Below are 57,671 nucleotides of genomic sequence, written 5' to 3'. Positions count from 1 at the left end.
TCGTGCGTGCGCGCGCCGATGTGGTAGCCGGTGGTGATCATCTCGGCCGCGACGACGAGGTCGGCGCCGGCCGCCGCGACGGCGCCGGGCAGCTCGGCGAACGGCCCCTGGTGGACGGCGACCCTCATGACAGCCGCGACTTCCGGATGCCGTAACCGAAGTAGATCACCAGGCCCAGCAGCATCCAGGCACCGAAGACGACCCAGGTGGCGCCGTCGAGGCTGAACATCATGTACCCGCAGCACAGCACGCCGAGCAGCGGCGTGACCGGCGAGAACGGCACGCGGAACGTGCGCGGGGTGTCCGGCTGACGCCGCCGCAGCAGCAGGACGGCGATGTTGACCAGGCCGAACGCGAAGAGCGTGCCGATGCTGGTGGCGTCGGCCAGCTTGCCCAGCGGGATGAACGCGGCGAGCACGGCCACGAAGCCGGACACGACCAGCGTGTTGGTCCGCGGCGCGCCGGTCTTGGCGTCCACTGTGGACAGCGCCTTCGGGACGAGGCCGTCGCGGGACATCGCGAACAGGATGCGCGTCTGCCCGTAGAGGACGGTCAGCACGACGCTGGAGATCGCCACGATCGCGCCGACGGCCAGCAGCGCGGCCCACAGCTTGTTGTCCGACACCGCCGAAAGCACGTGCGAGAGCGCGGCTTCCTGGCCGTCGAACTGCTGCCACGGCAGCGCGCCGACGGCGGCCACGGCGACCAGGCAGTACAGCACCGTGACGATGACGAGCGAGAGCAGGATCGCGCGCGGCAGGTCGCGCTGCGGGTTCTTCGCCTCCTCGCCGGCGGTCGACGCGGCGTCGAAACCGATGTAGGAGAAGAACAGCTTCGCGCCGCCGGCGCTCATCCCGGCCAGCCCGAGCGGCAGGAACGGCGAGAAGTTCTTGGCCTGCACGGCCGTGAACGCGATCACGCAGAAAAGCACCAGCGTCGCGATCTTGACGGCGACCATGATCGTGTTGGCCCGCGCGCTCTCCTTCGCCCCCGACAGCAGCAGCACCATCGCGAGCAGCACGACGACGATGGCCGGCACGTTGACGATCCCGCCCGAGCCGGGCGGCTGGCTCAGCGCGTCCGGGATGGCGAACCCGAAGACCAGCCGCAGCAGTTCGTTGAGGTACTGGCCCCAGCCGACGGCGACCGACGCCACCGAGACGCCGTATTCGAGGATCAGGCACCAGCCGCAGACCCAGGCGACGAGCTCGCCGAGCGTGGCGTAGGCGTAGGAGTAGGACGAACCGGACAGCGGGATCATGCCGGCGAGCTCGGCGTAGGACAGGGCGGAGAACAGCGCGGTGATCCCGGCGAGCACGAACGACAGCACGACCGACGGCCCGGCCACCGGGACCGCTTCGCCGAGCACGACGAAGATCCCGCTGCCCAGCGTCGCGCCGATGCTCAGCGTGGTGAGCTGCCCGAGGCCGAGCGACCGCTTCAACGTGCCATGATCACTTTCGGCGATCAGGTCGGCGACCGGTTTCCGCCGCACCGTCGCGGCTCGCAGAGTCATGCCGACGACCGTATCCGCCGCCGCGGAAGCGCAAAACAGGAGAACATTGCGCGTAAAGATGAATCACAGGTGATTCAATGCACAACATGCGCGATTCGTGGCGAATCATTCCACCGGGATTCGGCGGTCACGGCGGGCTGGACGCGGGCAGGAGCAGGGTGAACGTCGGCGGGGACGGCAGGCTCAGGCGCAGCCGGCCACCCTCGGCTTCGGCGAGGCTGCGCGCCAGCCGCAGGCCGATGCCGTGGCCGCTCGGCGCGCTCGCGAACGGGTCGGTCTCGCCGAGGTCCGGGCCTTCGTCGGCGACGTCGATGGCCAGCGCGTCGCCGGCGTCGCGGGCCAGCACGGTGACCGTGCCGCGTCCGTGCGTCACGGCGTTGTCCAGCAGCACGCCGAGCACCTGCCGGACCGCGGCGGCGGCCGCGCGGGCCGGTGGCGGGTCGTCCCGGACGATCCGCAGCTTCCGCCCGTGCGGCGCGAGCAGCGCGTCCCCGGCTTGGCGGACCTCGTCGAGCAGGACGTCGAGCGCCAGCTCGGCCCGCGGCGCCCGCCGTTCCCGGCCCAGGGCCAGGAGGTCCTCGATGGTGCGTTCCAGCCGGTCGGCGGAGGCGATCCCGGCGCGGATCGCCGCGTGCGGGTCGCTCTCCGGCGTCTCCAGCGCGGCTTCGAGCTGCAGCCGCAACCCGGTCAACGGCGTCCGCAACTGGTGGGACGCCTCCGCGGAGAACGCGCGCTCGCGCTCCAGCGTCTCGCCGATGCGGGTCGCGGTGGCGTCGAGCGCCTCGCCGACCTGGTCGATCTCCGCGATCCCGGCCCGCGGGGCGCGGGCGGTGAAGTCGCCGTCGCCGAGCCGCTCGGCCGCGGCGGCCAGCTCCTCCAGCGGCCGGACCAGCCGGGACGTGGCCCGCCGGGCCATCAGCCGGCTCGCCCCGATCGCCACCACCGCGAGCGCCGCCATGGCGAGCCAGGTCAGCCCGACCCGCAGGTAGAGGTCGGACACCGGCAGCGCGGCGCGGACGACGCCGATCGTGCGCGTCCCGTTGACCACCGGGACGGCCAGCACCACTTCGCCGTCCTGACGGCCGGTGACGACGTCCTCGGTGGCCTTCGCCGCCTGCCGTTCGATCGAGCCGCCGACGGCCGGCCCCTGCCCGGCGAGCAGCCGCCCGTCCGGCGCGTAGACGCCGACCGCGCCCTCGGCCTCGTCACCCTCCCGCGGCGGCACGACCGGCGGCAGCCCGGCGTTCAGCTCGTGGGCGACGGCCAGCGCGGCGGCGTCGGCGGCGCGCTCCAGGTCCGACGTCGTGTCGTCGCGGTAGTACTGCATCACGGCCACGCCCAGCGGGAGCGCGAACAGGACGGTCGCCACCAGCGCGGCCAGCACCGTCAGGGAGATGATCCGGCGGCGCACGGCTACCGCTGCGCCCCGGTCCGCGCGGGGTCCTCCAGGCGGTAGCCGTGCCCGCGCAGGGTGGCGATCAGCGGGACGTCAGCCCCGGCGCCGGCGGCCGCGGCGAGCTTGCGGCGCACGGCCGCGATGTGCACGTCGAGCGTCTTCGTCGAGCCGTACCAGTGCGCGTCCCAGACCTCGGCCATCAGCGTCTCGCGGCTGACCGCGACGCCGGGCTGCTCGGCCAGCCGGGCCAGCAGGTCGAACTCCTTCGCGCGCAGCACCACCTCGTGCCCGTTGACGCTGGTCCGGCGCCCGGCGATGTCGACGGTGAGGCCGCCGACGGTCACCGGCGGCCGGGCCGTGGCGGGCGCGCCGCGGCGCAGGTGCGCCCGCACCCGGGCCAGCAGCTCGCCCAGCCGGATCGGCTTGGTGAGGTAGTCGTCGGCCCCGGCGTCCAGGCCGACGACGACGTCCATCTCCTCCTGCCGGGCGGTGAGGATGACCAGCACCGCCGCGGGCAGCGCGGACCGCAGCCGGCGGCAGACCTCGACGCCGTCCAGGTCGGGCAGGCCGAGATCGAGCAGGACGAGGTCGAACTCACCGCCGTCGGCGGCCTGCAACGCGGTGCGGCCGTCGCGCCGCCAGGACACCTGGTAACCGTGCAGTCGCAGAGTTGATTCGAGCACGCTGCCGATCGCGGCGTCGTCCTCCACCACCAGCAGGTTCGGCATGCCGGAAGCGTAACCGGACGGCCGCCGAACCACGTCAGGGCTGGTCGGGGCGGGTGCCGAAGCCGATCCGGGTGATCCGCCGCGCGGCCGCCGTCACCGACGCGCCGAACCCGGCGGCCCGCGGCCCGGTGAGCCGCGTGGTCGGCCCGGTGATCGCGAGCGCGGCGAGCACCCGCCCGTCGGCGTCGTGCACCGGCGCGGCGACGCTGGACGCCCCGGCCTCCGGTTCGCCGTGGCTGGTCTCGGCGCCGCCGGCCGCGCCCGCGTCGAGCACCAGGCCCGCCGCGCCGCACGTCAGCGGCAGCTCGTCACCCACGCGGCCCACGTGCCGGATGCCCTGCGGGCCCTCCTGCTGGGCGACGCAGACGAGCACCGTCGTGCTGCGGACGTAGAGCCCGGCCGTCTCGCCGCACTCCAGCGCCAGTTCGCGCAAGACCTGGCGGACCGGTTCGGGCAGCTGCCACGCGGTGTTCGCCAGCGTGGCCCAGCGCAGCAGGCCCGGCCCGACGGTGACCCGGCCGTCCGGGCGCGTCCAGAGCAGGCCGCGCTGCTCGCAGGTGGCGACCAGGCGCAGCACGGTCGTCTTGGCCAGGCCGCTCGCCGCGGTGAGGTCCTTGACGGCCCAGGTGCGGTGGCGTTCGGTGAACAGCGCGAGCAGGTCGAAGGTGCGCAGCACACTCCGGACCGCGCCGTCGTCGCTCTGCTGGTCCGTCACCGAGCGACCCCCGTCCGCCTGATGGACTCGAGGCTACCGGCGGCCGGACGTCTCAGGCCACGTACCGCTCGAACGCCGCGATGGTCTCGGCGAGCACCTCCGCACCCGGCCGGGCCCACAGGTCGCCGTTGAACACCTCGACCTCGATCGGGCCGGTGTAGCCCGCGGCCTCGACGCGGGCGCGCAGGTGCCGGTGGTCGATGGGGCCGTCGCCCGGCAGCGCGCGGCCCAGCAGCGGGTCGGGCAGCGGCACGAGGACGTCGCAGACGTGGAACCCGGCGATCCGCCCGGCGGCCGCGGCGATCGACTCCTCGATCCGCGGGTCCCACCAGACGTGGAACTCGTCGACGATCACCCCGACCTGCTCGGCCGGGTGCTCGAGCGCGATGGCCAGCGCTTGGTCCACTGTGGACAGCACGGACCGGTCGGCGCACTGCATCGGGTGCAGCGGCTCCAGGCCGAGGCGCACCCCGCGTGCCCCGGCGTAGGGCGCCAGCTCGCCGACGGCGTCCGCGACGCGCTGCCGGGACGCTGTGAGGTCGTTGCCCGCGACGCCGCCGACCACCAGCACGAGGACGTCGGCGCCCAGCGCGGCGGCTTCGTCGATCGCCTCCCGCGTCTGCGCCACACCGTCCACAGGGGACCCTTCGGGCGTCACGCCGGTGAAGAACCCGCCACGGCACAAGGAAGAGACGCGGACGCCGTGCTCCTTCAGCAGGCGCGCGGCTTCGTCAACGCCGGTCTCGGCGACCTTGTCGCGCCACAGGCCGATCCAGCCGACGCCCGCTTCCGCGCACCCGGCGACGGCCTCGGGCAGCGACCAGGCCTTGGTGGTGATCTGGTTGAGGCTGAGCCGCTCGTCCATCACGCCACCCCGGCGGCCAGCAGCAGCGGCCGCATCCGGGCCACGGCCAGGTCGGGGTCGGCCAGCACGCCAGCCTCGTCGGCGAGGCGCAGCAGGGTGGCGAGGTGCGTGATGGTGCGCGCCGACTCCTGGCCGGCGATCATCCGGAAGTGGTCCTGGTGCCCGTTGAGGTAGGCGAGGAAGACGACGCCGGTCTTGTAGTGCCGGGTCGGCGCGCGGAAGATCTCGCGGGCCAGCGGCACGGTCGGATCGAGCAGCGCGGCGAACCCGGCGCGGTCACCGTCGTCGAGCCGGGCGAGCGCGGCCCCGGCGACCGGCGCGATGGGGTCGAAGATCCCGAGCAGGGCCTCGCTGTGCCCGTGTTCGTCGCCCGCGATGAGCTCGGGGTAGTGGAAGTCGTCGCCGGTGTAGCACCGCACACCGGCCGGCAGCGCCCGCCGGAACTCCGTCTCGACGGCGGCGTCGAGCACGGACACCTTCACCCCCGCGACGGTGCCGGCGTGCTCGGCGCAGAGCGCACCGAGCTCCCGCGCCGCGGCGCGGACGTCGTCGTGGCCCCAGTAGCCGGCCAGTGCGGGGTCGAACTGCTCACCCAGCCAGTGCAGCAGGACGGGCCCGCCGGCCTCGGACAGCAGCTTGCCGTAGGCCGCGTGGTAGTCACCGGGCCCGGAAGCCGCCGCGGCAAGCGCCCGGCTGGCCATCACGACCGGCACCGCGCCGGCGCCCCCGACCAGGTCGAGCTGCTCCCGCCAGGCGTCCACAATGGACGCGATATTGGTCGGCCCATCGGCCAGCTGATCGGTACCGACGCCGGCGACCCAAGGCCGCCCGTTCGCGGCCGCGCCGGTCCGGGTGACCAGTTCGCGGGTGGTCGCCCAATCCAGACCCATGCCACGCTGCGCGGTGTCCATCGCGTCGGCGACGCCGAGTCCGCTGGCCCAGAGGTGCTCGCGGAAAGCCAGCGTCGCGTCCCAATCGACGGCGTAGGGCTCGTCGGCCAGCGCGTCGGCCACAACGTGCGCGGCGGCGTAGGCGACCCGAGAGGTCGGAGGTGCGGACGGCGGCGCGGGCGGTCGCGGCCCGCCCGGCGACCACGTCGTGAGCTCGCCGCCGGGGGTGGGGAGCACGAGCACGGGAACCTCCGGAGTCGTCGTCAGAAAGCGCTTTCTCGCCGACTACGGTAGGGCCTGCACGAGGGCGCGACAAGGCCTGCCCGGTGAGCGCTCGGGGTGGGAGGAGATTCTCGTGGCGCGAGTTCGGCGGCTCGGCTGGCCTGTTCGTTCGGGGCCTGGGGGATGAGTAGTGCTTCTTGCGGCGCGACTTCGCTGGCTCGGTTGGCCGGTTCGGTCTGGGTCTGAGGGGGATGAGCGGTGCTTCTTGCGGCGCGACTTCGCTGGCTCGGTTGGCCGGTTCGGTCTGGGTCTGAGGGATGAGCGGTGCTTCTCGCGGCGCGATTCGATGGCTCGGCCGGGCCGTCGGGTCAGCGCTTGGGGCGGGCGGTGCATTCGTGCAGCACGATTCGTGCGGCCCGGCCGGTCGGCGCTCGAGCGTGTGCTCTCGCGCGGGGTGATTCGCCGGTTCGCCCGGCTTGTCCGGTCAGCGTTCGGGTGGGGTGGCGCTTTCTCCAAGCGCGATTTCGGCGACTCGGCCGCCGATTCGGTCGGCGTCTGGGCGCGCGATGTTTCGCGACGTGAATGCGCGGGCTCGGCCGCCCCGTTCGGCCTGCGCTGGGCGGCGATGGCTCTCGCGGCGTGAATTCGCCGGCCCATTCGGTCGGTGTGGGGGAGCGTGCGGTGCTCTCGCGCCGACCGACCCGGCCGGAGCTTGGGGCGTGCGGCATGACTCCGGCGGCTCGGTTGAGCCGTTGGGTCAGCGCTTGGGGCGGGCGGTGCTCTCGCGCAGTACTACTTCGCCGGCCAAGCGGATCGTCCTTGGGCGGCTGGCGCTGCCGCCCTTGATGGCCAGGTCCATTGCTCGCTCGCCCAGTTCCTCCAGTGGGAGCCGGACGGTGGTGAGGGCTGGGGCCAGGTCGCGGACTACCGGGATGTCGTCGAAGCCCGCCAGGGAGATGTCGCCGGGGACGGACAAGCCCGCCTCGCGCAATGCCGTCATCGCGCCGATCGCCATCACGTCCGTGACGGCGAAGATGCAGGTGGGCAGCTTGCGCTTGCGGCCGGCCAGCAGCTGCTTGGTCGCCTCGTAACCGCCGTCGCGGGTGAACGCGCCCTCGACGACGTCGTCCTCGCGCAGGTCTATGCCGTGCGCGGCCAGGCCGTCGGTGAAGCCGGCCAGCCGGTCGATGACCGTGCTCAGGCGGCGCGGGCCGGCCAGTACGGCGAAGCGTTTGTGGCCGAGGCCGACCAGCGCGTTCGCCAGCTCGGCGGCGCCGCCCTTGTTGTCCGGCTGGACCGTGTCGATCTTGAGTCCGCGGTGGCGGCTGACCGCCGCTACCTGGCCGCCGCCCCGGCGGTAGGGCTCCAGCTCCGCGGCCATCGCGCGCTCCCACGCCCGGTCCTCGAACGCCGAGCCGATCAGCAGGATGGCCGCGGCCCGCTGTGCGCGCAGCGTCGAGACGTAGGCGACCTCGCGATCCGGGTCGCGGAACGTGCCGGCCAGCATCACCAGCAGCCCGTTGTCCGTGGCCACCCGCATCACCCCGCCCGCGATGGCGGCGAAGTACGGGTCGCTGACGTCGTGGCAGATCACCCCGACCGTCCGGTGCGTGCCGCCGGCGAGGGCCTGCGCGTGGGCGTTCGGGGCGTAGGCCAGCTCGGCCGCCGCGGCCGAGACCCGCTCCCGCAGGTCGGCGCGGACGGACGCGGTGCCGTTGAGCACCCGCGACGCCGTCGCGAGCGAGACGTTCGCGCTGCGTGCGACGTCTTCGAGCGTCACGTGCGGCCGGGCCTTCATGGATCCTCCAAGATCGGTCTCGGGCGTGCGGCCCGCATACCCTGCTCGTCGGCCGGGGCGGTGCCGGCGGCGTGCTGCCGGACCGGGGCGACGGGAACGCAATCTACTGGGGAGGAGTGCGGGAACCGAGAGGGTAAGCCCGCTCCGGTTCGCCCAGGTGGTCCGGGTGGTGGTCACAGCCTCGACGCCGGTCGGAATTTACCCCGATCGAGTGACGCGGCTCCGGGGAAGATCGACGGCGGGCCGGGTGTTGGACACCAGGAGAACCACGACGTGGTGAGTTCGCCACGCCCCGAAGATCACGAGAGGAACACCGCATGCTGTTCGGTGACGAGCACGTCCGCCGCTACGAGGAGACCGATGGAGAGGTCGGGCACGAGTGGCGGGACGGCGTCCCGGCACTGGTGCTGACCACCACCGGCCGCAAGACCGGCCAGGAGCGGAAGTTCGCCCTCATCTACCAGGAGGTGGAGGGCGACGCGGTGATCGTCGCCTCCAAGGGCGGCGCGCCGAACCACCCCGGCTGGTACTTCAACCTCCTCGAGCACCCCGAGGTCGGCGTCCAGGTGAAGGCCGACAAGTACCGGGCCCGCGCCCGCACGGCCTCCGGCGAGGAGCGCGCGAAGCTGTGGGACGCGCTCGCCGCCGTCTGGCCGGACTACAACGAGTACGCGAAGAAGACCGACCGCGAGATCCCCGTCGTGGTGCTCGAGCGGCTGTGATCTGCGCCGCGTTCCGGGCGTGACCGGGGCGATCCGGCCGGTCGTCGGCTACGAATTACGTCCATGACCGACCGCTGGACCGCCCTCGACCTCGAGGGTGAGCTGCTCACCCGACGCCAGATGATCGCCTACGGCCGGCGCTTCGCCCGCGCCGGCCGGGGCGCCTGGTACAGCTTCGCGATCGAGGTGGTCTGGCAGTTCCTCGTCCAGACCACCCGGTTCCGGGTGCGGGGCTCGGGGAACATCCCGAAGACCGGCGGGGTGCTGGTGGCCTCCAACCACCTGTCGTTCGCCGACCCGACGACGCTGACCGCGTTCTGCCTCGCCGCCGGCCGCGTGCCGCGGTACCTGGCCAAAGCCTCCCTGTGGAACCTCCCGGTGGTCCGTTCGGTGATGCGTTCCGGGCGGCACATCCCGGTCTACCGCGGCGCCGCGACGGCGTCCGAGGCCTTCCGCGACGCCGTCGCGTCCGTGAAGGCCGGCGAGTGCGTCGCGATCTTCCCGGAGGCGACGTTCTCGAAGGACCCCGCCGGCTGGCCGATGCGCGGCAAGACCGGCGTCGCCCGGATCGCGCTGGAGACCGGCGCGCCGGTGATCCCGGTGGCCAACTGGGGGACGCACCGCCTGCTGCCGGCCACCGCGTGGTTCCCCCGCGGCCTGCCGCGCAAGACCGTCGAGCTGGTCGCCGGGCCGCCGGTCGACCTGTCCGACCTCGCCGGCCGCGAGCTGACCCGCGCGGTGCTCGAGGAGGCGACGGCCCGCATCATGGCGGCGGTGACCGACCTGCTCGCGACGCTGCGCGGCGAGCGCCCGCCGGTCGCCGCCTGAGGCCCGGGTCACCCCGCCGGGCGGGGCGCCGAAGGGTAGTTTCGGAAGCATGAGTGCACAACACTTCGATGTCGTCGTGCTGGGAGCCGGGGTAGGTGGCTACGTCGCGGCGATCCGGGCGTCCCAGCTGGGGCTGAGCGCCGCCGTGGTCGAGGAGAAGTACTGGGGTGGGGTCTGCCTGAACGTCGGGTGCATCCCGTCGAAGGCGTTGCTGCGCAACGCCGAACTGGCGCACGTGGTGACGCAGGAGGCGAAGGCGTTCGGCATCTCGTCCGACAGCCCGATCCGCGTCGACTACACGGCCGCCTACGAGCGGAGCCGCAAGGTCGCGGACGGGCGCGTCAAGGGCGTGCACTTCCTGATGAAGAAGAACAAGATCACCGAGTTCGACGGGCACGGCACGTTCGTCGACGACCACACCCTCGAGGTGAACGGCTCGCAGGTGACCTTCGACCACTGCGTCATCGCGACGGGCGCGACGACGAAGCTGCTGCCGGGCACCTCGCGCAGCTCGCGGGTCGTGACCTACGAAGAGCAGATCCTCTCCAGCGAGCTGCCGTCGAGCATCATCATCGCCGGGGCCGGCGCGATCGGCGTCGAGTTCGCCTACGTGCTGCACAACTACGGGGTCGACGTCACGATCGTCGAGTTCCTCGACCGGATGGTCCCGCTGGAGGACGCCGAGGTGTCGGCGGAGCTGGCCAAGCGGTACCGCAAGCTCGGCATCAAGGTGCTGACCTCGACCCGGGTCGAGTCGATCGACGAGTCGGACGCGTCGGTGCACGTGACGGTGTCGTCGGAGAAGGACGGCAAGCAGGTCCTCGAAGCGGACAAGGTCCTGCAGGCGATCGGCTTCCAGCCGCGGGTCGAGGGTTACGGCCTGGACAAGACGGGCGTCGCCCTGACCGACCGCGGCGCCATCGCCATCGACGGCCGAGGGCGCACGAACGTCGACCACATCTTCGCGATCGGCGACGTGACGGCGAAGCTGATGCTGGCGCACGCGTCCGAGTCGATGGGCGTGGTGGCGGCGGAGACGATCGCGGGCGCCGAGACGATGGAGCTCGACTTCCCGATGATCCCGCGCGCGACGTACTGCCAGCCGCAGATCGCGAGCTTCGGGTGGACCGAAGAGCAGGCGCGCGAGAAGGGCTACGACGTCAAGGTGGCGAAGTTTCCCTTCACCGCGAACGGCAAGGCGCAGGGCCTCGGTGACGCGGGTGGGTTCGTCAAGCTGATCAGCGACGCGAAGTACGGCGAGCTGATCGGCGGTCACCTCATCGGGCCGGACGTCACGGAGCTGCTGCCGGAGCTGACGCTGGCGCAGCAATGGGACCTGACGGTGCACGAGGTTTCGCGCAACGTGCACGCGCACCCGACGCTGGGTGAAGCGGTGAAGGAAGCCTTGCACGGCCTCGCGGGGCACATGATCAACATGTAGGTCGCCGCCTGCCCTGGGCCGCGGTCGCGGGTCGGGGCGGACGGGGGTCTCGGTGGTCCGGGTCTGAGCCATGTCCCGCACGCTACGAACGGGCACCGACAGTTTCGGTGGGGGCGAGGGGTGGCGGACCTCGATCGGCCTCGGAAACTGTTGCGGCACAACGAAATCCTCGATCGGGTGAAAGGTCTCGGGCGGACAGGTCGGCATCTCGCCGCCGGGTTCGTGACGCAGACCGTGTGAACGTCTTGACCTCCAGGTAGCTCGAAGTATCAAGCTGAGGGCCGACAACCTGGAGGGAATCATGAAAGCCGCAGCCTTCACCGAGTTCGGTGGGCCCGAGGTGCTGAGGGTCCTCGATCTGCCCGAGCCGCACGCGGGGCCCGGGCAGGTCAGGGTGCGCGTGAAAGCCGCCGGTGTGCAGCCCTACGACGCCGCCGTGCGAGCCGGGTGGGAGCCGCCGGGTCTCAAGCTCACCTGGCCGCGGGTGCCCGGGAACGAGTTCGCCGGGATCGTCGATGAAAGCGATTCCGACATGGCGGTGGGCACCGAGGTGCTCGGGTTCACCGCGGTCCAGGCCGCCGCCGAGTTCATCGTCGTGCCCGCTTCCGACGTCACGCCGAAGCCGCCGGAGATGCCGTGGGAGGTGGCCGGCGGGTTCACCGCGGGGACGCAGACCGCGTCGATCGCCCTGGAAGCGTTGCAGGTCCAGGAAGGCGAGACGCTGCTCGTGCACGGCGCCGCCGGGGCTGTCGGGACCGCGGCTGTGCAGCTCGCGCGGCTCAAGGGCGCCACGGTGGTCGGGACGGCGAGTGCGGCCAACCAGGACTACGTCCGTGAGCTGGGTGCGACCGCCGTCGTCTACGGCGACGGGCTCAAGGCGCGCATCGAGGCCGCCGCGTCACAGGGCATCGACGTCGTGCTCGACGGGGCCGGTGGGCCCGCGCTCGACTTGTCCCTCGAACTGGTGAAGCGGCGCGACCGGATCCTGACGCTCGTCGAGCACGGGAAAGCGGCGGGGCTCGGCGTGCTCGTCTCGAAGTCCGGACGCTCTGCCGCGCGTCTCGCCGAGCTGGCCGCGCTGTACGCGAAGGGCGACTTGCGCTTCCTCGTGCGCCGCGCTTACCCGTTCACCGAGGCCGCCGCGGCCCACCGTGAAATCGAGACCGGGCACGGCCGGGGAAAAATTGTTCTCACGTTTCCTTGATCGTTCCACGATGTGGACGGCTGGACGTTCCCGACTTTGGTCGCTGGACCGGTGATCGGTCACTCCTTAGATTCTCCCCATTACACCCGGTCGGGTGTCATTCGGTCGAGCGGCCGAGTACCACAGGGAGAAATCGATGGTGAGATTCAGCCGGGTCGCCGCGCACGCGGTTCCACTGACGGTCGGCGCCTTGCTGTTGTCGACGGGGGTCGCCGTGGCCCAGCCGTCCACGGTGGACGCCGCGACCGCGCGCACCGAGGCGGGCATCAGCGCGCTGCAGAGCATCAAGAAGAGCCTGACCCCGGCCGAGCGCAAGCAATCGAGCCAACTGGTCGTCGAGAAGCGGTTGCGTGCCGACCATTCCCTGGCCGCGAAGCTGCCGGAATACCGCTCCGGCGTCGGCGTGAGTGGCGCCGGCACCGTCTCGGTCGACATCGCCACCCGCGACCAGGCCGTCGCGAACGCCGTCAAGGCGGCGGGTGGCACCGTCCGCTACGCCGCGCCGGACGCCGTCCGCGCCGAGCTGCCGCTGTCCGCTTTGGACGCGATCTCCGGCCGCGCCGACGTCACCGAGGTCAAGCCCGCCGCCCAAGCCACGACCTGGAGCGAGCCGGGCAACCGCGACCTGCGCCAGGCACTCGCCGCGAAGGCCCCGGCCGCGACCCAGGTGTCCGAAGGGGACAAAGCGCACGGCACCGACACCGCCCGCACCACCTACGGCGTCAGCGGCTCCGGCGTGAAGGTCTGCGTGCTCTCCGACGGCGTCGACTCGCTGGCGAAGTCGCAGACGGCCGGCGAGCTGCCGACCGTCGAAGTCCTGTCCGGCCAGAAGGGCAGCGGCGACGAGGGCACCGCGATGCTCGAAATCGTCCACGACCTCGCGCCCAACGCCACCCTCGGCTTCGCGACGGCGTTCACCAGCGAAGCGAGCTTCGCCGCGAACATCCGCGCGCTGCGCACCACGAGCCACTGCCAGATCATCGTCGACGACGTCTCCTACTTCGACGAGTCGCCGTTCCAGGACACCCAGGTCGCGCAGGCCGTCAACGACGTCACCGCGGCCGGCGTCCTCTACTTCTCCTCGGCCGGCAACTCGGGCAACGCGACCGACGGCACCAGCGGCTACTACGAGGGCGACTTCCGCGCGTCCTCGACGAAGATCAGCGGCGTCACCGGCACCCCGCACGACTTCGACCCCAGCACCACCACGCAGAACTTCGACGCGCTTTCGGCGGGCTCGCTCGGCAAGCCGGTGACGCTGTTCTGGTCGGACCCGTGGGGTCGCTCCGCCAACGACTACGACCTGTTCATCCTGAACTCCGCGGGCAGCGTCGTGGCCTCCAGCGAGAACGGCCAGTCCGGCTCGCAGAACCCGTACGAGATCGCGAACGTGCCGGCCACCGGCTCCGGCTACAAGGTCGCCGTGGTCAAGTACAGCGGCGCCGACCGCTTCATCGCGCTCAACGTGATCCGCGGCCGGTTCGTCGCCTCGGGCTCGCTCAAGGCGTTCAGCACCAACGGTGTCACGAACGGCCACTCGGCCGCGGCGAGCGCGTTCAGCGTGGCGGCGGCCCCGGCGGCGGGCGCGTTCACCCGGCCGCTGGAGACCGGTGACCCGGCGAACCCGGCCGGCCCGTACCCCGGCGTGTTCACCGCGTCGAGCAAGTGGGAGCGGTTCTCCTCCGACGGCAAGCGGCACCTGTTCTACAACGCCGACGGCACCGCGATCACCGCGGGCAACGTGTCCTCGACCGGCGGCACGACGCGCACCAAGCCGGACATCACGGCGGCCGACGGCGTCTCGACCTCGGTGACGGGCTTCCAGCCGTTCTTCGGGACGTCGGCGGCGGCCCCGCACGCGGCGGCCATCGCGGCGCTGCTGCTCTCGGGCAAGCCGACGGCGACCCCGGCGCAGATCCGCAGCGCGCTGGTGTCGAGCGCGATCGACCTGGGCACGCCCGGGTTCGACACGGTGACCGGCAACGGCCTGATCATGACGGGCCCGGCGCTCGCCGCGCTCGGGGTCCAGCCGAAGTAGTTCTTCCTTCGCGAACGGGCCCGGCACTCGCCGGGCCCGTTCGTTTAGGGTCGGCGGCATGGTGAAGACGGCGGTGGTGACCGGGGCCGGATCGGGCATCGGGCGGGCGGTGGCGCGAGCGCTGCTCGACGAGGGCTTCGAGGTCGCGCTCGCCGGGCGGCGGGCCGACGCGCTGGCCGAGACGGCGGAAGGGCGCGAAACCGCGCTCGTCGTGCCCACCGACGTCGCCGACGAGGACTCCGTCAAGGCCCTCTTCAACGCCGTCCGCGACCGCTGGGGACGGCTCGACCTGCTGGTCAACAACGCCGGGATCGGCGCGGCCGGCACCGTCGCCGACTTGTCTGTCGCGGACTGGAAGCGCACCGTCGACGTCAACCTCACCGGGATGTTCCTCTGCGCCCAGCAGGCCGTGCTGCTGATGAAGGAGCAGGACCCGCGCGGCGGCCGGATCGTCAACAACGGCTCGATCTCCGCGCACGTGCCGCGGCCCGCGAGCGTCGCCTACACCGCCACCAAGCACGCCGTCACCGGCCTGACCAGGTCGATCTCGCTCGACGGCCGGGCCTGGAACGTCGCCTGCGGGCAGATCGACATCGGCAACGCCGCCACCGAGATGACCGAGCGGATGGCCGCCGGCATCCCGCAGGCCGACGGCCGGATCGTCGCGGAGCCGACGTTCGACGTCCGGCACGTCGCCGACGCGGTCGTCTACATGGCCGGGCTGCCGCTCGACACGAACGTCCAGTTCCTGACGATCACCGCGACGACCATGCCGTTCATCGGCCGCGGTTAGGGGATCACCCGGGCTTTGCGGAACTCGTCGAAGAGCCGGTAGAACATCTGCTCCGTCTCGACGTAGGTGTGGAAGCCCGCGCGGCGCGCCTTCGACGTGTCGGCGAACACGTCGTAGTCCCAGCCGAACACGAAGTCGCCGAACGCCCAGGAGGCCGAGACGTCCGCGTAGGACGCCGTGAGGCCGTGCTTCGCCGCCATCGACGTCCACAGTGGACCCTTGTCGGCCATCACGTCGGACAGTGACATCCGCAGCGGGGGCGCGACGTCGAGGTCGAAGTAGGCGGCCAGCTTCGGCCAGAGCTCGCGCCAGCGGAACAGGTCGCCGTTCGCGATGTTGAACGCGCCGCGCTGCCCGGTCGCCCAGACCGTCGCGCCGGCCAGGAGGTCCGCGTCCGTCATCTCCAGGAGGCTGTCGTAGGCGCCGGGCTTGCCCGGGAACCGCAGCGGCAGGCCGAGTTCCTTCGAGATCGACGCGTAGACCGCGATCACCAGCGCGAGGTTCATCGGGTTGCCCAGCGCGGTGCCGCCGACGACCGACGGCCGGATCGCCGACCACGTCCACGGCCCCTGCCGCCGCTCCAGGACCTGCTGCTGGTCGACGTTGAACTCGGGCGGCATGTGCCCGGCGTCGGACTCGCGGGCCGGCGTCTTGAACGGGCCGAGGTGCGCGCCGTAGACCTTGTAGCCCTGCATCAGGCTGACGTGTTCGAGGGCGGCCGGCGCCAGGGCGTCGACGAGGTTGGTCAGCATCGCCACGTTCGGCGCGACCAGCTCGGCCCACGTCGGTTTGTCCTGGTAGGCGGCGTAGAACAGGTGGGTCGTACTGGTCAGCTCGCCGACCTTCGCCCGGGTGTCGGCCGGGTCGAGCAGGTCGACGGCGACGTTTCCGGGGCCGCCGCGTCGCGACAGGCCGACGACGTCCCAACCGCCGGCCGCCCGCAGGTGCTCGATCAGGTTCCGGCCGATGATCCCGTTGGCCCCCGCGACCAGGGCTGTCTTCGTTTCCATGACATCCAGGCTGGTCCGGCGCGTGAGATAAGTCCAAGGCTTAGTTTTCAGGCCAGCGATAAGCTGTGGTCATGACGAGTCTCCGGCAGCTCGAGTACCTGGTCACGGTGGTCGACACCGGGTCGTTCACGCGCGCGGCGGAGCAGCTGCACGTGACGCAGCCCGCGTTGTCGCACCAGATGCGGGCCCTGGAGCAGGGCCTCGGCGGGCCGCTGCTCGAACGGCTGCCGCGCGCCGTCCGGCTCACGCCGATGGGCCGGGCGATGCTGCCGCACGCGCGGGCGGCACTGGCCGACGCCGAACGAGCCCGCTGCGCCGCGCGGCTCGCGTCCGGCACGACGGCGGGAGAACTGCAGGTCGCGACGGTGTACTCGGTGAGCCTCGGCGTGCTGCCGCCCGCGTTGCGCGTGTGGCGGCGCGACCGGCCCGACGTCGACGTCCGGCTGATCGAGTTCCGGCACGCCGACGAGCTGCGGGACGCGATGGCCGCGGGCGAGGCCGACGTCGCGCTCGGGCCGGTGCCGTCGGACTGGCCGGGGCCGGTGCGGCCGCTGGGGGTCGAGGAGTTCGTCGTCGTGCTGCCCGCCGACGGCGCTGCGGAGGACGACCCGGCCGGGGTGGTCGACCTGGCCACGCTCGCCGGCTGCGCGTGGGTGCACTACGCGCCGGGCAACGGCCTGGCCGAGCTGGTCGACGCGGCCTGCGCGGCGGCGGGGTTCCGCCCGCGCGCGGCGGTCCGCACCGAGCAGACGGCGGCCGCCCCGATCCTCGCGGCGGCGGGCCTCGGCCCCGCACTGGTCCCGGCGAACGTCCTCCCGGCGCGGTTCGACGGCCGGGTGCTGCGGCCGGCCGTGCCGGTGCGGCGGACGCTTGCCGCGTACACCCGGGCGGCGCCGGATCCGCTGACGGCGGCGTTCATCGAGACCCTGGTCGCGCACGCGACGGTCTGACCGACTCAAGCGAAGACGCGGATCAGGATCAGGACGAGAACAATCGCTCCGACAAGGCAGGCCGAGAGGAGCCAAGCATTCATCCTCTTGCGGGAGCGCGGCGAATCGTCTCGCGCGGCTTCCCACGAGCTGCCGCGGTTCGTCTGTTCGCGATGGGCTTCCCGTGCGCGAGCAGCAGAGAGAAAGTGTTGCGTGGCAGGCGTACCCGTACGCAGCCTATGTCGTGATCGCGGCCAGTGCCGGGCCGGTGAATGGTGCCGTCGTGAGGTTGTGGATGCGGTTGCTCCAGACGGCGTGGCCGTGGCCCGACCACAGTGGGGCCACCGGGAGGTCGCGTAGCAGCTGGTTCTCCGCGAGCCGGTACAGCTGGCCCGCCTCGTCGGTCGTGGCCGCGGTGTCGGCGAGGGTGAGGTTCTGGCGGAAGACCTCGTCCGTGTAGCCCGACGCCTCGGCCAGGGCCGACAGCAGCTCGTACGGGCTCGGTGTCGCCAGCTTGATGTCCAGTGTGGACGGTCCGTCGAGCGGGCCCGCGGGGCGAGCCTGCGCCGTCACCGAGACGTCCAGCGCCTTGTGCAGGCCGACCACCAGGGTGCGCGTCCACCCTTCGGCGCCTGGTCCGAAGTAGACGGTCGCGCCGCCCGGGAAGGCCGTCTGCTTCAGCAGTGCCTTGCCGGCCGCCGCGTCGAAGCTGCACGGGCGGCACGTGCCCGTGCGCTCGCCCGGCGCGTCCGCCGGGGGCAGCAGGGCTTTCGCCGGGTCGACCTGGTGGGCCAGCGGGCCGGACTCCAGGGCCGCGCGGTCGACGCCCAGTGCGAAGCCGTGGCGGACCGTCGCGTCGGTGAACTTCTGGTCGGTCACCGGGAACGCGAGGTAACCGGCCTGCGGCAGCGCCCACGTCGCGTGCCGGTCGCCGAACTCGTGCATGGCGTCGTGCTTCTCGCCGGGGACCTCAGTCGCCAGGTCGAGGGTGCCCGCCTTGACCGCGTCGTACTGGGCGGCCGGCTCGCCGACGCGCAGCTCGATCGTCGCGGTGCCGCCTTCGCCGACGCGCTTCAGCGTCCCGCCCGAGCCGGGCCGCCACGGCCCGTCGAGCCGGTACGGACCGTTGCCGACCGGCGCCTTCGCGAAGCCGTTCCAGTCGTGGGAGGCGAGCACCGACGCGGGCAGCGGCACCAGGCCCGGTGCCGACAGCAACGCCGGGACCTGGCCGGACGGGCGGTCGAGCGTCAGGGTGAGGACGAGTCCCGACGCCTTGATCTCCTGGGCGCGCAACAGCTTCGTGAGCACCGGCGAAGCCACCCAGTGTTCGGCGGCGATCGCCCGCCAGGTGTCCACATAGGACTGCGCGGTGACCGGGGTGCCGTCGTGGAACGTCGCGGGCCGCAGCCGCACCGTCCAGTGCACCCGGTCGGTGCTCTCGATCGACTCGGCCGCGCGCGGCGTCACCTTGCCGGTCGCCGCGTCGTAGTCGGCGAGCGGGGTCCACAGCGCGGCGGTCACCAGCCGGCCCGCCTGGTCGGAGAGGTCGGCCGGCAGCAGCGTCGCGGGCTCCCGGAGGCCGACGGACAGGACGCCGGGGGCCGGGGCGGGGTCGGAGCACCCCGTGACGGCGAGGGCCAGGACGGCCAGCAAGGCGAGCAAGCGCATGGGCCAGTCCTACCAGTCGGAAGGCAACCAAAGGCGGTTGTGTCCGGTTGATCTCCGTCGTACGGTTCGGGTGATCACGCCCTTTGGGAGGTTTTGTGCGCACCTGGCTACGGTCGTGCTTCGCCGCCGTCACCGTCAGTGCCACGCTGGTCGCGACCGGGTTGCCGGCCGCCGCCTGCGGCGAGGACGACAAACCCGCGGTCCCGGCCACGCGGACGGCGGGTGATCCGGGGGCGATCAAGAACGTCAAGTCCGTCGGCAACGTGCCCGACGCCGCCGGCGCCATCTCGATCAACTTCCTCGACTACGGCCGCCGCGACGTCATGGTCGTCTCCGGCGAGTTCGGCTTGAAGGTCTACGACCTGACGAAGAACCCGGCCGCGCCCAAGCTGGTCGGGCAGGTCAGCCTGCCGGGGCTGTGGGAGACCGAGGACACCGAGGTCGACCCGGTCCGCAAGCTGGTGTTCCTGTCCCGGGACCCGCGCGCGTTCGGCGGCACCACGCAGACCGGCGAGTCCGGCATCTACGTCGTCGACGTCGCCAGGCCCGAAGCGCCGCAGATCATCAGCTACGTGCAGGCGCCCGCCGGGCACACCACCAGCTGCGTCGACGGCTGCCGCTACCTGTGGACGGGTGGCCCGTCGAAGGCCGCCGACCAGCCGGCGGAGTGGGGCGGGCGGCCGATCTGGGTCACCGACATCCGCGACCCGAAGCACCCGAAGGTGGACCCCCAGCCGATCGAGCTGGCCCGCAACGACGGCAAGACCGACTACGTGCACGACGTCCAGGTGGACGACAACGGCGTGGCCTGGGTGTCCGGCCGCGGCGGCGTGCGCGGCTACTGGACCAGCGGCGTGCACCGCGACCCGCTGACGAACAAGCTCCGCCGCGCGACGGCGCACGAGCCGATCCCGTACGCCGGTGGCGGCATCGCCGAGACGGCGGCGCCGTCGCGGTTCATGCACAACAGCTTCCACCCGGCCGGGCACCGGGTCGGCGACGGCGCCTGGCGCGGCCAGGACCTGATCTACGCGACGGAGGAGAACTTCGTCGACGGCTGCGCGGGCGACGGCGTGCTCACGATCTCGTCGCTGGCCGGTTCCTACCACGGCGAAGGCTGGCGTTCGACGCCCGAGCAGCCCTTCCGGCTGCAGAGCGTCGGCACCTGGGGCGTCAACGGCCAGGAGGGCAGCGACCCGGCGTCCGACGACTGCTCCGCGCACTACTTCGACGTCCGCGGCAAGGTCCTCGTGCAGTCGTTCTACTCGCAGGGCACGCGGTTCCTGGACGTGAGCGACCCGACGAACCCGCGGCAGATCGCGTACTACCGCCCGGCGGACGCGAGCGCGTGGGCGCCGTACTGGCACGGGAAGTACGTCTACGTCGCGGACAACGCGCGCGGTGTGGACGTGCTGCAGCTGACCAAGTAGCCCAACCGAAGCAGGCCACCGAAAGTCCGTGAAGGCCTCCTTACCGGCCATAAGAGCCGGGAAGGAGGCCTTCACGGCTTTCAGGAGGTGCGGAGCCAGACCGCGGTGTCGGTCGGCAGGGAGCCTTCCACCGGGCCGCTCGCCAGCAGGACTTCGCCCGCCGGCAGGGGTACCGGTGACGCCGAGAAGTTCAGCGCGAACGTGAAGCCCGGCTCGCGCGTGAACGCCAGCACGCCGTCACCCAGCGACAGCCACTCCAGCGTGCCCGCGCCGAGGGCCGCCTGCTCTTCCCGGATGCGCAGGCCGTCGCGGTAGAGGCTCAGCATCGACGTCGGGTCCGCGGCCTCGGCGGCCGCCGTGAACGTCGACCACTCCGCGGGCTGCGGGAGCCACGCGTCCCCGGCACCGAAGCCGAACGGCGGCTCGGAACCCGACCACGGGATCGGGACGCGGCAGCCGTCGCGGCCCGGGTCGGTGCCGTTCGTGCGGGCCCACACCGGGTCCTGGCGCAGGTCGTCGGGGATGTCGCGGATCTCCCAGAGCCCCAGCTCCTCGCCCTGGTAGACGTACAACCCGCCCGGCAGCGCGAGTGTCAGCAGCGCCGCCGCGCGAGCCCGGCGGGTGCCCAGCTCCCGGTCCACCGGCAGCTCGTGCAGCCGGTTCGCGAAGCTGAACCCGGTGTCGCCCTGCCGGCCGTAGCGCGTGACGTGCCGGGTGACGTCGTGGTTCGACAGCACCCACGCGGCCGGCGCGCCGACCTCGTCGTGCGCCCGGATCGTGCGGGTGATGACGTCGTGGAAGCGCGCGGCGTCCCACGGGCAGACCAGGAAGTCGAAGTTGAACGCCGAGTGCAGCTCGTCGCGGCGCAGGTAGCGTGCCGCCCGGGACATGTCCGGCAGCCACATCTCGCCGACCAGCACGCGCTCGCCCGCGTAGCTGTCGGCGATCTTGCGCCACGACCGGTAGATCTCGTGCAGGCCCTCCATGTCGGAGAACGGCGTCTCGTCGCCGTCTTCGACGTCCGGCAGCCGCGGGTCCTTGACCAGCCCGTCGGCGACGTCGATGCGGAAGCCGTCGACCCCGCGGTCGAACCAGAACCGCAGCACGTCCTCGAACTCCTGGCGGATGTCCGGGTTTTCCCAGTTGAAGTCCGGCTGGCGCGAGCTGTAGAGGTGCAGGAACCACTCGCCGTCCGGCACGCGCGTCCACGCGGGCCCGCCGAAGCGCGACTTCCAGTTGTTGGGCGGCTCGGCGCCGTCCGGGCCGCGGCCGGGCCGGAACCAGAACCGCTGCCGCTCCGGCGAACCCGGGCCCGCGGCGAGCGCGGCCTGGAACCACCGGTGCTCGTCCGAGCAGTGGTTGGGCACGATGTCGATGATCACCCGGATGTTCCGGGCGTGGGCCTCGGCGAGCAGCTCCTCCGCTTCGGCGAGCGTGCCGAACAGCGGCTCGATGTCGCGGAAGTCGGCGACGTCGTAACCGCCGTCGTCCATCGGCGAGGGGTACCAGGGGGTGAACCAGATCGCGTCGATCCCCAGCTCGGCCAGGTGGTCCAGGCGCGAACGGACGCCGGCGAGGTCGCCGATGCCGTCGCCGTTGCCGTCCGCGAAGCTGCGGATGTAGACCTGGTAGATCGCCGCGCTACGCCACCAGCCGGTCTTGTCGGTCACGGAAGTGCCCTCCTAGTAGTCGTGGAAACCCCGGGCGCGGCTTCAGCCCTTGACGGCGCCGGCGGTCAGCCCGGCGAGGATCTGCCGCTGGAACGCCAGGAACAGCGCCACCATCGGCAGGCTGGCCAGCACCATCCCGGCGACGAGCACGTTGAGCGGCATGTCGATCGCCACCCGTTGCAGCATCACCGAGAGGGTCTGCTTTTCGGTGTCCGGGAACACCAGCAGCGGCCAGATGAAGTCCTTCCACGCGGTGACCACCGCGAGGATCGACACCACGGCCAGGATCGGCCGCGAGATCGGCAGGATGATCCGCCAGAGCGTGCGCACCGGCCCGGCGCCGTCGATGCGCGCCGCTTCGATCAGCTCGTCCGGGATCTGGTCGAAGAACCGCTTCAGCAGGTAGATGTTGAACGCGTTCGCCGCCGCGGGCAGCCAGACCGCGGTCGGCGAGTTGATCAGGTTGAGGTGCAGCAGCGGCAGGTCCGTCACCGTCACGTACGTCGGCACCAGCAGGGCCGTGGCCGGCAGCATCAGCGTCGCCAGCATCAGGCCCAGCACGACGTTGCCGAACTTCGGGCGCAGCTTCGACAGCGCGAACGCGGCCGGCACGTCGATGGCCAGCTGCGCCAGCCACGCGCCGCCGGCGACGATCAGCGTGTTGAGGAAGTACTTGCCCAGGCTCAGCTGGTCCCACGCCTCGCCGAACGTCTCCGGGTGCCAGTCGCGCGGGATGAGCGTCGCCGGCGTCTGCGCCAGCTCCTGCGGTGACTTCATCGCCCCGGTGATCACCCAGTACAGCGGGAACATGAACGCCAGGATGAACACCGCGAGCGTGCAGGCGAAGATCACGGCGTAGACGGCCTTGCCGCGCCGGCTGCGCAACGCGCCGGGGGAGACGAGGGTCCTCATGACTGGTCCGCCTTCCGCGTCAGCCGGACGTACCACGCCGAGAACACGCCCAGCGCGATGAACAGCAGCAGGCTCATCGCACTCGCCGAGCCGAAGTCGTTGTAGACGAAGGCGTACCGGTAGAGCAGCAGGAGCACGGTGACCGTCGAGTCGTCCGGCCCGCCGCCGGTCATCACGTACGGCTCGGTGAACACCTGCATCGTCGCGACGATCTGCAGCAGCAGGAGCACCAGCAGCACGAACCGGGTCTGCGGGAACGTGACGTGCCGCAGCCGCTGCCACATCCCGGCGCCGTCGAGCTCCGCGGCTTCGTACAGCTCGCCGGGGATTGTGCCGAGCGCGGCCAGGTAGATCAGCGTGGTGCTGCCCATGTTGGCCCAGGTGGAGACGAAGACCAGCGACAGCATCGCGGTGGTGGAGGAATCGAGCCACTGCCCGCCGGGCAGGCCCACCGCGCCGAGCGCGGAGTTGAACAGGCCGGGACCCGGGTCGTAGAACCACTTCCACATCAGCGCGGTGACGACCGGCGGCAGCATCACCGGCAGGTACACCGCGAGCCGGAAGAACGCCTTGGCGTGCCGGATCTCGTTGAGCAGCACCGCGGTGAGGAACGGGACGGCGAACCCGAAGACCAGCGCGAGCCCGGTGAACAGGAGCGTGTTGCGCCAGGCGACGCCGAACAGCGGGTCGTCGAACAGGCGGCTGAAGTTGTCGAACCCGACCCACGTCGGCGCGTTGACGAAGTCGACCTGCTGAAAGCTCAGCAGCACGCCCCGCACGATCGGGTACCAGGAGAACATCGCGAACACCAGGAGTGCGGCGCAGAGCAGGCCGTACGCGGTGAGGTTCTCCTTCAGCTTGCGGCGCAGCCGGACGCGGCGGCGCTCGGCCGGGGAGGCGGCCGGGCGCCTGGCCCGCGACGAAGACGTCGCGGGCCAGGCGAGGAGGCTACTTGACCTGGGCGAGGACACTGTTGACCTTCGACGAAGCGGACGACAGCTGCTGGTCGATGTTCGCGTTCTGGTCCGTGAGCACCGCCTGCATGACGCTGTCGAGGGCGGCGTACACCTGTTGCGCGTTGGGCGGCTCGATGCTGCCCTTGATCTTGCTGGTCGTGTCCACGTAGGACTGGTAGTTCGTGGCCGGGACGTTGGCGAACTTGGCCTTCAGGGCCAGCTGCTGGTCACGCACCGCGCCCTGCCAGACGTCCGGGGTCGGCTCGGCGGGCAGGCCGACCGGCTGCTTGCCGTCGACGTACTGCTGGATGTGCTTCTCGAAGCGGTCCGGGTTGAGGTACTTCCACTGGATCCACTCGAGGCCGGCCTTGATCTTCTCCGGCGACGCCTTCGGGTTCAGCATGTAGCCTTCGCCGCCGAGCAGGGTGCCCTGCCCGCCGGGCATGCCCGCGACGCCGTAGTCCTCGTACTTGCCGTTGAACTGCTTGACCAGCACCGGGATGTTGTCCGGCGCGGCCATGTACATGCCGAGCTGGCCGGCGCCCATCATCCGCTGCACGTCCGTGGCTTCCAGCAGCTGCTTGGCGCCCATGGAGTTGTCGGTCCAGCGCATGTCGTGCAGGTACTGCAGGGCCTGCTTGCCCTTCTCGTTGTCGAAGTCGGCGACCCACTTGTCGCCGTCCTTGCGGGCGATGTCGCCGCCCATCGAGTACAGCCAGCTGGTCATGTGCCAGCCACCCTGGTTGTTCTTGCTGTAGTCGGCGTACCCGACGGTGCCGTTGCCCAGCGCGGCGATCTTCTTCGCGTCGTCGCGGACCTCGTCCCAGGTCGTCGGCGGCTTGTTCGGGTCGAGCCCGGCCTTCTGGAACAGCGGGCGGCTGTAGACCAGGCCCATCGTGTAGTTCATCGTCGGCAGGCCGTAGAGCTTGCCGCTCGCGTCACGGAAGTTGTCCAGCAGTTCCGGCTTGATGTCGCCGATGTGCGGGACGCTCTTCGACGCTTCCGTGATGTCCGCGGCTTGATGCCGCGTGATGATCTGCGCCGGGTCGGTGAAGTAGACGTAGTAGACGTCTTCGAGCTGGCCGCCGGCGAGCTTCGCGGAGAACGTCTTCGGGTCCATGAACCCCTCGTGGGGCTCGATCTGGATGTTCGGGTGGGATGCCTCGAACTCCTTGACGTCGGCGTCGAAGACGCCGCGCTCGAACGGCTGGCTGGTGGGCGGCTGGCCGGTGACCGTGATCTTCACCTTGCCCCCGGGCGCGGCGGCGTTGCCGTCGTCACCGCAGGCGGCCACCCCCAGTGCGAGGCCACCTGCGGCCAGCAGGCAGAACATCCGGCGGGGCAAGGATCGGGACCAGGGACTGCTCATCTCAAGCCTCTTCTCGGGTCGCGACGGCTGTCACGTGATTGCGGTCACTCTAAAGTGTGAGACCGGATCGACGCAATAAGACGACGAGACTTTGCAAGTTACGAACAGGACGCGAACGTGCTGGCGAAGAGAAGCGGGTGGAATGGGTACCGCCGAACGCTCCAGCGTGTCCCGGGCGCGCGAAAAGGCGCGACGGCCCGGAAGCCGTCGCGCCTGGGGGTGACGCGGGGTCAGGCGATGCGGCGGGCCGTCGAGCCGCGCACCACGAGTTCCGGCGCGAACAGCAGCTCCTCGGCCGCCACCTCGCCGCCGTTGATGCGCTTGACCAGCAGCTCGACCACCGCGCGGCCCATCGCCTCGATCGGCTGGCGGGTGGTCGTCAGGGGCGGGTCGGTGCAGTTCATCAGGGCCGAGTCGTCGTAGCCGACCACCGAGACGTCGTCGGGCACCGACAGGCCCTGCCGGCGGGCCGCGCGGACCGCGCCCAGGGCCAGCAGGTCGCTCGCGCACAACACCGCGGTCGCGCCGCGCGGGTAGAGCCGGGCCGCCGCCGCGTGGCCGCCTTCGATGGAGAACATCCCGTGCTCGACCAGCTCGTCGAGCACCGGCAGGCCGAGCTTCGCCGCGTACGCCTGGAACGCCTCCAGCTTGCGCTTCGACGGCACGTGGTCGGTCGGCCCGAGCACCAGCCCGATCTTCTCGTGCCCGAGCGAGCTGAGGTGCCCGACGACCTGCTCGACGGCGACGGCGTCATCGCACGACACCTGGGGCAGCCCGAGGTGGTCGACGGCCGCGTTGATCAGCACCGTCGGGAGCCGCCGCTCGACCAGGTGGTGGTAGTGCGAGTGCACCGCGTCGGACTGCGCGTAGAGCCCGCCGGCGAACACCACGCCCGACACCTGCTGCTGCAGGAGCAGCTCCACGTACTCCGCCTCCGACACCCCGCCCGCCGTCCGGGTACAAAGGACGGGGGTGAAGCCCTGCTGCGCGAGCGCGTTGCCCATGATCTCGGCCAGCGCCGGGAAAATCGGGTTCTGCAGTTCGGGGAGCACGAGCCCGACCAGGCGGGCGCGCTCCCCGCGCAGCTGGGTGGGCCGCTCGTAACCCATCACGTCGAGCGCGGTGAGCACGGCGGCGCGGGTGCTGGCGGACACCCCCGACCGCCCGTTGAGCACCCGGCTGACCGTGGCTTCACTGACCCCGACCTGGCGGGCGACTTCGGCAAGACGACGCGTCATGAGTGAAACTTTACAGCAACTGCGCGCAAAAGTAAGACAAGCCCGTCCCGGTGTCAGGAGCCGGGACGGGCTTGTCGTCAGTCCGGAGTTACGAAGCCGCCACCTCGAACTCGGACACCTGACCGGCGGGCCAGCCGGTGTTGCCGGTGAACGTCAGCCGCACGAAGCGCTGCGACGTCGCCGTGAACGACGCCGACGCCGTGTTGCCCGACGCCGGGTCGAACGCGTAGCCGCGCGAGCCGACCAGCGTCGTGTACGAGCCGCCGTCCGTGCTGCCCGAGACCGTCACCGTCTGGGTGCGCGCACCCCACGCCGACGACGGCGGCAGCTTGAGCGTCACCTTGTTGATCGACGCCGCCGCGCCCAAGTCCACGGTCAGCGTCTGCGGGAACGCGTTGTTCGCGCTCTCCCAGTACGAGTCCGCGTTGCCGTCGTTGGCGTTGCCCGGCGGGAACCCGCCCTGGGACGACGACGAGCTGATCGCCTTGCCCCGCGCGATGTTGCTGCCCGACTGCGGCGGCTGCTGCGGGCCGGAGTTCGGTGCCGGCCAGGTCGAGCAGTCGCTCCACGTGCCGGTCCAGCCGCTGTTGCCCGAGCCGCCGAACGTCATCTTCGGGATCGACGACGGGTACGGGCAGTTGTACGTGCCGGTGACGCCGACGCCGGACGCGCTCAGGTTGCTGATCGACACTGACCCCTGCGTCTGCGACTGCGCCACGAACGTGCCCACGCCCTGCACCGAGACGCCGTCGATCGTGACGCCCTGGATCTGCTTGCCGGCGCCGTTGCCGTCGATGAACTGGATCGCCTCGTACGGGCTCTGGATCGCGGTGAACCCGGTGACGCGGATCGTCACGCCGGTGATCGCCTGGTCACGCGCGTCGAACCACAGCGCGCCGACACCGAACTGCCAGTTCGGGTCGAGCGCCCCGGCCCGCAGCGCGGTGTTGTTCGACAGCGTCACCGTGCCGCCGAGCGGTACCGAGTTGAACCGGTTCGCCACCAGGTAGCCGCCGCCGAGCGCGTTGGTGTCCTGCACCAGGTTGCCGCTGACGGTGTTGTCCGACCCGCCGTAGAGCGCGATGCCGTTGGCCAGGTTGGGCTGCACGACGGTGTTGTTCGCGATCGTGTTGCCCGAGTCGGCCTGGCCGTTGGACCAGAGCGCGAGGCCGTCGTCGCCGTTGTTGCGCAGGTAGTTGTTGCGCAACGCCGAGTTCGTGACGGCGCCGTCGAAGTTGACGCCGTCGGCCTGCGTGTCCTGGATGCGGTTGTTCTCGATGGTGAGGTTCGAGGACGCGCCGCTCATCAGCCACAGCCCGCACTTGGTGTTCTGGATCCACAGGCCGCTCACGACCGAGCCGTTGCCGAGAACGCCGTGGAACGCGTTGTCCGGGCTGCCGTCGTTGCGCTCGGTCACGTCGCCGAACACCGCGAAGTCGTACAGCTTGATGTTCCCGGACGCGCCGCCGTTGTTGAAGATGTTGTTGCCGTGCAACACGGTGTACCACGGCCCGGCGCCCCGGACGGTGGTCTGGTCGATCTGCAGCGCCGACCCGATCTCGAACCGGCCGGACGGCACGAACAGCTCCTTGCCCTGCGACCGCGCCGCCGACAGGCCGTTGCGGAACGCCTGGGTGTCGTCGGAGGAGTCGTTCGCCGTCGCGCCGTAGTCCGTCACGGACAGGGCGTTGGCCGGTTTCGCGCCCGCGCCGCCGACCTGCTCGAAGTCGGCCAGGTCGATGGTCGCCTGGCCGACGTCACCGGAGTCGGCCTGGACGCGGACCTTCGTGCCCTGGGCCGCGTTCTGGCCGAAGAGCAGCCGGGCGTCGTCGAAGAAGTGGTGCGTCTTCGAGCCCGTGATGAAGCCGGTGTCCACATAGGAGTACCGCGACGTCACGGACAGCCCGCTGCCGAGCTTGGTGCCGCCGACGTACACCGAGAGCCGCCCGGACGAGCCGTCCGGGATGTTGTAGTGGACGTTGATCGAGTTGGCTGCCGCCGGCAGCGTGAACTCGACGTACTGGCCGGACCCGATCCGGACGGCTTGGCGTCCGGACGCCTCCGAAGCGATGCTGGCCTGCGTGTAGTCGGGGCCGACGGCCGCGCCGTTGGTCGCCGAGCACTCGGCCTCGACCGTCCGGAACGGCACGCTCGCGCCGCCGGACGCCGTCGTCGGGCAGGTCGCCGCCGCGGCCGGGGTGGCCGCGCCGGTGACCAGCACGGTCAGGCCGGACGCGGCGAGGGCCGCGGCCAGCAGCGCCGCGCGGCGCCGTGGTGATGGGGACATCGTCGTCACCTTTCTGCTCGTGTCAGGACGAATAGGCTTCGAGTTCGGACAGCTGTCCCGCCGGCCAGCCGGTGTTGCCGGTGAAGGTCAGCCGCAGGGTGCGCACGGACGTCGCCGGGAAGGTGATCGTCGCGGTGTTGCCGGTCGCCGGGTTGAAGGTGTAACCCGCCGCGGCCTTGACGCCGTCGACCGCGATCGTCTGCGTGCGGGTGCCCCACGCGGACGGCGGCGGCAGCTTCAGCACCAGCCGCGACACCGAAACCGTGGCGCCGAAGTCGACGGTCAGCGTCTGCGGGAACGCGTTGTTCGCGCTCTCCCAGTACGAGTTCGCGTCGCCGTCGACCGCGTTGCCCGGCGGGAAACCGCCCTGCGACGCCGACGCGCTGATCGCCTTGTGCAGCGCCAGGTTCCCGGTCGGCGGGGTCGTCGTCGTGGTGGTGGTCGGCGGGGTCGTGGGTGTGGTCGGGGTCGTCGGCGTGGTCGTGCCGCCGTTGTCCGAGCCGTACACCGGCGTCGGCCACGAGCCGCAGAACGTCGTGCTCCAGCCGGAGTTGCCGCCCTGGTCGACGAGCCCGGTCAGCGCGTCCGGGCCCATGCAGTTGTAGACGCCCGCGCGGCCGATCCCGGTCGCGACGACGTTCTTCACCGTGCCGGTCGGCTTGGCCTGCAGCTGCCAGGCGAACGTGCCCGCTCCGGTGATCTTGACGTTCGTGAAGTGCACGTCCGTGGTCTGGCTGTCGATGAACTGGATGGCCTCGTAGTTGTTGTCCAGCAGGTCGAGGTCGGTGACGTCGACGCGGCCGGTGATGGCGCCGTCGCGGCCGTCGAACCACAGGGCGCCGACGCCGAACTGCCAGTTCGAGTCGAGCACACCGGTGCGGATGGCGGTGTTGCGCGCGACGGTCGTCGTCCCGGCGAGGGGCACCGCGCTGAACCGGTTGGCGATGTGGATGCCGCCGCCCTGGTCCTGGGTGTCGGCCACGACGTTGTCGGACACCGTGTTGTCGCGCCCGCCGTAGATCGCGATGTTGTTGGCGAGGATCGGTAGCAGCACGGTGTTGAAGGAGAACGTGTTGTTGTGGTCGGCGTCGTGCTCGGACCACATGGCCAGGCCGTCGTCGCCGGTGTTGCGCAGGAAGTTGTTCGTCACGGTGACGTTGCTGATGCCCTGGTGCAGGTTCAGCCCGTCGGCGGTCTGGTCGAGGATCCGGTTGCCGGACACGGTGAGCCCGTCGAACGGCCCGTCGAGCCACAGCCCGACCTTCGTGTGCTGCAGCCACAGGTTCTGCACGACCGAGCCGCCGCCCAGGGCGCCGCCGATGGCGTTGGACTGGTCGCAGTCGACGCGGGCGTCGACCTGGCCGATGATCGCGAAGTCGTACAGCTTGACCGCGCTGCTCGTGCCCGGGACGGCGCTGTTGCCGGGGTACGTCGACGTCCCGCAGCTGGCCGGTTCACCCTTGCCGAAGATGCCGGCGCGCGGACCGGTCAGCACGGAGTACCACGGGCCGGCGCCGCGGATCGTCACCTGGTCGACGGTGATGTGGTGGCCGAGGGTGAAGGTCCCGGACGGGATCCAGACCTCCTTGCCCTGGCTCTTCGCCGCGGCGACGGCGGCGTCGAACGCGCCCGCGTCGTCGCTGGTGTCGCCCGCGGTGGCGCCGTAGTCGGTGACGGACACCGAGTTCGCCGGCTTGGCCGCGGCCGCGCCGACCTGCTCGAAGTCGGCCAGGTCGATCGTCGAGGTCGTGACGTCGCCCGCGTCGACCTGCAGCTTGATCTTGGTGCCTGCCGGGTAGTTCGTGCCCAGCAACGCGCGGGTCTCGTCGTAGAAGTGGTGCGCGTGGCCGTCACCCGGGGTGTTGGTGAACGGGTACGTGCCGTAGTACCAGGCGTACTTCGACGTCAGCGCGACGTCGCGGTTGTGGGAACCGTTGACGTACAACGAGATCGAGCCGCTCGTGCCGGTGCCGTTCCCGGAGTCCGGCAGGCTGAACCGGAAGTCGATCGAGTTGGCCGGCGCGGTGAGCGTGAATTCGACGTACTTGCCTTGACCGCCCAGCGTCACGGCTTTGCGGCCGGACGCCTCACCGGCGAGGGTGCCGGAGTTGCGGTCGGGGCCGATGACCGTGCCGTTGGTCGCGGCGGTCTCGGCCTCCTGTTCGAGGAACGGCACGGTCGCGCCGCGCCCGGCGGCGAGTGCCGAACTCGCGGGGGCCGCGGCCAGGGTGATGACGGTCAGGCCGGTCGCGGCGGCGACGGCGGCGGCCAGCGCGCCGAATCTCGCGCGCCGGCGGGGGACGGGGGCACTTCGGGGCGCGCTGAAGACAGGATGGGGAGACATGGAGCAGCAACTCCTCGTCGAGTGCAGGTGGGGACCCTTGTGACCTGGATCATACGAATCCGGGACAAGATAACGCAATAGATGAACGAACTTACGCAAATTTGCGACAGAAACTGACGGCTGCGCCGGATGCCGGACGTCGGTTTCCGTCGCGCGGAGCAGCGCCACCGGCGTCGTGGATCCCCAGGCCGCTGCTAGTTTTGAGCCATGATTGAGCGACGTGCCGACGGAAGCGCCGGTGACGCCGACTACGGCGCGATCGGCGGGGTGTACACGGACTACCGCGTGCCGGACCCGCGGATCGGGCAGTACGTCCTCGACGCGCTCGGCGAGGCGCGGACCGTCCTCAACGTCGGCGCGGGCGCCGGCGCCTACGAGCCGCACGATCGCGAGGTGACGGCGGTCGAGCCGTCGGCGTCGATGCGCGCGCAACGGCCCGAGGGCCTGCCGCCCGCGATCGACGCCGTCGCCGAGAAGCTGCCGTTCCCGGACCGGGCGTTCGAGGGCGCGATGAGCACGTTCAGCGTCCACCAGTGGAACGACCTGTGGACCGGGCTGAAGGAGGTCCGCCGGGTCACCCGCGGCCCGGTCGCCATCCTGACCTGCGATCCCGCGCTGCTGCGGCGGTTCTGGCTGCTCGACTACGCGCCCGAGGTGATCGAGACCGAGGCGCGGCGCTACCCGCCGGTCGACGACATCGCCGACGGGCTCGGCGGCCACACGTCGATCATCGGCGTCCCGGTGCCGATCGACTGCACCGACGGCTTCAACGAGGCCTACTACGCGCGCCCCGAGCGGCTCCTCGATCCGGGCGCGCGGCTGTCGTGCTCGGCGTGGAGCTTCGTCGACGATCGCGTGCACCACCGCTTCGCCGCGGAACTGCGCCACGACCTCGACGACGGCACGTGGGAACGCCGCTACGGCCGGTTCCGCGAGCAGCCGACGTTCGACGGCTCGCTCGTCCTGGTCGTCTCGGTCCCCGAGGGGGCCTGACGTGCCGCCACCGCCGTTCGACCCGGAACTGGCGCCGATCGTCGAGCAGCTGCGGGCGGCCCGTCCGCCGCTGAGCACGCCGGACGACATCACCGCGCGCCGTGAGTTCGTCGCCGGTGCCGAGCAGACCGTCGACGAGCTGGCCGCGGCGCACCCGGGGTTCGAGTTCGCGGAGGAGCACGCGGGGGAGGTGCCGTTGCTGGTCGCGCGCCCGCCCGAGAGCCGCGGTGTCCTCTACTACATCCACGGCGGCGGCCTGATCGTCGGCAGCCACCTCGGCCCGGACGTGCCGAACGTGCTGCGCTGGGCCGGGGAACTCGGCGTCACCATCGTTTCGCCGGGTTACCGGCTCGCGCCCGAGCACCCCTACCCGGCGCCGGTCGAAGACTGTTACGCCGGTCTGTCGTGGACGGCCGGGCGGCTCGCCGGTCCGATCGTGATCGGTGGCGTCAGCGCGGGTGGCGGGCTGGCGGCGGCCACGACCCTGCTCGCCCGCGACCGCGGCGGGCCGGAGCTCGCCGGGCAGCTGCTGATCTGCCCGATGCTCGACGACCGCGACAACACACCGTCGGCGCTCGACCTCGACGGCCGCGGCCTGTGGGACCGCACGGCCAACAACGTCGGCTGGGCGGCGTACCTGGGAGACCTTCGCGACGTCCCGGCCTACGCGGCCCCGGCCCGCGCGACCGATCTTTCCGGCCTGCCGCCGGCGTTCCTGGACGTCGGCACGGCGGAGACGTTCCGCGACGAGGTGGTCACCTACGCGAGCCGCCTCTGGCAGGCGGGTGGCGAGGCGGAACTGCACGTGTGGCCCGGTGGGTTCCACGGGTTCGAGTCGCTGGCCCCCGACACAGCACTCAGCCGGGCGGCCCGGGCCGCCCGGCTGAGCTGGTTGCGCCGCTTGCTCAGCCGCCGGCCAGCAGCTCCTGCAGCTCGCTGACGGCCTTCGCGAGTTCGTCGGCGAAGCGGTACATCTCCGACGACACGTGCTTCGGCGTGCTGAGGTAGAGGTTCCAGCGGTCCGGCAGCAGCACGTACGCGATGCCGATGCACTGCGGGCTCGTCGAGCCGAAGCCGAAGTACTGGATGTTGACCGACGGCGCCGAGCTGGTGCTCAGGTAGTCGTCGCGCATCTTCAGCCAGCCCGGCGAGCTGTACAGCGCCGGCGTCTCCGTGTCGCCGCGGCGCTTGGCGATCAGCTGCAGCTCCCACAGGTGCTGCTCCGGCGCGTCACCGGCCTGACACTCCTTCGCCCGCGAGACGTGCTTCGCGGCCGCCGTGCGGAACGCTTCCCGCTGCTCCTCGGGCGAGCCGTCTTCCATCGCGGCGACGAACCGGAAGACCTCCGGCGTCACGACGCGCATGGCCTCGGTCCGGCCGTTGCGGAACTGCCGGGTGGCGATCGACTCGTACGTCGCGCCCGCCAGGCCCTTCGCACGCTTGTGCGCGAGCTGGTAGGCCATCTGCGCGAATGCGTCGGGGGACATCCCCAGCTCCTTCACGCGGTTGGCGCCGAAGTCGAACGACACGGTCTGCGTGGCCGTCGCGTCCGCGTACGCCGCGAAGGACTCCCCGGCGGCGCGGGCGTCCTCGCGGAGGGCGTCGGTCAGCGTGAACTCGACCGGCTCGAACCCCGGGACGCCGTCGGCGGCGTCACGCGGCAGCCGTTCCCCGCTCAGCAGCGCGTCGGTGAAGCCGAGGATCGTGGTGCCGTCGAGTTCGCAGTGCTCGACGTTGATCCCGGCGGTACCGTCTTCGAACACGATCAGCGAGACGGCCTTGTCGTACCAGCGGTTGGCGCCGTACAGCAGCTGGTCCGCGGCTTCCAGCGTGGTCGAAGGCGTGACGTCGTCCAGGCAGACGCAGAACAACGCCGTCTCGATGGTCTCGAGCGCCTCGGCGTTACCCGCGTCCAGCAGCGCCTGCCGGCTGGCCGCCCACTCCGCGCGGGCCTTGGTGGTGAAGTGGCCGGCGGGCACGTCCGTGGCGTGGTCGTCCTTGAGGATCGCCCGCAGGCCGTCGGCGAGCTGCTCGGCGGAGTACGGGCGGCCGTCTTCGGCGACGACGTCCATCCGGAACGGCGTGTTCCGGTGGAACACCACGACGTGCCGCGCCCGCGACGGCCCTTCCCAGCCGTCGCGGTACGGCGTCCGCGCACTGTCCAGCACCTCGCCCGGGATGCGCGTGGCCGAGAACAGGAACTTGTGCTGCACCATCGACTGCGGCGTGCCGCGCACGAGCACCGGCGGCACCAGTTCGTCGTCGAGCCGCAGCTTGTAGTCCACGGCGGACGCGGTCAGCTCGGCCGCGCGTTCCACCTGGCCCAGCGGCGATTCGGCGAACAGGAAGAAGAAGTTGGCGTTGAGCGCGATCCGGTCGCGGCGGCCGAGGTAGCGGTACGGCCAGAAGGTGTCCAGCCAGCTGTGCACGCCGGGTGACCGGTCGTACTCCTCCAGCGCGGCCTGCAGTTCGTGGGCCGGGCTGCCGGGCGCGAGGAAGCCCGCGACCGCCGCTTCGGTCTCCGCCAGCTCGTCCGGCGTCAGCAGCGGACCGCACCATTCCAGGAAGCGGCGGCCGCTGTCGGCCAGAGCGGGCACGGGGACCCGGGGAAGCCGGTCCTCGTTGCCGAACGTGCGGGGGGACCATTCCGGACTGCTCACTCTGTCATCCTCGTTCGTCGGGTGCGGTTTCTTCGTCTTCGGTGGCGACGGCGTTGAGCGTGGACGCGAGCCCGGCGGCCGCGCCCTTCTTCGGTCGGGAAACATACAGCTGCGCGTAGAGCCAGCCCTCGGCCTCGAGCCCTTCGGGGTCGACGCCGGCGGTGCCCAGCGCGTCGAGGATGTGCTCCTGCTCCTCGGTGGAGGCGAACCGCCGCTGGCGGTACACGCCGTCGATGGCCGCGGTCTCGTAGCCCAGCTCGGCGAGGCTTTCGGCGACCGGGTCGTAGGAGAACATCCGGAGCACGAAGTGCGCCATCCACGGCCGGGAGCCGCGCGCGATCCGGGCGATCGTCTTCTCGGTGACGTAGCCGACACAGCCGGTCGACACGACGAGGTCCACCTGATCGAGGAGCGCCTGCTGCTTCTCGTCCGGGTCGTAGCGCTCGAAGTCGGCGTAGATCGTCTCGTCCAGGAAGCCCGCTTCACGCGCGTAGTCCAGCGCCGCCCCCGCGGCGTCGAGGCCGAAGAACCGGGCACCGTCGGAGGTCGCGCGGCTGCGCACGAGCCGCTGGTCGCGCTCGAGCAGGGCGGTGCGGTCGAGGCTCTCGACGCCGGGCGCGGTGTACTGCTCGTAGAGGTCGTCCAGGGTCGTTTCGCACCGCAGCAACGCGCTGTTGACGCCGTAGGAACAGCCGACGTCGAGCACGGTCGGCCGCGCGATTCCGCGTTCCGCCTGGTATTCCTCGATCAGTTTCGTGAAGTACGGCTTCGCCAGTTGCGGAATCTGGTAATCCACGCGCTGCAACGTTCCGAAGAACGGACGGGGGTCGGGCGCGGTGTAAATGTGGTCGAACGAGATCTTGCCGGTCGAGTCGAAAGGCACGGGCCAGGCTCCTAGATCTAGTCGAGCAGGGCGTCGCCCCGCACAGCGTGACCAGCCAGGTGCTCAGGCAGGACCCGGCCGAAGAGCTGCCTGGTCCGCTCCGGGCTGCCGATGACGCCGGGGCGCTCGCTGTAAGCGAAGATCGCCGAGTGGCGCGCGATCTTCCCTTCCACCCTAGTGACCCGATGCAAGGCGAAGCGGCCTTTGAACAACTGCAGATCGCCCGGACGGAGGCCGAGGCGCTGGACCGGATGGGTGCTTTCGCCGGAAAGAACGCCCCGCACGGCGGAGAAGTTTTCCGCCTCGGCGGAACGGATGTTCGGGCAGTATTCGAACGTCCCGCCGTCGCTCGCGGCCTGCGTCAGCATGCTGACGGTGTAGGAGTTCGTGTCGAAGTGCCACGGGTGCGCGCGGCCGGGCGCGATCACGTTGAGCGTCAGCCCGGACAGCGGGTCCGCGAGCTCGTGCAGCTCCGGCAATCCGAAACAGTCGGCGATGAACCGCTGGAACACCGGGCTGCCGTGGAGCCGGCCGATGATCGCGCCGGCCGGGATGTGGTCGCGGGCGACGAAGGCGTTGCCCCGCTCCATGATCTGCCGGCCGGGGTGGTCATCGGGCAGGTCCGCGTCGATCGCGGTGTTGTAGGCGTTGACCTTTTCGACCTTCGTGTACGCGTGCGGTTCGAGTGCGGCGCACTCGGCCCGCAGGACCTCGTGCAGCTCCGGCCGGATGAAGTCGGCGAGGACGCTGCAGCCGACGTCGGCGAGGTCCGCGCGGGTGCGGGCGACGACCGCCCGCCACGCTTCGCTGCCGGTATCAGTGAGCGGATAGCGGTCCGAGTCGATCATGTCCAGCGCGGCCACGGAGGTGCTCATCGAAGTCCTTCCGGCAGGTGAAGCTACGGTGCTTGCCCTGGTCGTGAGGAAAACAAGTAGCACAAGGCCCCGGCGGTGAACCGTGGGTTTGTGAGCGGTGACACAAAGTGGTCAGCTGCCGATTTCGGTCGCCCAGGAGCTGACGGTGACGGTGTCCGTGGTGCCGAGGTCGGTGTCCAGCGGCTGGCTCTGCGCGGGTTCGCCCGGGACGGGGACCACCGAGATCGCGGCACCGGTGTGCTTGTCCCCGGACGTCACGGTCGCCGACCACGCGAGCACGGCCGCGACCTTCTCGCCGGGCTTGAGCGTCACGTTCTGCGGTCCGAGGTCACGCGCGAAGTACGACGTCCCGTGCTCGACCTTCACCTCGACGACCGTGCCGGCGGCGTCGAGCAGCTTCAGATCCGGGTAGCCGGTGACCTTGCGCGGCTCGCTGTCCCGGTTGGTCAGCGTCAGCACGCTCGCGCGGTGCCCGAGCCCGGCTTCGACCTGGCCGACCGACAGGGACAGACCGCTCGACGGCGGCGGCGCGTACGTCGGGCTCGGCGTCGTGGTCGGCAACGGGACGGGCGGCAGAGGCGGCGGAGTGCCGCAACCCGCGAGAAGCGCGACGAAGAGAAGTGGTGCGAAGCGGAAAACCCCCATGCGGCCGAAGAGTAGCGGGCGCCCCGGAGCCGGGCGCCCGCTACCGGTTCTACGGCGTAAGCAACGGCAGCAGCGGCTTGCGCACCGCGGTGGCGACGCCGTCGGACGCCTCCGCCGCGGCGATCCGCTCGGCCGAGGGCCGGCCGTAGCCCGTCGTCCGCTGCACGAGCGGGCGGCCCAGCGGCTCGACCATCTCGCGCATGTCGCTGATCGTCTTGTACGAGCCGTTCGACGCGCCGGCCATCCGGCTGATCGTCTCCTCCATCAGCGTGCCGCCGATGTCGTTGACGCCGCCCTGCAGCACCGCGCGGCTGCCCTCGGTGCCGAGCTTCACCCAGGAGCTCTGGATGTTGTCGATCATCCCGTGCAGCAGCAGCCGGGACAGCGCGTGCACCGCCCGGTTCTCGTTCTGCGTCGCCCCCGGCCGGGCGAGCCCGGCGAGGTAGATCGGCGAGCTCTGGTGGATGAACGGCAGCAGCACGAACTCGGAGAAACCGCGCTTGCCGTGCTTCTCGAGGCCGTCGCGCTGCAGCTTCGCGAGCAGCTTCAGGTGCGCGACCCAGTGCGCCGGCGTGTCGACGTGGCCGTACATCATCGTGGACGTCGTCGGCAGGCCGACCTCGTGCGCGGTGGTGACGACCTTGATCCACTCCGACGTCGGCAGCTTGCCCTTGGTGAGCACCCAGCGGACGTCGTCGTCGAGGATCTCCGCGGCCGTGCCCGGCAGCGAGTCGACGCCGGACTCCTTCGCCTGGATCAGCCAGTCGCGCAGCGAGAGGTTGGTCCGCGAAGCGCCGTTCACGACCTCCATCGGGCTGTAGGAGTGCAGGTGGATGCCCGGCTGCCGGCGCTTGACCTCGGCCGCGAGGTCGAAGTACGCGGTGCCCGGCAGGTCCGGGTGGATGCCGCCCTGCATGCAGATCTCGGTCGCGCCCGCGGCCCACGCCTCGTCGACGCGGTCGCCGACCTGCTCCAGCGAGAGCGTGTACGCGTCGGCGTCGGTGCGACGCTGGGCGAAGGCGCAGAAGCGGCACCCCGTGTAGCAGACGTTGGTGAAGTTGATGTTCCGCGTGACGACGAACGTGACGTCGTCGCCGACCGTCTCGCGCCGCAGGTCGTCGGCGAGCTTCGTGAAGGCGTCGAGCTCCTTGCCGTCGGCGGACAGCAGTGCGAGCGCGGCGTCGTCGGACAGTCCGGCGGGGTCCTTTTCCGCACTGCGCAAGGCTTCCAGGACGGTGGAGTCGAACTTCTGCGGCCCGGTCTTGATCCGGTCGCCGATCTCCTTCCAGTCCCCGTACACCGAGTCGAAGTCGCTCCGGCGGTCTTCCGTGCGGCCGGTGGTGTCGATCTCGGTGTGCAGGTCGGTGCGGCCGGACTGCTGCCAGCCGCCGTCCGGCTCCTGCCACGGGATGCCGACCGGCATCGCGTCCTCGCGCGCCATCCCGGTGGCCGGGTCGACGAGCGCGGCGACGTGCCGGGTGATCCGCGGGTCCAGCCACGGCTCGCCGGCCTTGACGTACTCGGGGTAGATCGTAAGCCGTTCCTTCAGCTCGAAGCCGGCCTTCTCGGTGCGGCGGGCCAGCTCGTCGATCTGCGGCCACGCGCGTTCCGGGTTGACGTGGTCCGGGGTCAGCGGCGAGACGCCGCCCCAGTCGTCGATCCCGGCGCGGATCATCAGGTCGTACTGGTTGCCGATCAGGTTCGGCGGCGCCTGGATGCGCATCTTCGGGCCGAGCACGAGCCGCGCCACGGCGATGTTCGCGGCCAGCTCTTCGAGGTCGGCGTCCGGCGTCGCGCGCATCTTCGTGTCCGGCTTGGCCCGGAAGTTCTGCACGATGACTTCCTGGACGCCGCCGTAGGTCTTGGCGACCTTGCGGATCTCGAACAGCGCGTCCGCGCGCTCCTCGTGCGTCTCGCCGATGCCGATCAGCACGCCGGTGGTGAACGGGACGCTGCTGCGGCCGGCGTCTTCGAGCACGCGCAGCCGGACGGCGGGGTCCTTGTCCGGCGACCCGTAGTGCGGGCCGCCCTTCTCGCTCCACAGCCGGGTGGCGGTGGTCTCCAGCATCATGCCCATCGACGGCGCGACCGGCTTGAGCCGCTGGAAGTCCTGCCAGGTCAGGACCCCGGGGTTGAGGTGCGGCAGCAGGCCGGTCTCTTCCAGCACCCGGATCGCCATCGCGCGGACGTAGGAGAGCGTGTCGTCGTAGCCGTGCGCGTCCAGCCAGTCGCGGGCGGCCGTCCAGCGGTCCTCGGGCCGGTCGCCGAGGGTGAAGAGGGCCTCCTTGCAGCCCATCTCCGCACCCTTGCGGGCGATGTCGAGGACCTCGTCGGGCGAGAGGAACGGCGATTCGAGCCGGCCGGGCACGGTGACGAACGTGCAGTAGCCGCAGCGGTCGCGGCAGAGCCGGGTGAGCGGGATGAAGACCTTGCGGCTGTAGGTGATGACACCCGCGCGGCCGGCCTCGGCGAGACCGGCGTCACGGATGCGGGAGGCGTACTCGGACAGCTTCCCCAGATCTTCACCGCGGGCGTGCAGCAGGACGCTCGCCTCGGCTACGTCGAGTGTCTTCCCGTCACGCGCCCGGGCGAGCGCACGGCGCATCGCGGAGGCGGTCGGGGTGGTGGCGTCAGGATCGGGTCCCATTCCGCCCACGCTAGGACCGTCCTCGTGCGACCAGCCAGTGTGTCTTCCCCACCCGGCTCACCCGATCGTGGATCGTGATCGTCGTCGCAGGTCAGCGCGGCGGGATGGTTGTCGATCAGCCGTCCGGCGTGTATTACCTAAAGGGTGGCCTCGGTGATCGGGAAGAAGATCGGCGGACGGACGTACTACTACCTCGCGGAGTCCGCGCGAGTGGACGGCAAGCCGCGTGTGGTGACTCAACGTTATCTCGGTACCGCCGACGAGATCGCCCGCGCCGTCCCGGGCGGTGAACCGGCGTCGGCACGCTACCGCGCGTACGGCGACGTCGCCGCGGTGTGGGCGACGCTGCGCCGGCTCGACTTCGTCCGCCGCGTCGACGAGGTCGCCGGGCCCCAGCGCGCGAAGACCACGCTCGGGCTGACGCTGGCGATCGCGGTGCTGCACCGGGCCACCGCGCCGGACACGCCGATCGCGGACTGGTGGGCGACCGGGGCCGCCCCGGACCTGGTGCGGCCCCGGGTGTCCACAGTGGAAGGATTCTGGCGGGCGCTGGAAAGGCTGACCCCCGAACGGATCACGCGCATCGAGGAGACCGTCGCCGCCGCGGTCTTGGAGATCCTCGACGACCACGCGGCCCTCGCCGTCGACGTCCCGCAGTTCGCCGCGTTCGCTGCCGCGGACTGCACGCTGCCCTCGGCCTGCCAGAGCGTGCTCGCCGGCGTGGGCCTGCGGGTGACCCGCGACGGGGCGATCCCGCTCGGCTCGCGGCTGTACCGGCGCGACGACGGCACGGCCCCGACGTTCGCCGCGCTGACCGGCGAGCTGGGCCCGGCGACGCTCATCTTCCACACGGGCCAGGCCGCCCAGCTCGACCTGGGCTCACGCAGCGGGTTCGTCGGCTCGCTGCCGCTGACCGACCACCCCGAGCTGCTGACCCAGCCCGCGTCCGCCCGCAAGCGCGTCGACCCCGAGCGGTTCGCCGGCCTCACCGCGCTCGACACGCACGCGGTCGTCGACGGCGTCCGGCGGCGGGTCGTCCTCACGCACTCGGCGACGCTGCACGCGGCGCAGTCCCGTGCGTTCGCCGACGAGCTGGCCACCGCGACCCGCGAGCTGGACGGCCTGGCCGGCGCCCTCGCGGCGGGCACCCACCGCGGCGACCGCGCCCAGGTGCACGCCGAGATCGGCCGCGTCACTCGCGGCCGGCGCGTCGAACGCGTGCTCACCGCGGTGCTGAGCGGGAGCCGGGCCGGGGAGATCCGCCTCGAGCGGCGGATCGACACCGCCGCCGTCGCCCGCCTCGACGACGAGTTCTTCGGCAAGCAGGTGCTGGTCACCGACCGGGACTGGCCGGTCGCCGAGCTCGTCACCGCCTACCGGGCGCGCACCCACCTCGAGTCGACGTTCCGCTGGCTGACCGGGCCCGCCGTCACCGGCCCCACTCCGCGCTGGGAGTGGACGCGGCAGCGCATCGCCGCGCACGGGCTCGTCTCGGTGCTCGCCGCGACGGTGACGCACCTGATGCGGCGCGAGGCCGACCGGGCCGGGATGAACCTGTCCGTGAGCGAGCTGCTCGAGCGGCTCGCGGGCATCGGCGAGCTGGTGCTGCACTACCCGTCGACCGGCGGGCGGCCGCGGACCGGGCGCCGGCCGACCGAGCGGGACCCGGCGCAGCAGGCGCTCTTCGCCCTCTTTTAGGACTCGCGGTGGATCTGCAGCGCGGAGAAGCTCTGCACCACCGGCATCAGCTCGATGACGTTGATGTTCACGTGCTTCGGCTGGCTCGCGGCCCAGTAGACCGACTCGGCGACGTCGTCCGCGGTCAGCGGGGTGGTGCCCGCGTAGACCTTGTCGGCCTTGCTCTGGTCGCCGTCGAAGCGGACCTTCGAGAAGTCCGTGCCGCCGACCATGCCGGGCTCGATGTTCGTCACCCGGACGCCGGTGCCGTGCAGGTCGCTGCGCAGGTTGAGGCTGAACTGGTGGACGAACGCCTTGGTCGCGCCGTAGACGTTGCCGCCGGGGTAGGGGTAGGTGCCGGCGATCGAGCCGATGTTGAGCACGTGGCCGCGGCCGCGCTCGACCATCCCGGGCAGCAGCGCGCGCGTGACGTGGGTGAGGCCGCGGACGTTGGTCGCGATCATCTCGTCCCAGTCGGCGAGGTCGGCCTGGTGCGCGGGCTGGAGGCCCTTCGCCAGGCCGGCGTTGTTGACCAGGACGTCGACCTCGCGCCACGCCTCGGGCAGGCCGTCGATCTTCGTCTTGACCGCTTCGGGGTCGCTGACGTCGAGCTTGAGCGTGAGGACGGCGTCGCCGAGCTCCCCGGCGAGCTTCTCGAGCTTGTCCTCACTGCGCGCGACGGCGATCACCCGGGCACCCTCGGCGACGAACCGGCGGGTGATGGCGTCACCGAAGCCGGCGCTGGCGCCGGTCACGAACACGGTCTGCTGGGTCATGGCTTGGCTCCGCTTGTGGTCAGGAAGGTGCTGAGCGCTTCGTTGAACTCGGTCTCGCGCTCCAGGTTAGGCAAGTGGCCCGCGCCGTCGATCACCACCAGGGTCGAACCCCGCACTTCCCGGTGGATGCGTTCGGCGTCGTGGACCGGGGTGAACTCGTCGTCACTCCCCACTACGACCAGGGTCGGCACGTCTATGTTCCTGAGCCCGGGGGTGTAGTCCGGGCGCTCGGCGCGTCCTCTCAGTGCGGCCGCGGCGCCCTCGGCGGGAGCGTCGCGCATCATCCTTCTGACGTGCTCCTCGACGTCCGGCCTGGTCGCGCGGGTCTGTGGCGAGATCATCTTGGGGAGCAGCTCCTCGGCGTAGCGCTCCATCCCTTCCCCGGTGATCCTCGCCGCGGTGTCGATCCGGCCCTGCTTCACCTCGGGGGTGTCCAGGCCGGCGAAGGTGTCGGCCAGCAGGAGGGCGCTGACGCGGTCCGGGTGGCGGGCGACGGTCTGCATGACGATCTGGCCGCCCATGGAGAGGCCACCGAGCACGAAGCTCTCTATCCCGAGGTGATCGGCCAGCTCGACGAGGTCGTTCGCGAAGACGTCGAGGCCGGTCTTGGTCGCTTCGGTCTTGTGGGTGCCGTTCTTGTGGGTGCCGTAGCCGCGGAGGTCGGGGACGACGACGCGGTAGCCCAGCTCGGTCAGGTGCTCGACCTGGGGCCGCCACATCGAGCGGTCGAAGGGGTGGCCGTGGACGAGCAGGACGGTGGTCGCGTCCTTCGGTCCCGCGTCGTCGTGAGTGGAGGTCATGTCTTCGACGCTAGGCGGAGCTTTGCCGCGGAGCAATACGACGCAATGTACTCGGAGCAATGTTCTTTGCGTGCTCTCCTCGGCTGGTTCCCGGGATTTCCCCTGGCGCTCTCGGGGCTCCGAGGGCACACTGGGGCTCGGACGGGCTCCGTCAGGGGTTCTGACCTGCGCTGATCTTGTTAACGGACCCCCCTGTTTCGGGTAGTTTCGGGGCATGTAAAGTTCTCCAAGTCGCCAGGGAAACCGAGCGGCGGGGACACGAACCAAGCTCTCGCAAAAGCGATTGAGTGGGTGTCCCACCAAAATAGCTTGAAACAATCGCCGAGGTTGAGCCCGCCGATAACGCGGGTGATTCCAGAGTGTGTTGCTTGAGAACTCAACAGTGTGCTAGTGAACTAAGCCAGTAGAGCTTATATATAACCTCGTATGAGGTTCCTTTGAGAATGATTGAGTACATAGTCTCGATCAAACTATTCATTGTTGGAGAGTTTGATCCTGGCTCAGGACGAACGCTGGCGGCGTGCTTAACACATGCAAGTCGAACGATGAAGCCTTCGGGTGGATTAGTGGCGAACGGGTGAGTAACACGTGGGTAATCTGCCCTGCACTCTGGGATAAGCCTTGGAAACGAGGTCTAATACCGGATATCACAACGCTTCGCATGGAGTGTTGTTGAAAGTTCTGGCGGTGCAGGATGAACCCGCGGCCTATCAGCTTGTTGGTGGGGTAGTGGCCTACCAAGGCGACGACGGGTAGCCGGCCTGAGAGGGTGACCGGCCACACTGGGACTGAGACACGGCCCAGACTCCTACGGGAGGCAGCAGTGGGGAATATTGCACAATGGGCGAAAGCCTGATGCAGCGACGCCGCGTGAGGGATGACGGCCTTCGGGTTGTAAACCTCTTTCGCCAGGGACGAAGCGCAAGTGACGGTACCTGGATAAGAAGCACCGGCTAACTACGTGCCAGCAGCCGCGGTAATACGTAGGGTGCAAGCGTTGTCCGGATTTATTGGGCGTAAAGAGCTCGTAGGCGGTTTGTCGCGTCGGCTGTGAAATCTGGAGGCTTAACCTTCAGCGTGCAGTCGATACGGGCAGACTTGAGTTCGGTAGGGGAGACTGGAATTCCTGGTGTAGCGGTGAAATGCGCAGATATCAGGAGGAACACCGGTGGCGAAGGCGGGTCTCTGGGCCGATACTGACGCTGAGGAGCGAAAGCGTGGGGAGCGAACAGGATTAGATACCCTGGTAGTCCACGCTGTAAACGGTGGGTGCTAGGTGTGGGCGACATTCCACGTTGTCCGTGCCGTAGCTAACGCATTAAGCACCCCGCCTGGGGAGTACGGCCGCAAGGCTAAAACTCAAAGGAATTGACGGGGGCCCGCACAAGCGGCGGAGCATGTGGATTAATTCGATGCAACGCGAAGAACCTTACCTGGGCTTGACATGCGCCAGACATCCCCAGAGATGGGGCTTCCCTTGTGGTTGGTGTACAGGTGGTGCATGGCTGTCGTCAGCTCGTGTCGTGAGATGTTGGGTTAAGTCCCGCAACGAGCGCAACCCTTATCCTACGTTGCCAGCGCGTTATGGCGGGGACTCGTGGGAGACTGCCGGGGTCAACTCGGAGGAAGGTGGGGATGACGTCAAGTCATCATGCCCCTTATGTCCAGGGCTTCACACATGCTACAATGGCTGGTACAGAGGGCTGCGATACCGCGAGGTGGAGCGAATCCCTTAAAGCCGGTCTCAGTTCGGATCGCAGTCTGCAACTCGACTGCGTGAAGTCGGAGTCGCTAGTAATCGCAGATCAGCAACGCTGCGGTGAATACGTTCCCGGGCCTTGTACACACCGCCCGTCACGTCATGAAAGTCGGTAACACCCGAAGCCCATGGCCCAACCCCTCGGGGAGGGAGTGGTCGAAGGTGGGACTGGCGATTGGGACGAAGTCGTAACAAGGTAGCCGTACCGGAAGGTGCGGCTGGATCACCTCCTTTCTAAGGAGCACAACACATCCACGTTCCCGGGATACCCGGACCAAGAGCGTGGGGTGGGCACGGTTTAACACTCGAATGCAGTGTTGCCGGGCTTGCTCAAGGAATTGTGGAACTACTGGTTATGGTCACTCTTGGTTGGCAATGCCTCCTCTAGTACTGGTCCGCAAGGATCGTGGAACGGGTAGCCGGCGCCTCGGAGGGTGATTGTTTGCTATGCACACTGTTGGGTCCTGAGGCAACACGCCTTAGGGCTTACACAGCCTGGGAATGTGGTTTGTTTCTGGTGTGGTGTTTGAGAACTGTAGAGTGGATGCGAGCATCTTTGTGGTCAAGTTGTTAAGGGCACATGGTGGATGTCTTGGCTTCAGGAGCCGATGAAGGACGTAGGAGGCTGCGATAAGCCTCGGGGAGCTGTCAACCGAGCTGTGATCCGAGGATTTCCGAATGGGGAAACCCAGCACCAGTGATGTGGTGTTACCCGCACCTGAATATATAGGGTGTGTGGAGGGAACGCGGGGAAGTGAAACATCTCAGTACCCGTAGGAAGAGAAAACAACCGTGATTCCGTGAGTAGTGGCGAGCGAAAGCGGAAGAGGCTAAACCGATTGCATGTGATACCTGTCAGGGGTTGTGTAGTCGGTGTTGTGGGACCCGCCTTGAAGGAACTGACATTTCTTCGGAATTGACGCATGGGTTAGTGGAACGCCTTGGGATGGGCGGCCGGAGTGGGTGAGAGCCCCGTACGCGAAAACTTGTGTTGTTGTTCTTGGTGGTGTTCCCGAGTAGCAGCGAGCTCGTGGAATTTGCTGTGAATCTGCCGGGACCACCCGGTAAGCCTAAATACTTCCTGAAGACCGATAGCGGACTAGTACCGTGAGGGAAAGATGAAAAGTACCCCGGGAGGGGAGTGAAAGAGTACCTGAAACCGTGTGCCTACAAGCCGTCAGAGCTGTAATGGTGATGGCGTGCCTTTTGAAGAATGAGCCTGCGAGTTAGTGCTGCGTGGCGAGGTTAACCCGTGTGGGGTAGCCGTAGCGAAAGCGAGTCTGAATAGGGCGAATGAGTCGCGTGGTCTAGACCCGAAGCGGAGTGATCTACCCATGGCCAGGGTGAAGCGACGGTAAGACGTCGTGGAGGCCCGAACCCACTTAGGTTGAAAACTGAGGGGATGAGCTGTGGGTAGGGGTGAAAGGCCAATCAAACTCCGTGATAGCTGGTTCTCCCCGAAATGCATTTAGGTGCAGCGTCGCATGTTTCACCACGGGGGTAGAGCTACTGGATGGTCTAGGGGCCTTACCGGGTTACCGAAATCAACCAAACTCCGAATACCGTGGTGTGAGAGTGCGGCAGTGAGACGGCGGGGGATAAGCTTCGTCGTCGAGAGGGAAACAGCCCAGAACACCAGCTAAGGCCCCTAAGTGTGTGCTCAGTGGGAAAGGATGTGGGATTGCCCAGACAACCAGGAGGTTGGCTTAGAAGCAGCCACCCTTGAAAGAGTGCGTAATAGCTCACTGGTCAAGTGGTCCTGCGCCGACAATGTAGCGGGGCTTAAGCACACCGCCGAAGCTGTGTCATTGACACAATAGATCCACTTGGGCTCTTGAAGTCCTTGTGTAGTCGTGTTGATGGGTAGGGGAGCGTCCTGCACCCAGGGAAGCCGTGGCGGAAGCTAGCGGTGGAGGGTGTGGGAGTGAGAATGCAGGCATGAGTAGCGAATGCAGAGTGAGAAACTCTGCCGCCGGATGACCAAGGGTTCCTGGGCCAGGCTAATCCGCCCAGGGTAAGTCGGGACCTAAGGCGAGGCCGACAGGCGTAGTCGATGGACAACGGGTTGATATTCCCGTACCCGAGCATGTGCGCCCATGACGAGGCGTTTGATACTAACCACCCAAAGCCATGTCCCAAAGTCTTCGGATGGAGGGGTGTGTGTGGAGCGTGGGACCTGATTTCGTAGTAGTCAAGCGATGGGGTGACGCAGGAAGGTAGCTCCGCCAGGCGATGGTTGTCCTGGTGTAAGCGTGTAGGAGAAAGCATAGGCAAATCCGTGCTTTATATACTCTGAGACGTGATGCGTAGCCGTTTGAGGTGAAGTAGAGTGATCCTATGCTGCCGAGAAAAGCCTCTAGTGAGTGCATGCACGGCCCGTACCCCAAACCAACACAGGTGGTCAGGTAGAGAATACTAAGGCGATCGGGTGAACTGTGGTTAAGGAACTCGGCAAAATGCCCCCGTAACTTCGGGAGAAGGGGGGCCAAACATCCTGAAGTCCTTTACGGACTAGGGGTGGGTGGCCGCAGAGACCAGCGGAAAGCGACTGTTTACTAAAAACACAGGTCCATGCGAAGTCGCAAGACGATGTATATGGACTGACGCCTGCCCGGTGCTGGAACGTTAAGAGGACCGGTTAATCCCTTCGGGGGTGAAGCTGAGAATTTAAGCGCCAGTAAACGGCGGTGGTAACTATAACCATCCTAAGGTAGCGAAATTCCTTGTCGGGTAAGTTCCGACCTGCACGAATGGCGTAACGACTTTCCGGCTGTCTCAACCACAGGCCCGGCGAAATTGCACTACGAGTAAAGATGCTCGTTACGCGCGGCAGGACGGAAAGACCCCGGGACCTTTACTATAGTTTGGTATTGGTTTTCGGTTCGGCTTGTGTAGGATAGGTGGGAGACTGTGAAGCGGTGACGCTAGTTACTGTGGAGTCATTGTTGAAATACCACTCTGGTCGAATTGGGAATCTGAACCTCGGGCCATGATCTGGTTCAGGGACAGTGCCTGATGGGTAGTTTAACTGGGGCGGTTGCCTCCTAAAGAGTAACGGAGGCGCCCAAAGGTTCCCTCAGCCTGGTTGGCAATCAGGTGTTGAGTGCAAGTGCACAAGGGAGCTTGACTGTGAGACAGACATGTCGAGCAGGGACGAAAGTCGGGACTAGTGATCCGGCACCACCTGGTGGAAGGGGTGTCGCTCAACGGATAAAAGGTACCCCGGGGATAACAGGCTGATCTTGCCCAAGAGTCCATATCGACGGCATGGTTTGGCACCTCGATGTCGGCTCGTCGCATCCTGGGGCCGGAGTAGGTCCCAAGGGTTGGGCTGTTCGCCCATTAAAGCGGCACGCGAGCTGGGTTTAGAACGTCGTGAGACAGTTCGGTCCCTATCCGCCGCGCGCGTAGGATACTTGAGGAAGGCTGTCCCTAGTACGAGAGGACCGGGACGGACGAACCTCTGGTGTGCCAGTTGTCCCGCCAGGGGCATGGCTGGTTGGCCACGTTCGGAAGGGATAACCGCTGAAGGCATCTAAGCGGGAAGCCTGTTCCAAGATGAGGTATCCCACCCTTTGTGGGTTAAGGCCCCCAATAGACCATTGGGTTGATAGGCCAGATATGGAAGCACAGTAATGTGTTGTCGAGTTGACTGGTACTAATAGGCCGAGGACTTGTCTACGAAGGTGTTACGCATCCACTCTACGGTTCTGAAACACCACACGGCCCTCTGTTTTTGGGGGGTGTGGGTGTTTGATAGTGTTTCGGTGGTTTTAGCGTCAGGGAAACGCCCGGTCCCATTCCGAACCCGGAAGCTAAGCTTGACAGCGCCGATGGTACTGCAACCGAAGGGTTGTGGGAGAGTAGGACACCGCCGAACATTTCGTTGAGAAGGGCCTGGCCCGGTCGAGAACACTAGTTCTCCCGAGCCAGGCCCTTTTCTCATGCCCAAAACCAGGTGCCGCCGGCACCACAGCACCCGGTCGGCCCTCAACCGTGTCGACCCTCCCATCACACGTGTCGACTCCTGAATCACGTGTCGGCTCTCCAATCACGCGCGCCGGCTCTTGAAGCGCGTGTTGACCTTCTGATCACGCGAGTCGGCGCTTCAATCACGCGAGTTGACCCTTCACACACGCGAGTCGGCGGTCTGGTCACGTGGTGACCCATGAATCACGGGTGTCGACTGTCTGATCACGGGTGCCGACCTCTGGATCGCAGGTGGCCGGCGCTTCGATCACGGGAGCCGACAGCCTAGGTACGGGAGCTGACCGTTCGGGATGTAAGCCGACCGGCCGGGTACGTAAGCCGACTGCCTGGGTACGCGAACTGACCGGCTGAGTATGCGGGCTGACTGTTCGGGTGTGCGAGCTGCTCTCCGGGCGGTGCGCGAGTTCCGGTGTCAATCACGCGAGTTCCGGCTTCACTCACGCGAGACCCGTCTGGAATCACGTAGATCCCGGCCGTATCACACGATTCCCGCCCGGGATCACGCGAGATCCGTGCGGGATCACGTGAGTTGCGGCTCCGATCACCGCAGCGCCCTGCTTCCGGCCTCACAATCCGGGTGATGTCCGATCCGAGTGATGCCCGCCGGAGCACAGGTGATGCCCGCGGATCACGCGAGATACCCCGCCAGTCACGGCTGAAGCCTCCCCGCAGGTTGTCGATGCCCCTATCGGCTACGCGTGCGGCCTGTGTAGCTGTCGAGCCGGCTACGACGGCTGCCATCCCTGAGTACGTGGCGGCCGGGAGCATCGCCCGGCTGGCTGACTGGGTTCCGCGCTGGCGACGGATCAACGGGTGATTGGGCGACTGAGTCCCGCTGCGGTGGCGGATCGCCGAGTGGCTGGCCGATAGGGGGTCTCGCGCCGGCGGCGGGATCCCTGGCTGCTACTCGGCTGTAGCGACTGGCTCACCGGGCTGGCCGCGGATAGAGCCTGGCTCGGGCTACGGCTGCTGGCTTACGGACTCGTCGCAGAGGGGGCTATGGCTGCTGGCCCACGGACTTCGTCGCGAGTGGGGGCTGCAGCGGCTGGCTCACCAGACTTGGCCCGGATGGGGGCTGAACCGCGGCCTGCGTGATCAGCGACGTACCCGTGTGAGCTCTCGGGGCATGACTTGCGAAGCGAGCACAAAAGAAAGGGGCCGGGAGCGAAAGCTCCCGGCCCCTGACCAAAACAACCGCAGTTACTTCACCGCCGAGCCGGCTTGCCAGTCTGCCCAGGACTTGGACCAGTCGCCGTACAGGTCCCAGACTGGGAGCTGGGGGCCGCCCGAGTTGGTTACCTCTACTACGTCGCCCAGGCCCAGGTTCTGGAAGAACCACTGGGCGTTTGCGGCATTCAAGTTGATGCAGCCGTGGGAGACGTTCGAGCTTCCCTGCTGGCCCACGCTGTTCGGGTTCTCGTGGACGAACTCGCCGTCGTTCGAAATGCGCTGTGAGAACTTCTCGTTGGAGCGGTACGCCTTCGGGTCGGGCGGGCAGACGCCGTACGTGCACGAGTCCATCGTGTAGTTGGCCTGCTTGTCCGAAATGATGTGCGCGCCCAAATGCGTCGGCGTCGCGTCCTTGCCCATCGAGATGGGCATGGCCTTCACCATCGCGCCGTTGTGGAAGATCTGCATCTGCTCGGTGTTCCCGTCCGCTTTCGCGATCCAGGAATCGTGCACCTTGTACGTCTCCGTACGATCCTCGGCACCGAAGACGCCGTTTCCGAAATCGACGCCGTAGATCTTCGCCGTGACCTTCAGCGTGGTGCCGGCCTTCCAGTACTCCTTCGGCCGGTAGTGGACGTTCGAGTCGTCGATCCAGTACCAGCTGCCCTCCTGCTTCGGCGTCGACTCCACCGTGAGGGCCTTCTCGACGTCCGCCTTGTTCTTGACGGCGATCTTGCCGAAGCTGAAGACGATCGGCTGCCCGACACCGACACCCGTGCTCGCCACCGCGGACGGCGCCGGGATCAGGTTGGCGTTGGCCTGCTTCTTCGGGGCGATCGTGCTGATCTGGTTGTCCTGCTCGATCGGCTTCCCGTCGGCGCCCTGGGCGTGCGCGACGATCTTGTACGTCGCGCCGTAGCCGAGCGGTTCGCTGGACGTCCAGCTGAGGGAGTCCGTCGCCAGCTTGCCGGCCACCGGCTTCCCCTTCGCCGTGTTGGTGATCGTGACGTCGATGAGCTTCCCGTTGGCCGCCTTGACGACGACGGGGGTCGCGGGGTTCACGTTGGCGCCGCCCGCCGGCTCGAACGTCACCGCCACCGGGTTCGCGGATGGCGCCTCGGATCCGGACGTCGGCGCCCCGCCGGTGGGCGAACCACCGTCGTCACCGGACGAGCAGGCGGAAAGCAGCAGTGCTCCGGCGAGAATCCCGGCCACCGAAAGTAAAGTCTTCTTGGGGAGCATATTGTCTCTTTTTGGGAAATTGGGATCGGCGGGCATTACCATCAAAACTACGCGATAGCGATGACGTCCTTCCGACCGGATCGGTGCATCGTCGTGACGTGGATCACGTGACGACCAGACCAGGGGCGCCGTAAAGCCCCGCACCGGACACCGAAATCCCGTCGAGGAACTCCCGCGCCGCGTCGTAGGCCTCGGTGGCCAGCGCGTCCGTGTGACCGAAGTCCAGCGGGTTCACCCGTGCGGGTGCCGGCCCGGGCAGGTACACCACCGGCACCCGGGACGCCGCGAGGGGCGCCTCCAGCACGGCCTGGTTCCGCATGCTGATCATCGCGGTGAACATCATCACCTCGGCGAACGTCCGCGGCGCGCTCGGCAGCTTCCCGGGGAACGCGCAGTCGAACACCACCAGCGACTGCGCACCCATCGCCAGCGCCTGCCGCATCGGGACGTTCGCGACGAGCCCGCCGTCGTAGAGCAACCGCCCCTCGTGCTCGACCGGCGGGAAGATCCCCGGGATCGCGCAGCTGGCCAGCAGCGGCGTCAGCAGGGGTCCGGACCGGATCAGCAGCGGCTCGGCCGTGTCGACCTGCGTGGTGACGACGCCCAGCGGCAGCGCCAGGTCCTCGAACCGGCGCCCGGCGCCGACGTGCTCGTCGATGATCTTCGTCAGGCCGCGGTTGGTGAACAGGTGCGTCTTGCTCTGCGTCAGCGTCCGGACGCGGCTGAACACACCGCCGGGGAACGCCTCGTCCCGCGTCATGTGCGCCCAGATGCCACGCAGCCGCTCGATCGGGTCGTCGCGGGTCAGGGCCAGCACGGCCGCGTTGAGCGAGCCGACCGACGTGCCGACCGCGAGGTCCGGGGTGATCCCGGCCTCGGCGACCGCGCGCAGCATGCCGACCTGCATCGCGCCGAGACTGCCGCCACCACCGAGGACGAAGCCGACCGGCCGGGGAAGATCCGCGAAACTCATACCGCCGAATGTAGTAAGCCCGACTTTCGCAGGTCGTGCCGGCCGTGAAGCCGGCGTTAACCTGCTGGACGTGGCCGAGCTGGAACTGCGCCATCTCCGGGCCGTCCGCGCCGTCGCCGACGGCGGCAGTGTGAGCCGCGCGGCCACCGTGCTGGGCGTCAGCCAGCCTGCCCTCACCGCCCAGCTCAAGCGCATCGAACGCATCCTCGGCGGCGACCTGTTCGTCCGCGAGCCCAGCGGCGTGCGCCCGACCGAGCTCGGCCGGTTCGTGCTCGCCCGCGCCGACGCCCTGCTGTCCGACATGCAGGCCCTCGTCGCGACCGCCCGGCGGCACGGCGAGAGCGTCGCGGAAACCCTGAAGATCGGGTACGTGCCGCTGCTCATCATCGGCCGGTTCATCGAAGAGCTGGGGAAGACGCTCGACGTCCAGACGTACGCCGAGCCGGCGTCGCTGACCCTGCTGAAGCTGCTTTCGACCGGCCGGGTGGACGTCGCGCTGCTCGAACGGTTCGACGGCACCGAGCCGCACCACTACGCCGGGCTGACCGTGCGGACGCTGGCCACCGAGCCGATCTTCGTCGGGATCGCGCAGGGCCACCCGGCCATCCGCGGCGGCGTCGTCGACCTCGCCGATCTGGCCGGCGTCGACTGGATCCTGCCGCCACCGCACGAGAACTGCGTGCGCGTGCGGTTCCTGCAGGCCTGCGCGGCCGCCGGGTTCACGCCGCGGGTGCGGCACTTCACGTCCGAGGCGGGTACCGCCGGGACGCTGATCGCGCAGGGGGCGGTGTGCCTCGCGCAGGCCGCGTCCGCTCCGCCGCCCGGGCTGCTCGCGTTGCCGCTCGCCGGGGACCCGCTGTGGACCACGCTGCTGTTCGCGACACGGGAGGACGACGCCCGCACGCCGGCGACCGACGAGGTGTTCCGCTGCGCCGAGGTCGCCTACGTCGCGTCGCGGCAGCGGAACCCGCACTTCGCGCGGTGGTGCCGCCAGCATCCGGAGGAACCGGGCGAACGGTTGGTCTCCGCCCGATAGGCGGCATAACGCCGGTGTTATCCCCGCTGGGATTACTGCCCGGCGCGGCAACGGGAGACGCTCACGAAGTCCCCACCTGTTGCCGACAAGGAGCAACGAATGCACCTCAGACGATCACTGGCGATCGGCGTGCTGTGCGTCGCGCTGGCCGGCTTGTTCTCCCCGCCCGCGACGGCCGCCCCACGGGCCGCCACCACCCTGGCCATCAGCCAGCTCGTGCAGGAACAGAACCAGTGGTGCTGGGCCGCGAGCGGCCTGACCATCGCGCGGTTCCTGGGCTACGGCTCGAACGTCAGCCAGAACACGTTCTGCGACTACTCCCGCGGCTACCCGGCCGGTTCGCAGTGCCCCAACCAGGCCGGCGAGCTGACGTACGTGCAGCGCGGCTACCAGGCGCTCGGGCTGCGGCCCGGCACCGTGACCAGCGCGCTGAGCTTCGCGGCTGTGCAGAGCGAGATCACCGCGCGGCGCCCGGTCGAGACGGGCATCTACTGGACGGCCGGCGGCGGCCACGCCCAGGTGATCTACGGCTACGACGCGAGCGGGCTCGTCTACTACGGCGACCCGTGGCCGAGCAGCCAGCGCTACAGCGCGATGGCGCACTCGAGCTACGTGCGCAACGGGCAGTTCCAGTGGGCCCAGTCCCTCTACCGGATCGGGGCGTGACATGAACCTCTACCGCGGACTCGTCACCCTCCTCGCCGGCTCCGCCCTGGTGCTCGGCTTCGGCGGCACGGCTTCGGCTTCGGAACCGTCCGGCACCGACGTCACGGCGGCCAAGCAGGCGCTCGCCTCGGCGGACACGACGGCGAAGCTGTCGTCGTTCTTCGGCCAGCTCGACCAGCGTTCCGGCGTCGCGCGGGCCGACGCGGAGCAGGCGCCGCGCGTCACCGGTGAGCCGTTGCGCGTCTACTCGCTCGACCCCGCGTTCGTCGCCGGGACGCCGGACGCGCAGCCGGCGGCGTTCGCGTACTTCGCCGTGCGGACGCAGGCGTCGACGGGCCGGCAGGCGACGGTCTGGCTCACCCCGGAGGCGTCGGGCTGGGCGGCGACCAACTTCACCACCGGCACCGAGGAGGTGACCTACCCGGCGCAGGCGGGTGCGGACGTCGTGTTCACCGAGCCGCAGGTCAACGCCTGGTACCGGATCCGCGACGGCCGGGTGCTGCCGCTCAACGACCCGGCCCGCTCGCGGGTCGGCGACGGTGTCGCGGTGCCGGCGTACCAGCAGCTGGTGCACCGGTTGTACGGCGACAAGCTGCCCGGTTCGGCGTACCGGGCGCAGGGCAAGCTCGGCGGCTACGACCTCGCCGCCACCCCCGTTCCGGCGCCGTCCGTGCCGGGCACCGGTTCCTGGCCGTTCGTCGCCGGTGGGGCGCTGTTGGCGCTCGGCTTGATCGGCTGGGCCACCGGCAAGGCGACGCGCGCCCGTCGCTGACGCCGGGAGGGTGCGGCCTGGCGTCTCGGGCCGCACCCTCGTGGACCCGGCTCTCACGCCGTGAGGGGCACCTTCAGGGCGTTAAAGGCCGTGAGGGTGCCCTTCAGGGCTTTCCGCTTCAGGGAACGCGCTCGGACTCCGGTTCGGCGGCCGCGAGCGTCTTGCGCTTCTTCAAGCGCAGCAAGAAGAACACCGCGACCGCCGCCAGCACGCCGATCACGATCAAGCCGCCCGTGTTCAACGCGCCTTCGATGCGCTTCGCCGCTTCGCCCAGGGCGGCGCCGATGCTGATGTGGACCAGCGACCAGCAGAACGCGCCCGCCGCGGCCGCCGGCAGGAACCGGCGGAACGGCAGGCCGGACGTCCCCGCCGCGGCCGGTGTCAGCGTGCGGATCACCGGCAGGAACCTCGCGAAGAACACCGCCCACGCGCCCCGGCGTTCCAGGACCGACGTGGCCTTGTCCCAGGCTTCGAGGCCGTACTTGCGGATCAGCTTCGTCTCGCGCAGCCGGGGTCCGAAGCGGCGGCCGATGACGTAGCCGAGGGCGTCGCCCGCTGTCGCGCACAGCGTGACGACCGTCCACAGTGCCAGGAAGCGGGCGACCGTGTTCGCGGTCGTCGCGGCGATGAGCAGGCCGGATTCGCCCGGGGCCAGGAAACCCAGGCCGATCGTGCACTCGGCGAAGACCAGTCCGCCGGTCGCCGCGACGAGCCCCGGTTCCGGGAGTCCTTGCAACCAGCTGAGGAGATCCGAAACCAGGGCCATGCGCGCCACTTTACCGATCCTTTAAGGTCGGTGGTGTGGCGTCGGTCACCGCGCCAGCAGCGACGCGGCTTCCTGGGCGGCGGGGCCTTCGACCGCGAGGTGCTGCAGGTTCTCCGGCAGGACCTCACCACGGTGGGCCTTGGTCTGGGCGTAAAGACGTCCCGCGCGGTACGACGACCGCACGAGCGGCCCCGCCATCACGCCCGCGAAGCCCATCGCCTCGGCGGCGTTCGAGTGCTCCACGAACTCCTCCGGCTTCACCCACCGGTCCACCGGGTGGTGCCGCGGCGAAGGCCGCAGGTACTGCGTGATCGTCAGGATCTCGCAGCCCGCGTCGACCAGGTCCTGCATCGCCGGGGCGACCTCGTCGGGCGTCTCGCCCATGCCGAGGATCAGGTTCGACTTCGTCACCAGACCGGCTTCGCGTGCGGCCGTGATGACGTCGAGGGAGCGCACGTAACGGAAGCCGGGACGGATGCGCTTGAAGATCCGCGGGACCGTTTCGACGTTGTGGGCCAGCACTTCCGGCCGCGAGCCGAAGACCTCGGCCAGCTGCTCCGGGTCCGCGTTGAAGTCCGGGATCAGCAGTTCGACACCGGTACCCGGGTTCAGCGAGTGGATCTGGCGCACGGTCTCGGCGTACAGCCAGGCCCCACCATCGGCGAGGTCGTCACGAGCGACGCCGGTGATCGTCGAGTACCGCAGGCCCATGGCCTGGACGGACTCCGCGACCTTCCGCGGCTCCGTCCGGTCCAGCTCGGCCGGTTTACCCGTGTCGATCTGACAGAAATCACACCGGCGGGTGCATTGGTCGCCGCCGATGAGGAACGTGGCTTCGCGGTCTTCCCAGCACTCGTAGATGTTGGGACAGCCCGCTTCTTCGCAGACGGTGTGCAGACCCTCGCGGCGCACGAGGCCCTTGAGTTCGGTGAACTCCGGGCCCATCCGCACTCGCGTCTTGATCCACGGCGGCTTCTTCTCGATCGGCGTTTCGCTGTTGCGGACTTCGAGACGCAGCAGCTTCCGGCCTTCAGGCGCAGCACTCACGGGATCAAGCGTACGCCCGCCGCACAGGCCGTTCCGCCTACGCGGGGTCGGGCGTGACGCCGGTCAACTTCGCGGTGAGGTCCCACAACGCGGCCCCCAGCGCCTCGCTGCGCGCGGGCGTCAGCGGGTTCACCTTCACGGGGTGACCCCGCAGGCCGCCGACGCCGCGCGGGCCGATGTATTCGCCGCCTTCGATGCCGTCCGCGGTGGCCGCGTACAGCTGGGGGAGCGCGCCCATGCGGGGGCCCTGGGCCAGCAGGATCTCGCCGAGCCGGTTGCCGCCGCCGATCACGGCGCGCAGCACCGGGTTCCGGTAGGAGCGGGCCATGCCCTGGCCGAGGCCGGTCCACGTGTAACCCGGGTGGGCGGCGACGCTGAGGACGTCGTCGCCGGCGGCACGCAGCCGGCGGTTCAGGTCGAGCGCGAACACCTGATTGGCCAGCTTCGACTGGCCGTAGGCGGCGCCCGGGTTGTAGCGGCGGTGCTCGAAGTTCGGGTCGGCGACGTCGATGCGCGCGCCGGTCGCGGCGACACTCGAAAGTGTGACGACGCGGGCGCCGCTGCCGCCGCGCAACGCGGGCAGCAGCAGCCAGGTCAGCGCCGCGTGCCCGAGGTGGTTGGTGCCGAACTGGGTCTCGAAGCCGTCGGCGGTCTTGCCGCGTGGCGTCATCATCAGCCCGGCGTTGTTGATCAGCAGGTCCAGCCGGTCGCCGGTGCGTTCCCGCACCGATGCGGCGGCTTCGCGCACCGAAGCGAGGTCGGCCAGGTCCAGCTTGACGAGCTCGGGTGCGGCGCCCGAGGCGGCCGCGCGCACCTGCTCGAGGGCTTTCGCGCCGCGTTCGGCGGAGCGGCACGCGAGGAGCACGCGGGCCCCCTTGCCCGCGAGCACCTCGGCCGTGCGGAGGCCGAGGCCGGAGTTCGCGCCGGTGACCACCGCGGTGCGGCCGGTCTGGTCGGCGATGTCGGCTTCGGCCCAACGCTCAGTCATGCGCTTACTTAACCGTGGTTACGCGCTTGGCGCGAGCAGGCGCCGCAAGCCGCTCATCATCGGGCGGCGCGGGCAGTGGGACTGCTCACGGCTCGTGCGCAGCAGCGCCTCGAGCGTGTGGCCCACCTTGGTGATCTCGTCGGCCGGCTCACGCGGGTCGGCCAGCCCCGAGGTGACGGCGAGCATCCGCAGCTCACCCTCGTGCATGCGGCGCAGCGACGCGTGGCGCTCGAGCCCGCCGTCGAGCACCGCGCGCAGCGTCTCGTGCTCGTCGACGGTGGCGCGCCAGGCGCGGGTGACGGCGTCGACGTGGTCGCCGAAGCCGTCGGCGTCGTCC

The 57,671-nt window shown here is 69.5% G+C and carries 44 protein-coding genes and 3 rRNA genes (2 of these 47 cut by a window edge); 17 read left to right on the top strand and 30 right to left on the bottom strand.

Annotated elements, in window-relative coordinates:
• From OHS58_RS25895 to OHS58_RS25860, 8 genes are all read right to left on the bottom strand, one after another.
• Positions 1-128: the 5' end (the start) of a carbon-nitrogen hydrolase family protein gene (locus OHS58_RS25895; RefSeq protein WP_328644281.1), read on the bottom strand. The gene continues 628 nt to the left of window position 1, outside the view; only the first 128 of its 756 coding nucleotides appear in the window; the start codon lies at positions 126-128; its stop codon lies beyond the left edge, outside the window.
• On the bottom strand, positions 125-1,516 hold the full coding sequence (locus OHS58_RS25890; protein WP_326943541.1) for an amino acid permease: 1,392 nt from the start codon (positions 1,514-1,516) through the stop codon (positions 125-127). Before OHS58_RS25890 ends, OHS58_RS25895 begins: the two co-directional genes overlap by 4 nt.
• Before the next feature lie 127 nt (positions 1,517-1,643).
• Positions 1,644-2,927, bottom strand: a complete 1,284-nt coding sequence (locus OHS58_RS25885; RefSeq protein ID WP_328644280.1) for a sensor histidine kinase — start codon at positions 2,925-2,927, stop codon at positions 1,644-1,646.
• A 2-nt stretch (positions 2,928-2,929) separates the two neighbouring features.
• Positions 2,930-3,640: a response regulator transcription factor gene (locus tag OHS58_RS25880; RefSeq protein ID WP_328644279.1), complete on the bottom strand. Its 711-nt coding sequence runs from the start codon at positions 3,638-3,640 to the stop codon at positions 2,930-2,932.
• A gap of 34 nt (positions 3,641-3,674) precedes the next feature.
• Positions 3,675-4,355 carry an IclR family transcriptional regulator gene (locus OHS58_RS25875; RefSeq protein ID WP_247055683.1) on the bottom strand — a complete coding sequence of 227 codons (681 nt, stop codon included), beginning with the start codon at positions 4,353-4,355 and terminating at the stop codon, positions 3,675-3,677.
• A gap of 52 nt (positions 4,356-4,407) precedes the next feature.
• Positions 4,408-5,220: a sugar phosphate isomerase/epimerase family protein gene (locus OHS58_RS25870; RefSeq protein ID WP_328644278.1), complete on the bottom strand. Its 813-nt coding sequence runs from the start codon at positions 5,218-5,220 to the stop codon at positions 4,408-4,410.
• Positions 5,220-6,353: a DUF993 family protein gene (locus tag OHS58_RS25865; protein ID WP_328644277.1), complete on the bottom strand. Its 1,134-nt coding sequence runs from the start codon at positions 6,351-6,353 to the stop codon at positions 5,220-5,222. The genes OHS58_RS25870 and OHS58_RS25865 overlap by 1 nt, the downstream gene beginning before the upstream one ends.
• 736 nt (positions 6,354-7,089) lie before the next feature.
• Positions 7,090-8,130 (bottom strand): LacI family DNA-binding transcriptional regulator, encoded by a 1,041-nt coding sequence (locus tag OHS58_RS25860; RefSeq protein WP_328644276.1) that lies wholly within the window; start codon positions 8,128-8,130, stop codon positions 7,090-7,092.
• A 317-nt stretch (positions 8,131-8,447) separates the two neighbouring features.
• Here OHS58_RS25860 and OHS58_RS25855 point away from each other — a divergent pair, with 317 nt between their 5' ends.
• From OHS58_RS25855 to OHS58_RS25830, 6 genes are all read left to right on the top strand, one after another.
• Positions 8,448-8,852: a nitroreductase family deazaflavin-dependent oxidoreductase gene (locus OHS58_RS25855; protein WP_247055676.1), complete on the top strand. Its 405-nt coding sequence runs from the start codon at positions 8,448-8,450 to the stop codon at positions 8,850-8,852.
• Between the two features lie 63 nt (positions 8,853-8,915).
• The gene (locus OHS58_RS25850; protein ID WP_247055674.1) at positions 8,916-9,680 is read left to right on the top strand and encodes a lysophospholipid acyltransferase family protein; all 765 of its coding nucleotides are present in this window, start codon (positions 8,916-8,918) and stop codon (positions 9,678-9,680) included.
• A 49-nt stretch (positions 9,681-9,729) separates the two neighbouring features.
• A complete protein-coding gene (lpdA, locus tag OHS58_RS25845; RefSeq protein ID WP_326959116.1) occupies positions 9,730-11,121 on the top strand; it encodes a dihydrolipoyl dehydrogenase in 1,392 nt (463 codons plus the stop codon).
• A gap of 301 nt (positions 11,122-11,422) precedes the next feature.
• Entirely contained in the window at positions 11,423-12,325 is a 903-nt protein-coding gene (locus tag OHS58_RS25840) for an NADP-dependent oxidoreductase (protein ID WP_328644275.1), read from the top strand.
• A 136-nt stretch (positions 12,326-12,461) separates the two neighbouring features.
• Entirely contained in the window at positions 12,462-14,363 is a 1,902-nt protein-coding gene (locus OHS58_RS25835; protein ID WP_328644274.1) for a S8 family serine peptidase, read from the top strand.
• 58 nt (positions 14,364-14,421) lie between these two features.
• The gene (locus tag OHS58_RS25830; protein WP_328644273.1) at positions 14,422-15,156 is read left to right on the top strand and encodes an SDR family oxidoreductase; all 735 of its coding nucleotides are present in this window, start codon (positions 14,422-14,424) and stop codon (positions 15,154-15,156) included.
• On the opposite strand, the gene OHS58_RS25825 is transcribed toward OHS58_RS25830, so the two are convergent.
• Positions 15,153-16,166 (bottom strand): SDR family oxidoreductase, encoded by a 1,014-nt coding sequence (locus tag OHS58_RS25825; RefSeq protein WP_328644272.1) that lies wholly within the window; start codon positions 16,164-16,166, stop codon positions 15,153-15,155. The genes OHS58_RS25830 and OHS58_RS25825 overlap by 4 nt on opposite strands.
• Positions 16,167-16,237: 71 nt before the next feature.
• Here OHS58_RS25825 and OHS58_RS25820 point away from each other — a divergent pair, with 71 nt between their 5' ends.
• Positions 16,238-17,116 (top strand): LysR family transcriptional regulator, encoded by an 879-nt coding sequence (locus OHS58_RS25820; protein WP_328644271.1) that lies wholly within the window; start codon positions 16,238-16,240, stop codon positions 17,114-17,116.
• A 216-nt stretch (positions 17,117-17,332) separates the two neighbouring features.
• Here the strand turns inward: OHS58_RS25820 and OHS58_RS25815 are convergent, their stop codons facing one another.
• Entirely contained in the window at positions 17,333-18,763 is a 1,431-nt protein-coding gene (locus OHS58_RS25815) for an ABC transporter substrate-binding protein (RefSeq protein WP_328644270.1), read from the bottom strand.
• A 95-nt stretch (positions 18,764-18,858) separates the two neighbouring features.
• On the opposite strand from OHS58_RS25815, the gene OHS58_RS25810 reads away from it, so the two are divergent.
• Positions 18,859-20,193 carry an LVIVD repeat-containing protein gene (locus tag OHS58_RS25810; protein WP_328644269.1) on the top strand — a complete coding sequence of 445 codons (1,335 nt, stop codon included), beginning with the start codon at positions 18,859-18,861 and terminating at the stop codon, positions 20,191-20,193.
• A gap of 80 nt (positions 20,194-20,273) precedes the next feature.
• Here OHS58_RS25810 and OHS58_RS25805 read toward each other — a convergent pair whose 3' ends face one another.
• The 7 genes from OHS58_RS25805 to OHS58_RS25775 form a co-directional block, all read right to left on the bottom strand.
• Positions 20,274-21,863 (bottom strand): glycoside hydrolase family 13 protein, encoded by a 1,590-nt coding sequence (locus OHS58_RS25805; protein WP_328644268.1) that lies wholly within the window; start codon positions 21,861-21,863, stop codon positions 20,274-20,276.
• A gap of 42 nt (positions 21,864-21,905) precedes the next feature.
• Complete coding sequence (locus tag OHS58_RS25800) at positions 21,906-22,775, bottom strand: carbohydrate ABC transporter permease (protein WP_247055650.1); 870 nt, start codon at positions 22,773-22,775, stop codon at positions 21,906-21,908.
• Positions 22,772-23,746 (bottom strand): carbohydrate ABC transporter permease, encoded by a 975-nt coding sequence (locus OHS58_RS25795; protein WP_247055648.1) that lies wholly within the window; start codon positions 23,744-23,746, stop codon positions 22,772-22,774. The genes OHS58_RS25800 and OHS58_RS25795 overlap by 4 nt, the downstream gene beginning before the upstream one ends.
• Entirely contained in the window at positions 23,724-25,100 is a 1,377-nt protein-coding gene (locus OHS58_RS25790; RefSeq protein WP_326959131.1) for an ABC transporter substrate-binding protein, read from the bottom strand. Before OHS58_RS25790 ends, OHS58_RS25795 begins: the two co-directional genes overlap by 23 nt.
• A 230-nt stretch (positions 25,101-25,330) precedes the next feature.
• Positions 25,331-26,338, bottom strand: a complete 1,008-nt coding sequence (locus tag OHS58_RS25785) for a LacI family DNA-binding transcriptional regulator (RefSeq protein WP_247055644.1) — start codon at positions 26,336-26,338, stop codon at positions 25,331-25,333.
• Between the two features lie 88 nt (positions 26,339-26,426).
• Positions 26,427-28,625 carry a discoidin domain-containing protein gene (locus OHS58_RS25780; RefSeq protein ID WP_328644267.1) on the bottom strand — a complete coding sequence of 733 codons (2,199 nt, stop codon included), beginning with the start codon at positions 28,623-28,625 and terminating at the stop codon, positions 26,427-26,429.
• 22 nt (positions 28,626-28,647) lie between these two features.
• Positions 28,648-30,969, bottom strand: coding sequence for a discoidin domain-containing protein (locus OHS58_RS25775; RefSeq protein WP_328644266.1), 2,322 nt, complete (start codon positions 30,967-30,969; stop codon positions 28,648-28,650).
• Between the two features lie 207 nt (positions 30,970-31,176).
• Between OHS58_RS25775 and OHS58_RS25770 the strand changes: the two genes are divergently transcribed.
• Both OHS58_RS25770 and OHS58_RS25765 read left to right on the top strand, forming a co-directional pair.
• Positions 31,177-31,962: a class I SAM-dependent methyltransferase gene (locus OHS58_RS25770; RefSeq protein ID WP_328644265.1), complete on the top strand. Its 786-nt coding sequence runs from the start codon at positions 31,177-31,179 to the stop codon at positions 31,960-31,962.
• Between the two features lies 1 nt (position 31,963).
• Positions 31,964-32,902 carry an alpha/beta hydrolase gene (locus OHS58_RS25765; RefSeq protein ID WP_328644264.1) on the top strand — a complete coding sequence of 313 codons (939 nt, stop codon included), beginning with the start codon at positions 31,964-31,966 and terminating at the stop codon, positions 32,900-32,902.
• Here OHS58_RS25765 and OHS58_RS25760 read toward each other — a convergent pair.
• From OHS58_RS25760 to OHS58_RS25740, 5 genes are all read right to left on the bottom strand, one after another.
• Positions 32,868-34,622 carry a choline/carnitine O-acyltransferase gene (locus OHS58_RS25760; protein ID WP_328644263.1) on the bottom strand — a complete coding sequence of 585 codons (1,755 nt, stop codon included), beginning with the start codon at positions 34,620-34,622 and terminating at the stop codon, positions 32,868-32,870. The genes OHS58_RS25765 and OHS58_RS25760 overlap by 35 nt on opposite strands.
• A 4-nt stretch (positions 34,623-34,626) precedes the next feature.
• Complete coding sequence (locus OHS58_RS25755; protein ID WP_328644262.1) at positions 34,627-35,505, bottom strand: class I SAM-dependent methyltransferase; 879 nt, start codon at positions 35,503-35,505, stop codon at positions 34,627-34,629.
• Positions 35,506-35,522: 17 nt separating this feature from the next.
• Positions 35,523-36,380 carry a HalD/BesD family halogenase gene (locus tag OHS58_RS25750; RefSeq protein ID WP_328644261.1) on the bottom strand — a complete coding sequence of 286 codons (858 nt, stop codon included), beginning with the start codon at positions 36,378-36,380 and terminating at the stop codon, positions 35,523-35,525.
• 111 nt (positions 36,381-36,491) lie between these two features.
• The gene (locus tag OHS58_RS25745) at positions 36,492-37,025 is read right to left on the bottom strand and encodes a DUF4232 domain-containing protein (protein ID WP_328644260.1); all 534 of its coding nucleotides are present in this window, start codon (positions 37,023-37,025) and stop codon (positions 36,492-36,494) included.
• Positions 37,026-37,074: 49 nt separating this feature from the next.
• Positions 37,075-39,672: a bifunctional FO biosynthesis protein CofGH gene (locus tag OHS58_RS25740; RefSeq protein WP_328644259.1), complete on the bottom strand. Its 2,598-nt coding sequence runs from the start codon at positions 39,670-39,672 to the stop codon at positions 37,075-37,077.
• Between the two features lie 153 nt (positions 39,673-39,825).
• Between OHS58_RS25740 and OHS58_RS25735 the strand changes: the two genes are divergently transcribed.
• Positions 39,826-41,370 (top strand): IS1634 family transposase, encoded by a 1,545-nt coding sequence (locus OHS58_RS25735; protein WP_326943517.1) that lies wholly within the window; start codon positions 39,826-39,828, stop codon positions 41,368-41,370.
• Here the strand turns inward: OHS58_RS25735 and OHS58_RS25730 are convergent.
• Entirely contained in the window at positions 41,367-42,125 is a 759-nt protein-coding gene (locus OHS58_RS25730) for an SDR family oxidoreductase (protein WP_328644258.1), read from the bottom strand. The genes OHS58_RS25735 and OHS58_RS25730 overlap by 4 nt on opposite strands.
• The gene (locus OHS58_RS25725; protein ID WP_328644257.1) at positions 42,122-42,925 is read right to left on the bottom strand and encodes an alpha/beta fold hydrolase; all 804 of its coding nucleotides are present in this window, start codon (positions 42,923-42,925) and stop codon (positions 42,122-42,124) included. The genes OHS58_RS25730 and OHS58_RS25725 overlap by 4 nt, the downstream gene beginning before the upstream one ends.
• A 477-nt stretch (positions 42,926-43,402) precedes the next feature.
• On the opposite strand from OHS58_RS25725, the gene OHS58_RS25720 reads away from it, so the two are divergent.
• The 3 genes from OHS58_RS25720 to rrf all read left to right on the top strand — a co-directional run bounded on the left by OHS58_RS25720 (position 43,403) and on the right by rrf (position 48,564).
• Positions 43,403-44,918: ribosomal RNA gene (locus OHS58_RS25720) — 16S ribosomal RNA — on the top strand.
• 326 nt (positions 44,919-45,244) lie between these two features.
• A 23S ribosomal RNA gene (locus OHS58_RS25715) occupies positions 45,245-48,366 on the top strand.
• Positions 48,367-48,447: 81 nt separating this feature from the next.
• Positions 48,448-48,564, top strand: a 5S ribosomal RNA gene (gene rrf / locus OHS58_RS25710).
• The 16S, 23S and 5S rRNA genes sit together here, the layout of an rRNA operon.
• A gap of 1,310 nt (positions 48,565-49,874) precedes the next feature.
• On the opposite strand, the gene OHS58_RS25705 is transcribed toward rrf, so the two are convergent.
• Together OHS58_RS25705 and OHS58_RS25700 are read right to left on the bottom strand one after the other, a co-directional pair.
• The gene (locus tag OHS58_RS25705; protein WP_326947294.1) at positions 49,875-51,086 is read right to left on the bottom strand and encodes a L,D-transpeptidase; all 1,212 of its coding nucleotides are present in this window, start codon (positions 51,084-51,086) and stop codon (positions 49,875-49,877) included.
• A gap of 103 nt (positions 51,087-51,189) precedes the next feature.
• Positions 51,190-52,059 carry a patatin-like phospholipase family protein gene (locus OHS58_RS25700; protein WP_328644256.1) on the bottom strand — a complete coding sequence of 290 codons (870 nt, stop codon included), beginning with the start codon at positions 52,057-52,059 and terminating at the stop codon, positions 51,190-51,192.
• Positions 52,060-52,129: 70 nt separating this feature from the next.
• Here OHS58_RS25700 and OHS58_RS25695 point away from each other — a divergent pair, with 70 nt between their 5' ends.
• The 3 genes from OHS58_RS25695 to OHS58_RS25685 all read left to right on the top strand — a co-directional run bounded on the left by OHS58_RS25695 (position 52,130) and on the right by OHS58_RS25685 (position 54,533).
• A complete protein-coding gene (locus tag OHS58_RS25695) occupies positions 52,130-53,095 on the top strand; it encodes a LysR family transcriptional regulator (RefSeq protein WP_326947296.1) in 966 nt (321 codons plus the stop codon).
• 99 nt (positions 53,096-53,194) lie between these two features.
• The gene (locus tag OHS58_RS25690) at positions 53,195-53,761 is read left to right on the top strand and encodes a papain-like cysteine protease family protein (RefSeq protein WP_328644255.1); all 567 of its coding nucleotides are present in this window, start codon (positions 53,195-53,197) and stop codon (positions 53,759-53,761) included.
• Between the two features lies 1 nt (position 53,762).
• Positions 53,763-54,533: a hypothetical protein gene (locus tag OHS58_RS25685; RefSeq protein ID WP_328644254.1), complete on the top strand. Its 771-nt coding sequence runs from the start codon at positions 53,763-53,765 to the stop codon at positions 54,531-54,533.
• A gap of 118 nt (positions 54,534-54,651) precedes the next feature.
• Here OHS58_RS25685 and OHS58_RS25680 read toward each other — a convergent pair whose 3' ends face one another.
• The 4 genes in view from OHS58_RS25680 to OHS58_RS25665 are tightly spaced (at most 45 nt apart) and all read right to left on the bottom strand, a layout consistent with a single transcriptional unit that may run on beyond the window.
• Complete coding sequence (locus OHS58_RS25680) at positions 54,652-55,299, bottom strand: DedA family protein (protein ID WP_247062643.1); 648 nt, start codon at positions 55,297-55,299, stop codon at positions 54,652-54,654.
• A 45-nt stretch (positions 55,300-55,344) separates the two neighbouring features.
• The gene (gene lipA, locus OHS58_RS25675; protein WP_328644253.1) at positions 55,345-56,346 is read right to left on the bottom strand and encodes a lipoyl synthase; all 1,002 of its coding nucleotides are present in this window, start codon (positions 56,344-56,346) and stop codon (positions 55,345-55,347) included.
• A 37-nt stretch (positions 56,347-56,383) separates the two neighbouring features.
• Positions 56,384-57,334, bottom strand: a complete 951-nt coding sequence (locus OHS58_RS25670; RefSeq protein ID WP_328644252.1) for an oxidoreductase — start codon at positions 57,332-57,334, stop codon at positions 56,384-56,386.
• Between the two features lie 18 nt (positions 57,335-57,352).
• On the bottom strand, positions 57,353-57,671 hold the 3' portion of the coding sequence (locus OHS58_RS25665; protein WP_328644251.1) for a hypothetical protein. It continues 206 nt past the right edge of the window; 319 of the gene's 525 nt are visible here — the last part of the coding sequence; its start codon lies off the right edge, out of view; the stop codon is at positions 57,353-57,355.

The organism is Amycolatopsis sp. NBC_00348 (assembly GCF_036114655.1).
Classification (GTDB): domain Bacteria; phylum Actinomycetota; class Actinomycetes; order Mycobacteriales; family Pseudonocardiaceae; genus Amycolatopsis.
Note: the sequence above shows the minus strand (reverse complement) of the source record. Positions and strands in the feature narration are given on the sequence as shown.

Bases quoted from the DNA above. Each gene is read 5' to 3' on its own strand.
- OHS58_RS25790 (WP_326959131.1), bottom strand. From the start codon at position 25,100: ATGAGCAGTCCCTGGTCCCGATCCTTGCCCCGCCGGATGTTCTGCCTG.
- OHS58_RS25815 (WP_328644270.1), bottom strand. From the start codon at position 18,763: ATGCGCTTGCTCGCCTTGCTGGCCGTCCTGGCCCTCGCCGTCACGGGG.
- OHS58_RS25705 (WP_326947294.1), bottom strand. From the start codon at position 51,086: ATGCTCCCCAAGAAGACTTTACTTTCGGTGGCCGGGATTCTCGCCGGA.
- OHS58_RS25690 (WP_328644255.1), top strand. From the start codon at position 53,195: ATGCACCTCAGACGATCACTGGCGATCGGCGTGCTGTGCGTCGCGCTG.
- lpdA (WP_326959116.1), top strand. From the start codon at position 9,730: ATGAGTGCACAACACTTCGATGTCGTCGTGCTGGGAGCCGGGGTAGGT.
- OHS58_RS25820 (WP_328644271.1), top strand. From the start codon at position 16,238: ATGACGAGTCTCCGGCAGCTCGAGTACCTGGTCACGGTGGTCGACACC.
- OHS58_RS25740 (WP_328644259.1), bottom strand. From the start codon at position 39,672: ATGGGACCCGATCCTGACGCCACCACCCCGACCGCCTCCGCGATGCGC.
- OHS58_RS25685 (WP_328644254.1), top strand. From the start codon at position 53,763: ATGAACCTCTACCGCGGACTCGTCACCCTCCTCGCCGGCTCCGCCCTG.
- OHS58_RS25850 (WP_247055674.1), top strand. From the start codon at position 8,916: ATGACCGACCGCTGGACCGCCCTCGACCTCGAGGGTGAGCTGCTCACC.
- OHS58_RS25830 (WP_328644273.1), top strand. From the start codon at position 14,422: ATGGTGAAGACGGCGGTGGTGACCGGGGCCGGATCGGGCATCGGGCGG.
- OHS58_RS25825 (WP_328644272.1), bottom strand. From the start codon at position 16,166: ATGGAAACGAAGACAGCCCTGGTCGCGGGGGCCAACGGGATCATCGGC.
- OHS58_RS25750 (WP_328644261.1), bottom strand. From the start codon at position 36,380: ATGAGCACCTCCGTGGCCGCGCTGGACATGATCGACTCGGACCGCTAT.
- OHS58_RS25870 (WP_328644278.1), bottom strand. From the start codon at position 5,220: ATGGACGAGCGGCTCAGCCTCAACCAGATCACCACCAAGGCCTGGTCG.
- OHS58_RS25855 (WP_247055676.1), top strand. From the start codon at position 8,448: ATGCTGTTCGGTGACGAGCACGTCCGCCGCTACGAGGAGACCGATGGA.
- OHS58_RS25745 (WP_328644260.1), bottom strand. From the start codon at position 37,025: ATGGGGGTTTTCCGCTTCGCACCACTTCTCTTCGTCGCGCTTCTCGCG.
- OHS58_RS25800 (WP_247055650.1), bottom strand. From the start codon at position 22,775: ATGAGGACCCTCGTCTCCCCCGGCGCGTTGCGCAGCCGGCGCGGCAAG.
- OHS58_RS25680 (WP_247062643.1), bottom strand. From the start codon at position 55,299: ATGGCCCTGGTTTCGGATCTCCTCAGCTGGTTGCAAGGACTCCCGGAA.
- OHS58_RS25785 (WP_247055644.1), bottom strand. From the start codon at position 26,338: ATGACGCGTCGTCTTGCCGAAGTCGCCCGCCAGGTCGGGGTCAGTGAA.
- OHS58_RS25700 (WP_328644256.1), bottom strand. From the start codon at position 52,059: ATGAGTTTCGCGGATCTTCCCCGGCCGGTCGGCTTCGTCCTCGGTGGT.
- OHS58_RS25780 (WP_328644267.1), bottom strand. From the start codon at position 28,625: ATGTCCCCATCACCACGGCGCCGCGCGGCGCTGCTGGCCGCGGCCCTC.
- OHS58_RS25835 (WP_328644274.1), top strand. From the start codon at position 12,462: ATGGTGAGATTCAGCCGGGTCGCCGCGCACGCGGTTCCACTGACGGTC.
- OHS58_RS25670 (WP_328644252.1), bottom strand. From the start codon at position 57,334: ATGACTGAGCGTTGGGCCGAAGCCGACATCGCCGACCAGACCGGCCGC.
- OHS58_RS25860 (WP_328644276.1), bottom strand. From the start codon at position 8,130: ATGAAGGCCCGGCCGCACGTGACGCTCGAAGACGTCGCACGCAGCGCG.
- OHS58_RS25890 (WP_326943541.1), bottom strand. From the start codon at position 1,516: ATGACTCTGCGAGCCGCGACGGTGCGGCGGAAACCGGTCGCCGACCTG.
- OHS58_RS25770 (WP_328644265.1), top strand. From the start codon at position 31,177: ATGATTGAGCGACGTGCCGACGGAAGCGCCGGTGACGCCGACTACGGC.
- OHS58_RS25840 (WP_328644275.1), top strand. From the start codon at position 11,423: ATGAAAGCCGCAGCCTTCACCGAGTTCGGTGGGCCCGAGGTGCTGAGG.
- OHS58_RS25775 (WP_328644266.1), bottom strand. From the start codon at position 30,969: ATGTCTCCCCATCCTGTCTTCAGCGCGCCCCGAAGTGCCCCCGTCCCC.
- OHS58_RS25730 (WP_328644258.1), bottom strand. From the start codon at position 42,125: ATGACCCAGCAGACCGTGTTCGTGACCGGCGCCAGCGCCGGCTTCGGT.
- OHS58_RS25880 (WP_328644279.1), bottom strand. From the start codon at position 3,640: ATGCCGAACCTGCTGGTGGTGGAGGACGACGCCGCGATCGGCAGCGTG.
- OHS58_RS25725 (WP_328644257.1), bottom strand. From the start codon at position 42,925: ATGACCTCCACTCACGACGACGCGGGACCGAAGGACGCGACCACCGTC.